Origin of the sequence: Pseudomonas typographi (genome assembly GCF_014694385.1) — a bacterium.
In the GTDB taxonomy this organism is placed as follows: domain Bacteria; phylum Pseudomonadota; class Gammaproteobacteria; order Pseudomonadales; family Pseudomonadaceae; genus Aquipseudomonas; species Aquipseudomonas typographi.
On sequence record NZ_JAAOCA010000040.1, the window covers coordinates 1 to 55,279 of the forward strand.

Sequence of the window (55,279 nt, forward strand, 5' to 3'; positions counted from 1 at the left end):
CCGGAAGTGCTCAAGTACAGCGCCTGGAAGCATGCGTTGGCGAACAAGCTGGACAAGGCCTCGCAAGGGCCGACGATACCGCTGATTGCGGTGGCGTGTGCGGTTTATAACTTGGAGGCGCAGATTGAGGGGATGAGGGGGGTATCGGACGAAAGTGAAGGGGGTAAATGGCGCTACCGCTCTGGAAATATGTCCGCAGTAATCGATCTTAGCGCCGGATTAGGAAACTTATCCAAGGCTTTACTTGGAAATAATAAAAGCTGGATAAAACTTATAAACGAACCACACATAAAAATATCACAAATAAAATATCTGAAACCCTGGGCTGATAATTTAAGAATACAGACTGGCAACCCAAACCTTTCCTTTTTGAGAGGATTTTCCGGAATAGCTATGGGCATTACAACAGCTATCACGCTATGGGACGCCGAGCGCGCGTGGCACCAGGGAGACCATGACGTTGCCTTTGCCTACGGTATTGCAGCTACTGGAGGCGCCGCTTGGACAGCTTATGCTCTCGGTATGAGCATCAATCCAGTCGTACTCATCGTAGGGGCCGCTTTATTCATCATCGGTAGCATCGTAGCGGGCTGGCTAGTAGATAGCGATATTGAAACACTGCTAAAAAACGGACCGTTTGGCCAGAACCACAGGAACGCCAACGTACCCGGCAAAGCGCTGGGCTACGATCCTCGCTTCCTTCACCTACGCGACCCCAGCGCTGCATATCAGCAATTACTAGGTGCCCTCGCCAAGCCCGTAATCAAGGCACAACGCTTCTCAGATTGGTGGGCGCATGCATCCGATACGCTCCGCCACCGCATATCTGTCATCGACCAGCAACGCGGACCTATAAATCGATGGGGTGAATGCAGCCGCCCGTCTGCCCAACGCTTCGAGCCTTATGATTGGGTGGTCAGCGTGCATTCGCCGCTGCTATCGATGTTCGAGGAGAATTTATTCCAATTCTACGCCCGGGAAGATTTTGCCGTCCTGCATCACAGTGGTGCATTCAACGCAGAACGTGTAGAGCGTCGAGAAATCGCAGAGCCGAAGCTAGCCGCCTACCGGCTTGACAACAGCACACTGATGTACGTGCTACCTACGCAGTTTCCCGTTCACCCGCAAACGCCAAGGGATCGTTTTGATAAAACCATCACTCATCGCCTCAAAATATTCGGCCAGTTTCGGCTTTTCATGGACATTGAACGCTCACAGACATTAGTGCTTCCGCAACCCGGGCCCAAGGTCTGGAAGCCTTATTCATCCGAATTTCATAGCCGCCCTCCATTAAACCCCCGGGAAGGTAATGCGCCTTACTGGCATATTGAAACTTTGGAACTTGGCGCATGAACAAAGAATTTTACGGTCCCGCGGCATTTCGACCCAGTGCCATGACAGCTCTTCCTCCTTGTATGAGAGAGCGAACCACATTTTTCAACACGTCTTTGGCTTGGGGCAGCTATGCAAGAATCAACTCGACTATAGAAACTCAGAGCCAACTTGAAGAGGGTAAAGCACTCAATAGCCAAAGGAATACTGATTCGATCGAAAGGATGAAAAATAATTGCAGCGCGGACAAGTGGGTTTTTGAGAATAAAAGCAAATTTACTTATATTTTATTTATATTTAAAATGATACTCGCCACTGTATTTAGCGCACCATGGACACTGAAGATTTCGGACATTTTAGATTCCGACGTCCTGGGTCCCGTCATTGGGAGTTTGACAATGATACTCAGCCTGGCCCTTTATTATTCACCCAGGCCCTGGGGCGTGTATTTATTGTGGGGTACATGTTTTGTTTTTACCGTGGGAATAATCGCTTGGGACCAAGGTTCACTCTGGGGTTATTGGCGAGCGCAAACGGCCTTCTGGTTAGGCACGTTCTGCCTATTCATGGCCACCCTCGGCACAGACCTGTTGCTCTTACTTTACGCCCAAATCTATCGCCACGACGGCAGCGGCTTCAACCGCCGCGACGGCATGGTGCGCATCGGCAGGCGCTTTCGCTCGCCCTTTGTCGCCCCCTTCTATGAGTTTGACCCAGTCATGCAACTCCAAATCCTGCCCTATGGCGGGCGTGATTATGTGTTGTGGCTGCGCCACCGCTATACCAACACAAAAGTGTGTTTGGGCATGAAAATGCACAGCCTGGGCCTGGACAAAGCCAACCTCATGGCCTTCTGGGACACCCTCCAGCGTTACATGGATGTGGAGCAGCCCCTGCCAGACCTGCCCATTCTCGAACAAAGCCGCCACCTGGACCCTGTCACTGCTGCGCACGACAAGGCCACCGGCCGCCCGGAACGCTATTGGCGCGACCTGGACGTTGCCGCCTGGAAGCGTACCGAGGGGCGTAGGCTCCGCGAGCAGGTGGCGAATTATCCGTGGCAGCAACAGCCTTGCATCCTTCAGGCAAGGATCGACCCCAACTTGAGCATTGCCGCTTACTACAGAAGCCAGGAAGCCAAGGGCATCAAGGTCACGCCCAAGAGCAAGGATTTCGCTCATTTGGAATGGCCGGCATAATGACCAGTTCGCACGTTTTCGCTTACGGGAGTTACCGGGCGCACGTTGGCGAGCCACCGGTCCCGCAGCAGCACGCTGATGTATGCGTTGCCCAAGCAACTACCCGTTTGGCAAACGCCAAGGGATCGCTTCGACAGAAGTACGACTGAGGGAGCCAACATGATCGTTGCATGCAACTGCCCTATATGCAGTTGGAGGCCTTCGAAGCAGTCAGCGATAATCCATCGGCCAAGCTGTCGGCCGTGATCAACTAAAAGGCAAAACTCAGTGGCCTCAGTGGCCAGAGCCATGATGAGTTACGCCACTTCCCGGGACACGATCGGAGGGTGCGCGGGAGCCCAGAACGGAGTTTCCGGGTGGATCAATGCCCATGCCCCAGTTGGTCGCGTAACGGCGTTGCAAAGGCGCCACCGCCTCCGTTTTGGGAAGCAATGGCGGCAACGGATGAGGCATCGGTGGCCCGTGGCCCACAGCGGCTACCCCGGTGAAACGGCAGCCCCCGCCGAAGGTTTCTCAAGCTGCAAGCCGTTGAATGGCGCCGCCGCGCAAGCTTACCGCTTGCGGCCCACGGCCGCTCTCCGCTATATACTCGCCACTACAACGACTTCCCCCACCGCAAGGAGCTTTCGCATGACCGCTTTTACCCCTCGCCTGGCCGCCTTGGCGCTGCTGACCCTGGCCTTCGGCGCCCAGGCCGATGAAGTACAGGTGGCGGTAGCCTCCAACTTCACCGCGCCCATTCAGGCCATCGCTGAAAGCTTCGAAAAAGACACCGGTCACAAATTGGTCGCCGCTTACGGCGCCACCGGCCAGTTCTACACTCAGATCAAGAACGGTGCACCCTTCGAGGTGTTCCTCGCCGCCGATGACACCACCCCGGCCAAGTTGGAGCAAGAAGGCGACATCATGCCCGGTTCGCGCTTCACCTACGCCGTCGGCACACTGGCATTGTGGTCGGCCAAGCCCGGTTACGTCGACGCCAAGGGCGACGTGCTCAAGGGCAATGACTACCAGCACCTGTCGATAGCCAACCCCAAGGCGGCCCCCTACGGCCTTGCCGCGACCCAAGCCCTGGACAAACTGGGGCTTACCGAGCAGGTCAAGGGCAAGATCGTCGAAGGGCAGAACATCTCGCAGGCCTATCAGTTCGTGTCGACCGGCAACGCCGAGCTGGGCTTCGTCGCGCTGTCGCAAATCTACAAGGATGGCAAGGTCACCAGCGGCTCGGCCTGGATCGTCCCGGCGAACCTTTACGCGCCCATCAAACAGGATGCGGTGTTATTGAACAAGGGCAAGGACAACGCCGCGGCCAAAGCATTGGTGGCTTACCTCAAGGGCCCGAAAGCCGCGGCGATCATCAAGTCGTTCGGTTATGAGCTCTGATGCCACTAGGCAGCGGTGACCTGGCGGCAATCCGCCTGACCCTGGAGCTGGCCAGCCTCACCACCGTGTTGCTGCTGATACTCGGCACGCCGCTGGCCTGGTGGCTGGCCCAGACCCGTTCGCGCCTGCGTGGGGTAGTGGGTGCATTGGTGGCGTTGCCACTGGTGCTGCCGCCCACGGTGATCGGTTTTTACCTGCTGCTGGTGCTGGGCCCGCACGGCTGGGTGGGCCAAGCCACCCAAGCGCTGGGGTTGGGCACGGTGGTGTTCAGCTTTGCCGGGTTGGTGGCAGGGTCGGTGATCTACTCGCTGCCATTCGTGGTGCAGCCGCTGCAAAATGCCTTCAGCGCCATCGGCCCGCGCCCGCTGGAAGTGGCCGCGACCCTGCGCGCCTCACCGCTGGACTGCTTTTTTACGGTGGTGCTGCCATTGGCGCGGCCGGGGTTTGTTACCGCCGCCATCCTGGGCTTCGCCCACACCGTGGGTGAATTCGGCGTGGTGCTGATGATCGGCGGCAACATACCGGGCAAAACCCGGGTGGTGTCGGTGCAAATCTTCGACCATGTCGAGGCCCTAGAATATGCCCAGGCCCATTGGCTGGCGGGCGCGATGGTGGCGTTTTCCTTTTTGGTCTTGCTCGCACTGTATTCCAGCCGCGGGCACAAACAGGTGTGGGGTTGACCGTGGCGCTGCCCATCAAGGCGCGAATCGCGCTGTCGCGCGAGCGTTTTCACCTGGAGGTGAACCTGGCGTTGCCCGGTAATGGCATCAGCGCGTTGTTCGGCCCCTCCGGCTCGGGAAAAACCACCCTGCTGCGCTGCCTGGCGGGGCTTGAACGCGCCACGCAGGCCTATATCGAGGTGGCTGGGGAAGTCTGGCAAGACACCGCCCAGGGGGTGTTCCTGCCCCCCCACCGGCGTGCGCTGGGGTATGTATTCCAGGAGGCGAGCCTGTTCCCGCATTTATCCGTGCGTGGCAACCTCGACTATGGCATGCGCCGGGTCGCGCTGGCGCAACGGCGGATCACGCCAGTGGCCGTGTGCGCGATGCTGGGCATTGAAGCGTTGCTCGACCGCGCACCGCAACATCTTTCCGGCGGCGAGCGCCAGCGGGTGGGCATCGCCCGCGCGTTGCTGACCAGCCCGCGGTTGCTGCTGATGGACGAGCCGTTGGCGGCGCTCGACAGCGCCCTCAAGCAAGAGATCCTGCCGTACCTGGAACGGCTGCGCGATGAACTGGACATCCCCCTGGTGTATGTCAGCCATGCCCAGGACGAAGTCGCGCGGCTGGCCGACCACCTGGCCGTGCTCGACCACGGCGAGCTTGTCGCCAGCGGCCCGATCGGCGAAACCCTGGCGCGCCTGGACCTGCCACTGGCCCACAGCCAAGACGCCGGGGTGGTCGTACGGGCCCAGGTGCAACACTTCGATGCGCACTACCAGCTGCTGAGCCTGGTATTGCCCGATGGCCTGACGCCGCTGCGCATCGCCCAGCCACAGCGCCCGCATGGCAGTTGGTTGCGGGTGAAGATCCTGGCCCGCGACGTTAGCCTGAGCCACCAGCACGAGAGCCAGAGCAGCATCCTGAACCGGCTACCGGCGCAGGTGCGCGAACTGGTCCCGGCGGACAACCCGGCCCATGTACTGGTGAGCCTGGCGTGCGCCGGCACCGTGCTGCTCGCGCGCATTACGCGTTATTCGGCTGACCACTTGGGGTTGGCACCGGGGCAACAGGTGTGGGCCCAGATCAAGGCGGTGGCGTTGCTGGCCTGACCGGCCGGGCCGCACCATCGGCCCAGCGGGCGAAACTTTCGGCGAAAGCCCTGAGTCGGACCCTGTAAGACTTTTACAGGGTTGCGAGCGAGCATGCCGATAGAGCTACAGCGCCCGCCGACGGCGCCCATCACTACCGCGCAAGCACTGCCCGAGCAGGCGCCTGCGGTGCACCGCCTGACGGTGCTGACGGTGAATACACACAAGGGGTTCAGTGCGCTGAACCGCCGCTTCGTGCTGCCCGAGCTGCGCGATGCCGTGCGCACCGTCGGCGCCGATGTGGTGTTCCTGCAAGAGGTGCTCGGCATCCACCGCGGCCATGGCCAACGCTACAAGAACTGGTCAGACGTACCGCAGTACGAATTCCTCGCCGACAGCATGTGGCCGGTGTTCGCCTATGGGCGCAACGCGGTGTACCCGGAAGGTGATCACGGTAACGCGCTGTTGTCGAAATTCCCGATCTTGCGCCATGAGAACCTTGACGTCAGCGTGACCGGCCACGAGGAACGCGGCCTGTTGCATTCAGTGTTGGCCGTGCCCGGGCACGGCGAGGTGCATACGGTGTGCGTGCACCTGGGCCTTCGCGAAGCGCAACGCCACCAGCAACTGTTACTGCTGTGCCGCCTGTTGGAAACCCTGGACCCCGCCGCGCCGGTGATCGTCGCTGGGGACTTCAACGATTGGCGCCTGCGGGCCGATGCGGTACTCACAGGGTGCGGCCTGCAGGAAGCGTTCGTACAGGCCTATGGCGCCCCGGCACGTAGCTTTCCGGCGCGCTGGCCGCTGCTGCGGTTGGACCGGGTGTACCTGCGCAATGCCCAGGCACAGGCGCCCAACGCGTTATCGCGCAAGCCTTGGTCGCATTTATCCGACCATGTGCCATTGGCCGTGGAGGTACAGTTGTGAACCTGCACTGGTCCGATGGCAACCTCATCGAGTTATTGATCAACGGCGATGATTTTTTCCCGCGGGTGTTCGCCGCCATTGAAGCCGCCCGCGAAGAAGTGCTGGTGGAAACGTTCATTTTCCGCGATGACGCGGTAGGCTGCGCGCTGCAGGCAGCGCTGATCACAGCCGCCCAGCGCGGTGTATATGTGGAGGTATTGGTCGACGGCTATGGCAGCGATGACCTATCGGCCACAGTCATTAGCGCCCTGGCCGAAGCCGGGGTGAAGCTACTGGCCTTCGACCCCAGGCGCCGCTTGCTGGGCATGCGCACGAACCTGTTTCGGCGCTTGCACCGTAAAATCGTGGTGGTTGATGGCCAAGTGGGTTTTGTCGGCGGTATCAACTTTTGTGCCGACCATGTGGCTGATTATGGCCCGATGGCCAAGCAGGATTACGCCGTACAGGTGCGTGGCGCCATCGTTACCGCGCTGCGCCAGGCGACGCTTAAACTGATGGATGAAACGCGCCATGCACCCCGCTTGGCCCCGCCCTCGCCGGCGTGTGACGTACCCCTGCAGCCGGACAGCACCGCGGCGCGCATTGCCTTGGCGCTGCGCGACAACCAAGCGCACCGCGACGACATCGAAGAGCAATACCTCACCGCCATCGAGCACGCACGGGAGCGTATCGTCATCGCCAATGCGTATTTTTTCCCAAGTTACCAGCTATTACGTGCACTGCGCGATGCCGCGCGCCGTGGGGTGCAAGTCACCCTGCTGTTGCAGGGCGTGCCCGATATGCCGCTGGTACGGCTGTGCTCACGCTTGCTGTACAACTATCTGCTCAACGATGGCGTGACCGTGCGTGAGTACACAGAGCGGCCGTTGCATGCCAAGGTCGCCTTGGTCGACCACCATTGGGCCACCGTGGGCTCAAGCAATCTCGACCCCCTAAGCCTGTCGTTGAACCTGGAGGCCAACCTGTTCATCGACGACCACGCCTTCAATCAGCGGCTGCATGAACACCTGCACGCCTTGATCGAGCAGCACAGCAAAGCCGTCACCTTGCAGCGGGTACTGCGTGGCTATTGGTGGCGGGCACCGTTGATCTTCTTGTGCTTTCACTTTTTAAGGCACTTCCCGGCGTGGATCGGCCTGCTCCCGGCCCACTCCCCCCACCTCAAGCCCTGGACCACCGTGCAAGAGCAGCCTAACCAAGACGGGCTGTCATCGGGGAACAGCTTATGAGCGAAAAATCGTCGAAACGCTGGGCATGGGTGCGGCGGATACTCAACTGGGCGTGCTTTATCTTGGTTCCGGTATTTCTTTACATGCTATTGCACAACATGGATTGGGCAGAAGTGTGGCACGGGCTGCGCCGGTACCGCTGGGTCACCCTGGCGTTGGGCGCAGCCATCGCGTTGGCCAGCTATGGGGTATTCAGCGCATTCGACCTGATCGGTAAACGCTACACCGGCCACAGCGTGCCCAACAGCCAAGTGCTGCAAATCGCGTTCGTATGCTATGCGTTCAACCTCAACCTGAGTTCATGGATCGGCGGCATCGCCCTGCGCTATCGGCTCTATGGCAAGCGCGGGGTCAAGGTGTCGACCGTGACCCGCATCCTCAGCCTCGGGCTGGTCACCAATTGGAGCGGTTATCTATTGCTCGGCGGCGCGCTCTTCGCGCTGGGTTTGCCACCGCTGCCCGCCAGCGTTGAGCTCGGCAGCGTCGGGTTGCGCCTGATCGGCGCGGCCATGCTGGTCACGGTGGTGGCGTACCTGCTGGCGTGCGGCTATTCGAAAAAGCGTAGCTGGCGCGTGAAGGGCCACGACATCAACCTGCCCAGTTTCTCAATGGCACTGGTGCAAGTGACCGGCGGCATGCTGAACTGGGCGCTGATGGGCGGCCTGATGTACCTGCTGTTGCCGCAGGGCGTCAGTTACCCCAGCGTGCTGGCGATTTTGCTGATCAGCAGCATCGCCGGGGTGATCGCACACATTCCGGCCGGTTTGGGCGTGCTCGAAGCCGTGTTCATCACGCTGCTGCATGGCCAGTATGGCAAGGGCGCACTGCTGGCGGCGTTGATTGCCTATCGGGCGCTGTACTTCTTGCTACCGCTGGCGATCGCCTGTATCGGCTACCTGCTGCTGGAGCGCCGCGCCCTGGCCCAGGCCCTACCAAGCCATCCCGAAACGCAGCCGCCACCGGCCGAGCAGCAAGAGCAGCAGCGCCCGGTGTAACCGCGTGCCTACGCAAATTAAGGAAAATTCCCACACCACCTACCCCAATGGCAACCATAGGGCCGGCCTTATGCTTTCGCGCCGATGAACCACGTCAATGGACAGAGGTGCAAGATGGCCATAACCGCGAAAACACCGTCTCACCGCAGTACGCTGCTAGCGACCAGCCTGGCGGGGCTGTTGCCCCTGATAATTGGCATGGCCGTAAGCTTTTTCACCATAGAGCACAGCTTGCAGGAAAAAAACAAACGGGTTATCACCGCGGCCCTGTCGCACTTCGACGATTTATTTACCCAACTGGCCGCTTCCGCAACGCAAGCTGACCCATGGCTTACCGCCTCCTGCGACGCCTTGGTGGCTTCGGCGCCAGCGGCGGACACCTTGCCAGAACTGAGCCTGGGCTTTCTACGGTTGGCGCGCAACGACTGCACGGCACCGGAACCGCAGTTGCCCAGCGCGAAACCGGCCGCCACGACCTGGCTGAGTATCAACGCCCAAGACCCCGCCAGCCCCGCACGCGGGGCGCTGCTGCTCAATCGCGGCACGCCCGAGCGGTTCGTGTCGGTAGTGGTCGATAACCAATGGGTGATCAAATGGATGAAGTTGATCAGCGGTGATACCTACTTGTCCCTGCGCATCGCCGGCACCATCCTGTGGGACGACGGGGCCATGCTCAGCGGCAACAGTACCGATAACCAGCAATACTCGGCCCGGGCACGGTCGACCTTATGGCCTTACGAGGTCGAGAGCACACTCTCCAGTGACGACGTGCTGGACACCATTCGCAGCGAATGGGTGATGATGCTGGCGCGCCTGAGTGTATTGGCAGTGATTTGTGCGGGGCTTTGCCATTGGGCCTTGACCCGCCGGCACCGGTAAGTGCCGGCTGTAAGCCGGTGCCCGCGGCCGCCCCGCCGCCTGGCGGCAGTGTCACTAGCGCAAACCAGCGGCAACACGGCCAGGCTACCTGAGCCATCACCCCGCCGTGTGTCGCCACTAGCCGCGATGCACGCAGGTGGTTAATCGACAGAGCCCGCTTCTATGCCATGGCACTGCGGTGCCCTTTTGCGGGTCACACCTTAAACCCCCCTCAGGAGAACCGCCATGAAAGCCCTACACGCCTTGATCCTCGGTACTAGCTTGCTGGCATTGCACGGCTGCTTCGACAGCGCCGACAAGAACAACACCCAACACAACAATGACGGCAGCCAGTCGTCGGTGCAGATGCAGGACAAAGACGCCGATAAGAAATAAATGCCAGCGTTGCCTGCTTGCGGTACTGTGCGCCCCCCATAATATGCCCTTGCCGCAAGAGGCCGCTGTGTCCCGAGGGATCGTCACATCGATCTTGGCATCGATGCTGTTTGCCACCATGTATTACTACACCTCGCTGCTCACCCCCCTGAGTGGCGAGGAAATTTTTGGCTGGCGGATGTTGCTGACGCTGCCCTGCGTGACGCTGTTTCTGGTGTGCAGCGGTGACTGGCACCTGGCGTTGGGGGTACTGCGGCGCATTCGCGCCCGCCCATGGCTGCTGGCCGGTAGCGCGGCCACCGCCACGCTGATGGGCGTGCAACTGTGGTTGTTTCTGTGGGCGCCGTTGCACGGGCGTAGCCTGCAAGTGTCGATGGGTTACTTCCTGTTGCCGCTGACCATGGTACTGACCGGCAAACTGCTGTGGAATGAAAAACTCTCACGCCCGCAGGCGCTGGCCGTCACATTCGCCGCCTTGGGCGTGGGCTACGAAGGGCTGTACCACGGCAGCTTCGCCTGGGAAACCCTGCTGGTCGCCCTCGGCTACCCGGTGTATTTCATCGTCCGCCGCAGCTGCCGCAACGACCATCTGGGCGGGCTATGGGCCGATATGCTGCTACAGGCCCCGGTCGCACTGTATTTCGTTGTCCGCGGCCCGCTGTCGGCCGCAGACCTTGCCGCCCACCCAGGTTTGTACGGCTTGGTCCCGCTGCTGGGCGCTATCAGCGCGGCCGCGCTGGTGTGTTATGTGGTGGCCAGCAAGCAATTGCCGTTCTCATTGTTTGGTTTGCTCAGTTACGTTGAACCGGCGCTGCTGGTGGCAGTGTCGTTGTTGCTCGGCGAACGCATTGGCGCCGAACAATGGCCTACCTATGGGTTCATCTGGCTGGCGGTGGCCGTGCTGATCGTCGAAGGCGCCCACCACCTGTTGCACCCGCGCCAACAGCCCCGCCCATAGCCGGCTGCACCCGTAATAGCCTGGCCGGCAGCGCGCCGCGCGGTGCAAGCACAGTGCCGCGCAAAATGCGGGCACCCCGGCGGCGAGGTATTTCAGCGCAACGTTAATAGGCGGCTTCAGGGATAATTCTGCCGCCGCTGCGATCAAAGCCCTAGCAACGGCCATAGACAGCGCCCGCGCGATTGCCCAGAATGCTCCCCCACCCCAATGGACACCCCGCGCGCCGCGTGCCGCGAACAGCCGAAATGACGATCGCCACCGACTGGATCATCTGCGAACACTGCGACACGCTGTACCGGGCCGTACCCCTGCAACCAGGCCAGGCGAGCTTGTGCCGGCGCTGCGGCGCGGTATTGTGGCGCCAGCCGCGCCTGGGGCTGCAGCAACAGTTGGCGCTCACGATCACCGCCGCCTTGATGTTCGTGTTCGCCAACAGTTTTCCGGTGATCACCATCAGCTTCGAGGGGCTGGCCAACGCCGCCACCCTCGGCGAATCCGTCAAGGCCCTGGCACAAGGGCAAATCACCCCCATGGCGGCGGTGATGGGGGTGACCGTGATCCTCGCCCCGCTGCTGCAGATCCTGTTGTTGTTCTGGCTGCTCGGCCATGCCTGCGGCGGGCGCGTGGCGCCAGGGTTCAAGCTGTGCATGCGCACCCTTGAACACCTGCGGCCCTGGAGCATGCTCGAAGTGTGCTTGCTCGGCATCCTGGTGGCGATCATCAAGCTGGGCAGCATGCTCAGCGTTCACCCCGGCATCGGCCTTTGGGCCCTGGCGATGCTCGCCGTGCTGATCATCTTGATTTCCGGTAAGAGCGTGCAGCAGCTCTGGGCACTGTACGAGGCGCGCACATGAGCGAACTGCCCTTCGCCCGCGACCATGGCCTGGTGTTGTGCCATATCTGCTCCAAGGCTTGCCAGGCCGATTCGCCGACCTGCCCACGCTGCGACAGCGCCGTGCATGCGCGCAAGCCCCATTCGATCTCACGCACCTGGGCCTTCCTGGTGGCGGCGCTGATCTTTTACATCCCGGCCAATACCTTGCCGGTGATGTACACGCAGATGTTCGGCAGCGCCAGCGAAAACACCATCCTCAGTGGTGTGATCGAGTTCTGGAAAGGCGGCTCGTGGGATATCGCCTTGCTGATTTTTTTCGCAAGCGTGGTGGTGCCTTGCCTGAAGTTCTTCGCCCTGGGGCTGCTGTTGGTAACCTGCCAGCGCCGCAGCCGCTGGGCCATGCGCGAGCGTTCCCGGCTGTTCCGTTTTATCGAGCTGATCGGGTACTGGTCGATGCTGGATGTGCTGGTCGTCGCCCTGGTCGCGGCACTGGTGCAATTTCGTTCGCTGAGCACCGTGGAACCCCGGCTCGGCATATTGTTCTTCGGCGTGGTGGTGGTACTCACCATGTTTGCCGCCATGAGTTTCGACCCCCGCCTGATCTGGGATGCAGAGGTAACAGATGACTGATCAAGGACACCCCGTGAACCCTGGAACGCCGCAGGTGAGGCAACGCCGCCTGAATATCTCCCTGGTATGGCTGGTGCCGATCGCCGCGGCCCTGGTGGGGGTGTCGATGTTGGTGCACAACGCACTGTCCGCAGGCCCGCAAATCACCATCGACTTCCAAACCGCCGAAGGCTTGGAAGCCAACAAAACCCAAGTCAAATACAAGAACGTGGTCATCGGCCAGGTGACCGATATCAACTTGGCCGATGACCGTAGCAAGGTGACCGCGACCGTTGCGCTAAACGCCTCGGCCAGCGCGTTTACCTCGGACGATTCGCAATACTGGGTGGTGCGCCCGCGCATCGGCGCCCAAGGCATCAGCGGCGTGGACACGCTGCTGTCCGGCTCGTTCATCGGCGCCGACCCTGGCCGCGCCCATGGCACCCGCAAGGCCTTCACCGGGTTGGAAACACCCCCGCCGGTCACCTATGGCCAGCAAGGCCGGCGCTTTACCCTGCGCACCGAAGACCTCGGTTCGCTCGACATCGGCTCGCCGGTGTATTACCGGCGCATTCAGGTGGGCCAAGTAGTGTCCTACCACCTGGCCGAAGACGGCAAGGGCATCGACGTGCAGATTTTCGTAAACGCGCCTAACGACAAGTACGTGACTGACGACAGCCGCTTCTGGAACGCCAGCGGCGTGGACGTGAGCCTGGGCGCCTCGGGGCTGAAGGTCAACACCCAGTCGATGTCGGCGATACTCTCCGGCGGCGTGGCCTTCGTCGAGCCCAAGTACAGCCCCGACGCCAAGCCTGCCGAGCCGCTTCATACTTTCACCCTATTCGGCGACCAGGTAACCGCGTTGGCGCCACCTGACGGCGAACCCAAGTACATCCACATGCGCTTCAACCAATCGCTGCGCGGGCTGAACGTTAACGCGCCGGTGGAGTTCCATGGTGTGAACTTCGGCCACGTGGTATCGGTAGACCTCGACTACGACGAAGACGGCAAGACCTTCCCGACCCTGGTCGGCGCGGTGATCTACCCGGCGCGCCTGGGCAAGGCGTATGAGCGAGTGCTGGCGCAGATCGGCGGCGAAGGAGACGATGAGCGGGCGAACAAATTGATGGCGACCTTCATCAAACAGGGCCTGCGCGCCCAGGCGCGCAGCGCTAACCTGATCACCGGCCAACTGATGATCTCGCTGGACTTCATGCCCAATGCGACGCCGGTGAACGTCAACTCGGCCGCCCGCCCCATAGAGATCCCTACGGTACCGGGCAGCCTCGACAAACTGCAGGAGCAACTGCAGGCCATGGTCGACAAGATCAGCCGTCTGCCGCTTAACGAAATCGGTGAAAACCTCAGCGGTAGCCTGGCGCAGCTCAATAAAACCTTGGCCCAGGTCAACGGCAACACCTTGCCGCAACTTAACCAGGCCCTCGCTGAAGCCCACAAGACATTAGCGGCCGCCAGCCAATCGCTAGGCGAAGACTCCCCGCAACGCCAGGGCGTCACCGATGCCATGCAAGACTTGCAGCGTACCGCGCGTTCGGTGCGGGCGCTGACCGACTTCCTCGGCCGCCATCCCGAGGCGCTGATCCGCGGGCGCACCCAACAAGGCCAACCCGACGCCTACCGTTCGTCGCCCTCGACATCCCGTGAAACCGACCCGGAGTGACCGCCATGAACCTGCGACACCTCGCGCTGTGTGCCAGCCTGGGCCTGGCGGCCTGCAGCTCGGTGCCCACCCATTACTACACGTTGGTCGCCCCGGCCGGCGCCAACCCGCCGACCAGCGTCCCCGGCCCGCCCTTTCAGTTGCAAGCGGTACGCATTCCGGTGCAGGTCGACCAGCCGGCCTTAGTGGTGCGTGAAGACCGCGGCAACCTGGCGATCTTGGACAACGAACGCTGGGGCGCGCCGTTGGCCGATGAACTCCACGATGCGTTGGCCGCCCGGCTAGAACTAGAGATGGGCAGCCGCGACCTTGCCAACATGCCCAAGCAGGCTGGGCAACCGCTGGTCACCGTACGCGCCGACGTTCGCCGTTTCGACTCGCTGCCAGGGCAGTACGCGTTGCTCGACACCGTATGGAGCGTTGCCGTAAGTGGCAATGCCGGCACACCGCGCAGCCTCACCTGCAGCTCGACGCTGCGCGTGCCGGCTGGCAATGGCTTGGATAACCTGGTACTGGCGCACCAGCAGGCCATCGGCCAATTGGCCAAGGCCATCGCCAACACCGCCCGTGGGTTTGCCAACAACCCTCAGCAAGGCTGCGCCCGCTGACCCACCCGGGCCGCTGCCCGGGCCACCGCCGCGGCGCGTTGGTCTACCGCCCCTTGCACCGCGGCGCGCTGTAACTGAACGATGGCCGGCGGCGCCTCGGCCGGGTGGCCGCTGGCGAAGGGCGGTGCCGGTGCATACTCCAGCGCCAACTGCAGCCGTTGTGCCCGTTCCGTGCCGAACAATTCAGCCACCAGCACCAGGGCAAAATCAATGCCCGCGGTGACCCCGCCGCCGGTGATCAGCTCAGCGTCGCGTACTACCCGTTGCTCAACCGCCACCGCACCAAAGGCCACCAGCAGATGCTGATAGGCCCAATGGGTAGTCACCCGCCGCCCACGTAAAAGCCCTGCCGCACCCAGCGCCAAGGCGCCAGTGCACACCGAGCTGAGGTAACGCAGGCCTGGGGCCTGTGCGCGAATGAACTCAAGGTATCGGTCATCGGCCATCACCGCCTCGATACCGGCACCGCCGGGTACGCACAGTACATCCAACGCTGGGCAGGCGCCGAAGAGCGTATCCGGCCGCAGCCATAGCCCCCTGCTGGCCTGCACGGGTTCCAGTTCAGGCGCCAACAGGCAAAGGCTCACCTCCGGCAGCCCTGCCAGCACATCGAACGGGCCGATAAGGTCCAATGGCTGGATACCAGGAAATAGCAAAAAACCCACGTTCATGCGCTTCGCTCCGTGTTGGGTTGGGCTGGACAAGGCCACGGTACTGCGCGAAGCTGCTGGCCGTATCGCCATTAAACCCACGGTTCCCGCCAAAATGCCTCACCAAATAGACATGCTTGCCTTCGCCGCCGTCCAAGTGTTGGACGTCACCGGTCCCCTGCAGGTGTTCGCCAGCGCCAATGACTTGGCCCAAGCCGCCGGGCGCGCCGCGCCCTACCAACTACGGCTGGTCTGCGAAGGGGGCGGCCCGGTCATGACCAGCGCGGGTATGCCGCTGCTCGCCCAGCCCCTACCCGCGCCGGCCGATGCCTGCCACACGCTGCTGGTGGCGGGCGGTTGGGGTGTTTACCAGGCTGCCGCGCAGCCGGCCTTGGTGCGGTGGCTTCGCGAGCGCGCCGGCCATTGCCAACGTATCGCCTCGGTGTGTACGGGCGCCTTCCTGCTGGCCCATGCGGGGTTGCTCGATGGCCGCCGGGCCGTCACTCACTGGTCGCGCTGCGAACAATTGGCGAAGGCGTTTCCCGGTACGCGCGTGGAGCCGGCGCGGCTCTATATCAACGACGGCCCGTTGTGGACATCAGCGGGCGTTACGGCGGGGATCGACCTGGCGCTGGCCCTGGTGGAAGAAGATCTAGGCCATGCCGCGGCACTCGAAGTGGCCCGCCACCTTGTGGTGTTCCTCAAACGGCCGGGCGACCAGGCACAATTCAGTACCACCCTGGCCTTGCAACAAGCAGGCGGGCGCTTCGACACCCTGCACGCATGGATGCTCGAGCACTTGGCCGCCGACCTGAGCGTCGGCCGCCTGGCTGAGCAGGCCGGCATGAGTGAGCGTAGTTTCTTGCGCCATTACCGTGCGCACACGGGCCACACGCCCGCCCGGGCTGTGGAGCTGATGCGGCTGGAGGCCGCCTGCCGGCTGCTGGCGCAGGGCCAAGGCGCACTCAAGCGCATCGCCCGGCAATGCGGGTTCGCCAGCGAAGAAACCTTGCGCCGCTGTTTCATTCGCCACCGGGGGGTGCCGCCGCAGGCGTGGGGTGAACGCTTTCGTGGCAACGCGGCTGGGTAAAGCGCCGGTGGCTGGCCGAAGGGCGGTGCCACTGGTAAAGTCGGCGTTTTTCTGCCCTAGGTCCTGCCCGATGAAACCGCTGATCACCGTTACCCTCGCCCTACTAGCCAGCATGGCCGTACCGCCAGCCTTGGCCCATGCCCATTTGGCCGGCGCCCAGGCCGATGCACAGCTACTGAAGCTGGTGTTCTCCGAAGGCGTGGAAGCCGCCTTTAGCACCGTCACCGTTACCGATGCCGAAGGGCATGCTGTCGCTTTACAAGCGGTTTCTACCCAAGCCGACAACCCCAAGGTACTGCTCGCCCAACCGAGTAGCCCGCTGGCACCCGGCGAATATGATGGCCAATGGCAAGTAGTGAGCGTAGATACTCATAAAAGCAGCGGTACATTTCACTTTAAAATAGGCCAATAACTACATGAGATTATTGGTTTTATTTAGGCTTATACACTTTTTTTGCTTGATGGTGCTGTTCGGCGTGGCGGTGTTCCGACCGCTGTTGATCGAGGCCAAAGCGGTCATGGCACTGCGCCGCGCGATGGACCCCTTTCTGTGCCTGGTGGCGTTGTTCGCCTTGCTCAGCGGCATTGGCTGGTTGCTCGCCGGTGCTGCGCAAATGGCCGGGAGTTGGCCTGCCGGGGTGGCGCCGGCAACCCTGCGCAAGGTGTTGCTGGCAACGTTTTTCGGCAATGTTTGGAGTGTGCACTTGGTGTTGTGCTTGGTGCAGTTGGTGTATTGGCGCATTCCCGGCTGGCGCTCACACACACCGGCCCTGGCATTGGCGACCTTGACCTTAGGTACCCTGGCGCCAGTAGGCCATGCAGCCATGTTCAGTGGCGTGGCCGGCGGGTTGTTGGTGTTGAACCAATTGCTTCATCTGCTGGCCACCGGTGCTTGGCTCGGCGCGCTGCTGTTGATGCTGTGCACTAGGTTTATGAAGCAAGGCATTGTATTTGAACAGGTTGTTTTTAGCTTCAGCCGTTATGGGACCGCCTTGGTTGTGGTGATTTTGCTTACGGGGGTGGCCAATGTACGTGCCATTACCGGGCAATTCGTACCGAGCGGCTCGGCCTACGCCGCAGTGCTGGCCACCAAGGCGGTGCTGGTGGTGGCGATGCTCGCCCTTGCCCTGTACAACCGCACCCAAGCGGCCCGGCCGGTGCCCCACGGCTTGGCCTTGAGCGTGGGTGCCGAATGGCTATGTGGCGTCGCCGCGCTGGCGGCAGTGGCATTGCTTGGCACTTTGGCGCCAGTCCCCTGGGCGGCGCTATGAAAGCCCAGGCCCGGCACATTCTGGTGAAAACCGCCGAGCAGGCCGAAGCGCTCAAGCAGCGGCTGGCCAACGGAGAGGCATTCGATGTGCTGGCCCGCAAACATTCGCTTTGCCCTTCTGCCAAGCGCGGCGGTGACTTGGGTGAAGTGCGCCCAGGGCAAATGGTCGCGGTGATTGACCGTGTGATATTTAAAAAGCCGCTGCGCACCGTGCATGGGCCGGTAAAAAGCACATTTGGCTACCACCTGGTGCAGGTCTTTTTCCGCGGGTAGCGCAACGCCGCCCGCCTGTTAGGCGGGGGCAGCGTTATGCAAATAGGCGCTTACAGGCTGGCGTGGGCGCGCGGGCGTACCTTGGGCTGGGTTTGGTGATGATGCTTCGCAAGGTCGTGGCGCAACCCCATGATTAAACTGGAAATCGCCCTGCTGCTGTTCAAACCACGGCTGTCGATACCGGTCACGGTCAAATCGACGTGGTCGGAGCCTCGGCCAAAAATTTTGACCGTCAGTGAATGGTCCCGCCCTTGGGTGCATTGGCAGCGCTGTGGCAAAAAGCTACTTTCGATGATGTTACGAAGTTCCAGTGTCGACAGCATGTGGCGCCCCTCTCCCTTTGATCAACTATAAATGTCCCTACGCCGCGGCAGGCGCCGGTGCGAATACAGGCCTGGCCGGCGATGCCTATCGCTGCAGCCACCCCCTATGCCAGCATGAAACGGGCCGATGAAATGACCGTTCGTCTGCAATAAAAAATCAATAGGTTATGGCTGGTTGTTGATGTGAACGCTAAAATCATTCGGGCGTTTTGCCCGGTCACCGAATAGCACCCATGCACAATGCACTTTGCCGCGCCGCTTAAGCGCAAAACCCGAACTTTTAGCCCGCCCCGCGCCTCTGTAGCTGTAACCCGTGCTGCAACACCAGGAGAATCCCATGCCCCGCGCCATCTGGAAAGGTGCCGTTAGCTTCGGCCTTGTGCATATTCCCGTCGCACTGGTGTCTGCCACCGCCTCCCAAGGCGTGGACTTCGACTGGCTAGACAAACGCAGCATGGACCCGGTGGGTTACAAGCGGGTCAATAAGGCCACCGGGGAAGAAATGACCAAAGAAAACATCGTGAAGGGGGTGCAGTACCAAAAAGGCCAGTACGTTGTCCTCAGTGAAGACGACATACGCACATCGCACCCGGTGTCTACCCAAACCATCGACATCATGGCGTTTATCCCACGCGATGAGATCCCGCTGCAAAATATCGATACCCCCTATTATCTGGCGCCCGATAAACGCGGTGAAAAGGTCTACGCCTTGTTGCGTGAAACCCTGGCCAGCACCGAGCGAGTTGCCCTGGCGGAAGTGGTGTTGCACACCCGGCAGTACCTGTGTGCGCTGATGCCGCTGGAGGACGCCCTGGTACTGGTTAAACTGCGCTGGCCCGCCGAAGTGCGTAGCCTCGATAGCCTGGAATTGCCCAAAGCGGTCACCGAGGCCGAGCTGAAGAAGGCCGAACTGGACATGGCCAAGCGCTTGGTCGAAGACATGAGCGGCCACTGGTCGCCGGAGGACTACGTCGATACCTTCGAAGAGAAGATCATGGCGCTGGTCGAGAAAAAAGCCGGCCAGGGGAAACTCGAAGCGGTAGAACGCCCCGACGAGGAGCAAGGCAAGCGCGGTGCCGAAGTGATCGACCTGACCGAACTGCTCAAACGCAGCTTGGGCGCCAAACCGGGCATAGCAAAAAAATCGGCCGCCCCGGCGGCAGCTAAAGCCAAGCCCAAACCACCCAGCAAACGCCCAAAGGCGTCCTGAGTGCACCCTCCCAGCGCTGAGCCGCACCGTCGTGGGCGGCTGTTGCTGCCGGGGTACTGCCCTTTCTCGGCTTATAGCCCTGCAATGGCTCACCGCCGATCGAACCCCTAAATAATTTATTAATCAATGCATTATGCGTTAATTCTCATCCTCACCTTTGAAACGCCTCAGTCGCCGCCGTGTTGACCCACGTCAATATCGCTGCGGGTGCGACGGTGTGGTTATTGAGGTGGCACAGTGCCGCTGGTAGGGTTGGCCCGCGCTAGTACACGAAACCCACCAGCATTGGCAGTTTATTCTCATGTGCACCCGTTACAGCCGCAGCCGCCGTGCGCTGCATTGGTTATCCGCCGTGATAATTCTTTGGGCCTCTGTCAGCGGGTTTGGTGTGCAAGCCTTCCCACCGGGTTGCGCGATACGCCAATGGGTGGAGTCCTTCAACCCGCAAATCACTTCGGTGTTCATCCCGTTCTTTGCTTGGCGGCTATGGCTTAAGTGCACGCAACCGGGTAGCGCCAATCTTAACGTGGCCGGCGCCGTGCACTGGGCATTGTACGGTTTGGTCAGTGCCGTGCTGGTCACGGGGGTATTGATGATGGCAACGCCGGTCACGATGTTCGGCCTATTCACCCTGCCCTCGCTGGTGCATGACGCGGTTTGGCTGGCACGGCTACACCACTGGCACCAGTTGGCGTGCATGGCGTTGGCGGCCTTGGTAGGGTTGCACCTGGCCGCAGTGGTCTGGCATCAGATGCGCGGTCACACTGTGATGGCGCGCATGCGCTGATAGAATGCGCGGCTACCTCAGCCAGCGGGCGCTTTGAACCGATGAACACCGCCGCACTCGACCTTTTTCAGCAGCTGCTGCGCCGGGCGCTGGCAACACCGCCAGCAGAGACCCGGCGCCTGCTGCACGGCCGCGGGCGGTGCTGGCCAGGGTTGGAACACCTGGCCGTCGACTGGCTTGAAGGCGTGCTGCAGGTGCAGGTGTTTCGCCCACCGGCCGATTTGCAGGCGCTGTGCGACCGCTGCCGGGCACTGGCCACAGAACAGCCTGCGGTGAAGGCGGTGTGGCTGCAGCAGCGCTACCTGCCGGGCAGCCCTGGGCTGTGGCTGCTGGGTGAGCCACGCACACAGTGGCAAGCCAGCGAAAATGGGCTGCGCTACCACCTGCTGCTGGGCCACGCGCAAAATAACGGGCTGTTTCTCGACATGCGCACGGGGCGCCAATGGGTGCGTGAGCACGTCCATGGCAAGCGCGTACTGAACTTGTTCGCTTACACCTGCGCCTTCTCAGTGTGTGCCATCGCCGGCGGCGCGGCGCAGGTGGTCAACCTCGATATGTCGCGCGCGGCGCTCGCCCGCGGCCGGGACAACCATCGGCTCAATGGCCATGCCCTGGACCGAGTGCGCTTCCTCGGCCATGAGCTGTTCAAATCCTGGGGCAAAGTGGCCCGCGGCGGCCCATACGATCTGGTCATCATCGACCCGCCTACCTTTCAAAAAGGCAGCTTCGTGTTGACCCAGGATTACCGCAAAGTGCTGCGCAAGCTCCCTACCCTACTGGCGCCAGGGGGCGACGTACTCGCGTGCGTGAACGACCCAGCCCTGGGCGCGGGTTTTATCATCGGCTGCATGGCGGCCGAAGCGCCAGCGCTGCAGTTCGTCGAGCGGCTAGAAAACCCGCCGGAGTTCCCCGATTGCGAACCTGACGGTGGCCTGAAAGTGCTGCGCTTCCACTGGGGCAACACTGCGGTAGGCCCCTGTATCGCAGCCGCCCAGCCATAGCCAGGCCCGGCGGCTATCCTTCGGGCAGCAGAAAATTACCGGGGGCCGGCTTACCCTGCCCATCGATCACCGGCACGTGCGCTTCATCCTTGAGGTTCACCCCAGAAAGCTTGCGTTGCCAGGCTTCGCGCATCAGGTATAGCAGTGTGTGGCTGGCCATGGCGTAACTCATGCCTTCGAGGCGCACATTGGAGATGCAGTTGCGCGCGGCGTCGGTCAGGCCCACCCGTGGTGCATAAGTGAAATACAACCCTAGGCTGTCGGGCGAACTCAGGCCGGGCCGTTCGCCAATCAACATCACCACCATCTGCGCCTTCAGGCGCTGGCCCACTTCATCGGCCAAAGCCACCCGGCCTTGCTGCACCAGGCTGATCGGCGCCAGGCGCCAGCCTTCAGCGGCGCTTTGTGCGCAGATACGCTCCACCATCGCCGGGGCATGGCGTTCGATGGCCAGTGACGACAAGCCATCGGCGATCACCACCGCCAGGTCATAGCCCTGCGGGTGCCGTACAGCCCATTGATCCAGCCGCTCGGCGCTGGCGCCATCGAGCTTGCGGCCGAGGTCCGGGCGTTGCAGGTAACTGTGGCGGTCGGCGGCGGCGCTGTGCAGGTCGAACACCTCCAGCCCATGGGCACACAACGCCTGGCCGACCTTGGCCGTGTCGAGCGGCAAATGCACCGCGTCGCGGGCTTGCGCATGGGCGTATTGGAAGTCCAGCTGCGCGCGGGTGGGCAAACTGGTGCCGGCGCGGCCCAGGGCGATTCGCGCCGGCGTCAGCCGGCGCAATGCCTGCCAGGGGTCAGGGCGTGCGGGGGTGCCATCGTCATCGTGCATGGCCGGCCTCAACCCAACCGGGCCAAGGCCGGGCGGAACGCGGCCGGCACATCGCGGCCCAGGCGCAGTTGCTGGCCGTCCTGGTGCAAGATGCCGGTGCGCGCCAACCAGGCTTCGAATTCCGGCGCAGGTTTCAGGCCCAGCACTTGGCGGGCGTACAGCGCATCATGAAACGAGGTGGTCTGGTAGTTCAGCATCACATCGTCGGACCCGGGAATACCCATGATGAAATTAATACCGGCCACACCCAACAGTGTGAGCAGCATGTCCATGTCGTCTTGGTCAGCCTCGGCATGGTTGGTGTAGCAGATGTCGCAGCCCATCGGTACGCCCAGCAACTTGCCGCAAAAGTGGTCTTCCAGGCCGGCACGAATGATCTGCTTGCCGTTATAAAGGTATTCAGGACCAATGAAGCCGACCACCGTGTTGACCAGGAACGGGTTGAAATGCCGGGCCACACCATAGGCACGCACTTCGCACGTTTGCTGGTCCACGCCATGGTGCGCATTGGCCGACAGCGCGCTGCCCTGCCCGGTTTCGAAATACATGAGGTTTTGCCCAACGCTGCCGCGCTTGAGGCTCAAGCCCGCCTCGTAACCTTCCTGGAGCAACTGCAGGCTGATACCGAAACTTTCGTTGGCCGCCTGGGTGCCGGCGATGGACTGGAATACTAGGTCCAGCGGTAGCCCGCGCTCGATTGCGGCGATCGAAGAGGTCACGTGTGTGAGCACACATGACTGCGTTGGGATGCCATAGCGCTGGATGACCCCATCGAGCATTTTCAGCAATTCGCTAATCGTTCCCAAGCTGTCAGTGGCCGGGTTGATACCGATCATCGCATCGCCATTACCATATAGCAGCCCGTCGAGCACGCTGGCGGCGATACCGGCCACGGAGTCGGTCGGGTGGTTGGGTTGCAAACGGGTGCTCATGCGCCCGCGCAACCCCGCCGTGTTGCGAAACGCGGTGACCACCCGGATCTTCTGCGCCACCAGTACCAGGTCTTGCACACGCATGATTTTCGACACCGCGGCGGCCATCTCCGGCGTCAACCCCGGCGCCAGCGCACGCAGGCTGCATTCGGTGGCTTGTTCGCCCAGCAACCAGTCGCGAAAACCGCCCACGGTCAGGTGGCTGACCGGGGCGAAGGCTTCGGGGTCATGGCCATCGATGATCAACCGGGTGACTTCATCGGTTTCATAGGGTACTAGCACCTCCTCGAGAAAGTGCTTCAGCGGCACCTCGGCCAACGCCATTTGCGCGGCGGCACGCTCGGCGTCGGAGCCGGCGGCCACTTCGGCCAGGTAGTCACCCGAGCGCGCGGGGCTGGCCTTGGCCATCAGCTCGCGTAGGTTCTCGAAACGCCAGGAACAGCCGGCGACTACGTGGGCGAAGCTGGCCATGGTTCAGACCTCCGTTGCCAGTTGCGGGTCGATGGCGCCACGGCCACGGACCAGTTTGGAGAACACTGCGCCCAGCACCATCAGCACCACGAAGATGACCGTGATGGTGGGGTTGAACCATACCATCGCCACCAGGCATACCAACGCCAAGGCCAGGGCGATGCCTGGGATCAGCGGGTAGCCAGGCGCGCGGTAAGTACGTTCGAGCTGCGGTTCGCTGCGGCGCAGCTTGAACAGGCTGAGCATGCTCATGATATACATCACGATAGCGCCAAATACCGACATGGTGATCATCGCGGCGGTCAAGCCCATGCCCTGCAGGTTCACCGCGCCATCGCTGAGCACCGCGGCGATGCCCACCACGCCGCCGGCGATGATCGCCCGGTGCGGGGTTTGGAAACGCGACAGCTTAGCCAGCGCCGGAGGTAAAAAGCCTGCGCGGGCCAGCGCGAAGAACTGCCGCGAGTACCCCAGGATAATCCCGTGAAAGCTGGCCACCAGGCCGAACAGGCCGATCCACACCAGCATATGCATCCATGCCGAGTTATCACCCACCACGGTTTTCATGGCTTGTGGCAGCGGGTCGTTGATGTTTGACAGCGCGCGCCAGTCGCCCACGCCGCCGGCGAACATCATTACCCCCAGCGCCAGCACCACCAAGGTCAGAATACCGGCGATATAGGCACGTGGGATGGTGCGTTTGGGGTCTTTGGCCTCCTCGGCCGCCATGGCCGCCCCCTCGATGGCCAGGAAAAACCAAATGGCGAACGGAATCGCCGCGAAAATCCCAGAAATCGCCGCTGGGCTGAAGGTGTCCGACCCCGCCCAGCCACCCAGCGCGAAGCGGCTGAAGCTAAACCCCGGTGCCACCACGCCCATGAACACCAGAAGCTCCAGCACCGCCAGCACGGTGACCACCAGCTCGAAAGTGGCGGCGATGCTGACGCCGAGGATATTCAGGGCCATGAACACAAAATAGGCGCCCACCGCCGCCACGTTCGGGCTCAAGCTCGGGAACTGCACATTAAGGTAGGCGCCGATGGCCATGGCGATGGCTGGCGGGGCGAACACGAACTCGATCAACGTTGCCAGCCCGGCAACGGTTGCCCCGGTAGGCCCAAAGGCACGCAGGCTGTAGGCGAATGGGCCGCCGGCGTGGGGAATCGCCGTGGTCAGTTCGGTGTAGCTGAAGATAAAACAGGTGTACATCACCGCTACCAACAGCGTGGACACCAGGAAGCCCAAGGTACCCGCGGTACCCCACCCATAGCTCCAGCCGAAGTACTCGCCGGAAATCACCAAGCCCACAGCCAAGCCCCACAGGTGCAGCGTACCTAGGGTGGGTTTGAGTTTTGTCGCGGTCATGTCACACCTCGCAAGGGAAGCCAGTCATTGGCATAGCGGCAGGATAACCACGTAACACCCCCAAGGCTTGACCGTGCACACCGCACTGCGGCGCCTGCGGTCAAGTTTGCCGAAGGTGGTCCAGCCTGGGGCGAAATGCACACCGGCGCACCAGCACTGGGCTTTTTCTCTCGTTATGGCGGCCACCGCATTCGGCCGTAAAATGGGTAATCGGGTAACGGGCCAGCGCACAGCCAGTAAGGCGCGGCGGCTCTGGCCCGGGGAAACAGGGCAAAGGTACGGCATTTGCTTGAAACAAATTCATACAAATAGCCGGCGACCCTCATCCATGTTGCAAACTTCGGCCCAGTTCAACCCTTTTAGCGCCCCGCGCCCAGTTCATCAGGGTGTGTTATCCGCAGCCGCCAGCGGCTTGGATGCCTTCATCGTTGGCCAAGGCGGTGACCTGGACCGAGTATTTGGCCGCGCCGGCATCGACCCCGAACAACTGCGCCACCCTACCTTGTCACTGGGCCTGCCGCATTATTGCCAGTTGCTCGAAGAAGCCGCCCGGCAAACCGGCTGTGAGCATTTCGGCCTGCTTTACGGGCAACAGTTCAAACCGCAAGCCTTGGGCTTGCTGGGGTATGTGGGGCTGTGCTCGGCCACCTTGGAAGAAGCCTTGGTGAACTTTGCCGCGGCGTTTCCACTGCACCAGCACAGTACGCTGATCGACCTCAAGGACCTGGGCGACTGTTATCGCTTCGACTACCTGGTACGCCACCCCGCCATCGGCCAACGCCGCCAGGATGCCGAGCTAACCCTGGGCATGGCACTGAACCTGATGCGCCACGTGTTGGGCCCGGCATGGGCGCCGCGCGAAGTGTATTTCGAACATCAATGCCCGGCCGACGCGTCAGTGCACCGTGAGGCTTTCGCCGCCCCGGTACGGTTTGGCCAACGCTGCAACGGGTTGCTGATCCCCAAGCGGGACCTGGCCGGCCAGGTGATGCCCGGGCGCGACCCGGTATTGTTGATGCTGGTCAAGGACACTTTGCGCCAGTTGGGCGGCAGCGGCAGTACCCACGAGGTGCTTGAGCAGGCCCGTGCACGGTTGCGCGGCAGCCTGCACTTGGGCGAACCGAGCCTGGCGTACACTGCCCATGCCTTGCAGCTGGGCGAAACGACCCTACAGCGGCGCCTGCGCGAGCATGGCTTGAGCTTCAGCCAGTTGGTCGAGCAGGTGCGCCAGGAGCTCGCCTTGCGACACTTGCGCGAACAGCGCCTGAGCATTAGCGAACTGGCGCCGCTGTTGGGCTATTCGGAAACCAGCGCGTTTTCCCGCGCCTTCCGCCGCTGGTTCGGGGTAAGCCCCCGGCAGTGGCGCAACACCACCGGTTCAGTGGCCCAGGGTGGCGTATAACAGCGCCGCGGCTGCCAGCGCGCCGGCGACGGCGAACGCCTTTTGAAGACTCGGCCCTGCCAGGCGCTTGAGCAACCGGCGCCCCAACAGCACGCCGATGGCCGCACCGGCGGCAAACGGCAGCCCCACGTCCAAGCGCAACACCCCCCACCACAGCGCACTGCCTACCGCACCGGCCGAAACCAGCGCGATCACCGCCATCGACGTGGCGACGATGCTCGCCATCGGCAAGTCGCTGCAACGCCGCAGGGCCGGCACGATGACAAACCCGCCACCGACACCCAGCAAACCGGACAACGCGCCAGCCAACGCACCGGTGATGGCCAATGCCCGTGCGCAGGGCAGGGTCCAACGCAACCGGCCAACCGCCGGGTTGAGCACGCAGGGCATCAACGCCACGGCCGGCGATGGCCCCCTGCACCCCCCGCGCCATTGGCGCAGGCTGCTCAGCAGCAACACAGCGGCAAACCCCACCGCCAAGGGTGTGTGAGGCAGCCGCTGGCCCAGCCACAGCCCCGCCGGCGCGACCAGCAAGCCCATCGCCGCTACCCACCCGGCGGCGCGATAGCGCACGGTACCGTCGCGCAGCCCCAACAGCGCACCCACTGCCGCACCGAAGCCCACCGCCAGCAACGCCACCGGGGCCGCCTGGTTCACTGGCAAGCCGAGCACCAGGATCAATAACGGTACGGCGAAAATCCCGCCCCCGGCCCCGGTCAGTGCCAGCACCGCCCCCACCAATGCGCCGAGCACAACGGCGGTCACGCCGGCATCCGCCTTGGCCATGGGCGCTGCCTGGCTCGGGCCAGGCGCAACGGCCAGGCTACAGCGCTTTCCCAGGGTCCCCGGCACAACGCTGGGGAGCATTTAAAAGCAGGCATAGGCGGCTCGTTAGAACAGGTTCAAGGGAATTTTCAGGTAGCGCACACCGTCGGCATCGGGCTCCGGCAGTTGGCCAGCGTGCAGGTTCAGCTGCACCGCCGGCAACATCAGCGCCGGCAGCTCCAACTGCGCGTCCCGCGCCTGCCGCAGCGTCACGAAGGCCTGTTCTTCGGTGCCGTGGCGCACATGCACGTTTTCAGCACGCTGTTCGGCCACCGTTTGCATACAGCTAAGTGCCCGCCCGCCAGGGCGGTAGTCGTGGCATAGGTACAGCGCCGTGGCCGGTGGCAAGGCGAGGATGCGCTGGATGGATTGGAACAACTGGCGGGCATCGCCACCGGGAAAATCGCAGCGGGCGGTGCCATAGTCGGGGCTGAATAGGGTATCGCCGACGAAGGCCGCCCGCGGCGTGCCGGCCTCTTCCAGCACATAGGTCACGCAGGCCGGTGTGTGCCCCGGCGTGTGCAGCACGCGGATCACCAGCCCGCCCAGCGCCAAGGTGGCGCCATCGTCGAGCAACAGGTCGAAGGGTGCACCACTGCCAACCGGGTAGCGCGCCAGGTCGAACCAGCGCGCGAATACCTGTTGCACCCGGCACACTCCCTGGCCGATCCCGACCTGCCCACCCAGCTGGGCTTTGACATACAACGCGGCCGACAGGTGGTCGGCATGCACATGGGTGTCCAGAACCCAACGCACCGTGGCGCCGAGCTCACGCACCCGCGCGATCAGGCGATCGGCCGACGCGGTACTGGTGCGCGCCGCTTTGGGTTCGAAATCGAGCACGCTGTCGATGACCGCACAATCGCCAGATGGGGCGTCGAGTACCAGGTAGCTCAGGGTGGATGTGGCCGGGTCAAAGAACGCTTCGACCTGCAGGCGATCAGCCATGGGTGCCTCCGTCGCAATAATGAATGCAGGGGTGTCAATATCCATGCCAGCCACCCATCGCCCATAAACCGGGGCCTGTAGCGCAATATGGGAATGCCATGGCTGCCATTTTGGCAGCCACCTGGCGGCTGGATGGCAGCTTGTGGCAGTATGGCCATTTTCAGCCAGCCCACCCTCGCCATGTTCGACGCCCAGGCCCTCAGCGCCTTTCTTGAGCACGACCCACTGCCGTGCATCGTGCTCGACACGGACTACCGCATCATCGCCAGCAACACCGCGTACCAGCGCCAATTCGGCCAAGCCAGCCAACCTCATCTGGGTGCCAAGTGCCACCAGGTGTCTCACCACTACGCCGTGCCCTGTGATCAGGCCGGCGAGCTGTGCCCGATGCAAAAGGCCCGCGACAGCGGGCTGCCTGAGCGGGTGCTGCACGTGCACCATAGCCCCCGCGGGCCGGAGCATGTCGATGTGGAACTGCGCCCGCTGGTCGACGGCCAGGGCCAGGTATTCGGCTACGTAGAGCGGTTGCGCACAGTGAGTGTGGCTGCCGCGCAGCCCCAGGGCGCCGGGCTGGTGGGCCACAGCCCCGCGTTCAAGCGCGCCCTGGCAGACCTTGAGCGCGCCGCGCCAGCACAGATCCCGGTGCTGCTGCAGGGTGAATCCGGGACCGGCAAGGAGCTGTTCGCCCGCGCCTTGCATGCCAGCAGCACCCGTGCCGCGGGCCCGTTCGTGGTGGTCGATTGCACCGGCCTGAGTGAAGCGTTGTTCGAAAGCGAACTGTTCGGCTATGAAAAAGGCGCTTTCACCGGCGCGGTGGGGCGCAAGCTCGGGCTGGCCGAAGCGGCCCATGGCGGTACGTTGTTTCTCGATGAAATCGGCGAGGTACCACTGGCGGTGCAGGTCAAGCTACTGCGGCTGATCGAAGCCGGCAGCTTCCGCCCGGTGGGCAGCCTGCGCTCGGTGCACGCGGATTTTCGCTTGGTGTGCGCCACCCACAAACCGCTCAAGGCCATGGCTAGCGAGGGCACCTTCCGCCAAGACTTGTACTACCGTATCAGCGCCTTTCCGATTCACCTGCCGGCGCTGCGCGAACGCCAGCAAGACTTGCCATTGCTGGTCGCCAGCCTGCTGCGCCGCCACGCCGAGGGCGTGCCAAAGCGCTTGGACCCGGCGGCGATGGCATGGCTGCAGGGTTATGCGTTCCCGGGCAATATCCGCGAACTGCGCAACCTGCTGGAACGCGCGCAGTTGCTGGCCGACGATGGCGTGATCCGCCTCAAAGACTTACCGGCCAGCGACCCCGCGGGCGACCCGGCCGCGCCCGGCCGGGTCGCCCGCGAGTGCGCTGAACTGCGCCGTACCCTGGCCGGCTACCAGGGCTCGCGCAAGGCGCTGGCCAAGGCATTGGGGGTGTCGGAGCGCACACTGTACCGGCGCCTTAAACAGTTATGAGGTGTTTACTTTTTCACCAGGGTGTATATATATACAGCTGATACCCTTTACCCTTCGTCCGTTGGCGGGAGCCCTAAACCGTGATGCGGCTGGTCGACAAACACGGCGCGTTATTGCGCAGCCTCACCCCTGCCGAGCAGGCGCAGCTCGAGGGTTTTGCCCAGGCACGCCTGCAGGGCCGTGAACAACTGCAAGCTAACCAATGGCTGCTCGGCATCCGCGCGGCCGGCCAATGGCTGGCGTGCGATTGCCAAGCAGGCCAATGGCCGATGCTTAACGTAACGCTCAATGGCCACACCGGTACGCTGTTTTTAAAGAACAACCCTGGCACCCCTGAGCATGCCGCACATTGCCCATTCGCCCACCAGGGCCGCAGCGAAACCGACACCGACCCGGGGCTGCCGGCCGCCTGGCTGGCGCCGGATATCCCGCTGAAACTATTGGCCGATTTCAACGACCCAGAGCGAGGCAAAAGCCGTGCGCTGCTGCTCAACTTGCTGTTGACCTGGCTTGAGGCCGCCGGCTTGAACACTGTCCAACCCAACGCCAAGCGCAGCCTGGCCGAACAGTTCAGCGCGTTGCGCCAGGTGGCGGCGCGTTACCCCTTGATCGAACGGGTGCCGGCCAGCCACTACCTCGAAACCCGCCTGGACATGAAGCACATGATGATGCTCAAGGCGCGCCTGCAAGCCTCCACGGCCTTTGGCCGCCACCGGCGCCAAGGGCTGCTGCTCGACTGCGTCAGTGACGTGCGCGGGCGCAAGGTGTTCGCCGCGCACGCCGGCAACGGCTTCGACTTCCAGGGCCATCACAGTTTGTGGGGCGGCGCCCCTTGCAGCGGGCCGCTATTGGCAATGGGGGTGTACTCGCCAGCGCTGCCAGGTAGCCAATTTTATGAATTGATACACGTTGCGACCTTACCGGTGCTGTCGCGCCAACAGCTGTTTCCCGTGTGCCGCGCCGAAGAGCGCGAGCCATTGCATGCGTTGTTGCGGCTGATCGAATGGATGGCCAGTAAGGGGCTGCAGGTTAGCCTGCGCCGGCCGGTATTGGGCGGCCACGGTGAGGATGAACTGCTACTGAGCGCCGCCGGGGACCGCGTGTTGGCCGTGTCGCTGCTGGCGCAGCCACGTGGCCCAGAGCCGCAATCCGATACGTTCAAGCGCCTGGCCGACTTCAAAAGCATCGACACCTTTTGCAAGTACGTGGCCGGTTTTTTCATGCGTGGGCGCTGACCCCGGCCACCGAGCGCGCTTGGGCGTTCAGTGCCGGGCAGGCTCAGCGGCGGTGAGTTTCTCCACGCTGTTGATCAACTGGCCCATGGTCCACGGCTTGGGCAAGAATTCGACCTGGTCGGCAATGCGGGCGGTTTCCGGCATTCCATGGCCGCTCATGATGATCACCGGGATCATCGGCCACTGAACCAGCACCCGGTCGGTCAGCTCAGCACCGTCCATTGAGGAACCAGGCATGCGGACGTCAGTGATCAGCAGTTGGAAACGCTCGGCATGGTCCTCTAGGCAATCCAACGCTTGATCGGCCGACTCACACGCTTCGGTTTCGAAACCTTCTAAACCGAGCACCTCACAGACGAAGTCCCGAATAATCGGTTCGTCTTCGACCACCAGGACCCGGCGCTGTGCCTGCGGGTTGTTCATTAATTCATCTTCACTGAAAATAGCGCCATGCATCTGATTCACTTCCTGATTTTGTGCGTTGCCGAGGTTGCGAGCGCACTTATGAGGTTCGTCAACAGGTAACCGCGATAATTCGGACGTTGCGCTTGATCAAGCGACAGGCGGTTGGCGAATGTGTAATGCAATATCTGCTGTTGGCTGCACCACCGTGGCGGTGCCTTTTGCTGCCGGGCTTGCGGCCTTGCCCGGCGGCAACGTTAAGCGCCAACGCTTGGCTGAACGTCTGCAACAGCATCCTCGGTGGTAGCTACGCTGGCTTCGTGCTGCAAAAGCTGCCCTAACACGGCCATCGCCTGTTCGCTTTGCGCGCCCCAGGGGTGCCCATGGTTAAGCCGGGCACAATGGCCAAAACCGCGGGTGGCTGAGAAAATCGGCCCGGGCGCCAGGCTGATGCCGTGGGCCAGGGCCAACCGGAACAGCTTAAGCGCATCGACCTGTTCGGGGAATTCGAACCAAAGGAAGTACCCGCCCTGGGGCTGGGTCACCTTCGTGCTGGCGGGGAAATGCCGCGCCGCCGAGGCCAACATCGCGGCCTGTTGCGCCTGCAACTGGTGGCGTAACTTGCGCAGGTGGCGATCATAACCGCCCTGTTGAAGGTAATCAGCGATGGCGGCCTGGGCCGGCACCGATGGGGAGAGCGTGGTCATCAATTTAAGTTGGCTGACCTTTTCGGCGAAACGCCCAGCCGCCACCCAGCCCACGCGGTACCCCGGCGCCAGGCTTTTGGAAAACGAGCCGCAGTGCATGAACAAACCCTGTTGATCATAATACTTGAGCGGGCGCGGCGGCTGGCTGCCGTAATACAGCTCTGCGTACACGTCATCTTCGATCAGCGGCACTTGGTAGCGCTGTAGCAGCGCGGCCACCGCTTGGCCACTGGCCGCAGAAAGGCTCGCACCCAAAGGGTTCTGGAAGCTGCTCATGAGCCAGCAGGCTTTGATCGGCAACCGCGCTAGGCTATCTTCCAACACCTGCAAATCGATGCCGGTGCGTGGGTGCACGGGGATTTCCACCGCTTTGAGCTTCAATCGCTCAAGCACCTGCAACGCGGCATAGAACGCTGGCGCTTCGATCGCCACCAAGTCGCCGGGCACCGTCACGGCCTGCAGGCACAGGTTCAACGCCTCCAATGCCCCATTGGTGATCACCAGCTCTTCCTGCGCCAATAACGCCCCGCTGAGCCGATAGCGCAGCGCGATTTGCCGGCGCAGGTCAGCATTGCCAGCGGTCATGTCGGCGATCACGTCGAACGGTTTAAGCCGGCGCAGGCTCTGCCCCATGGAACGCGCCAAACGCCCGAGTGGAAACAGGTCAGGGCTCGGGAATGCCGAGCCGAACGGCACGGTATGCGGGTCTTTGAGCGAGCCCAGCACGGAGAATACCAACTCGCTGACCCCCACTTCGGTGGCGTGCAGTTGGCGTGGCCCGATGCCCGGCTGTTGCAACGGCCGTTGGGCGTGCTCGCGAACATAATAGCCGGAACGCTCACGGGCTTGGATCAAGCCCCGGTCTTCCAGCAAGTAATACGCCTTGAACACGGTGGCCGGGCTTACCCCATAGGTGCGGCTGGCATGGCGCACCGAGGGCACGCGCTGGTTCGGCAGCAGCACGCCGGTGCGGATGAGTTCGGCGATGTCGTCGGCGAATCGTTCATAACGCTTGAGTTTGTGCATGGCCGAAGCATACCAGCTAGTGGGGTGCCTCAGACGCTTACACAAACAACGGCACGCGGATGTTGTTGCGGGCAATGCCGCCGCCGCGGCTCACCTTCCCCGGGGTGGCCAGGCGCGCCACGGCAGCGGACAGCATCGGTGAATAGCCCGCTCCCTCCCCGCGGTCGAGGCGCGCTATCAGCTCGCCCGACAGGCCCGGGAATTAGCGCGCCCGGCCCACCGCCTGGGTTTGCAAAGCACTGATACCCATCACTTGCGCCTGGTCCATCACCTGTTCAGCCGCTGTGCCCGCCGGCGGCATCAACAGGCTGTTTTCGCTATCACCATAATGCAGCGCCATTAAGCGGCGAGCGGCGATCTCCGGCGCGATTTCAGCTTGGCTGTGTTCGATTTCATGGCTGCGGGGCTGGCCGTTGAACAAGTAGCTGACGCGGTGCCGATAACGTTCGGCCCCGGGCGGCACGTCGGGAAAGTAATCGTCATGGCCGGCACTGCTGGTACGGCTTGCATAACCCTGTTGGCCTTGGATATCCATCGGTAACCTCCACTGATAGAAGAACATGCACAGGTTAGATGCTGGGGGTTTTCCAAGGTGCCCACCATCGGCTGGGCGGTAACCCCGGGGTACCGCCTAGCGGGGTGGCAGGCGATTGGGGAACTAGATGGCTTTTTGCCTTTCTATCTGCATGACATTCGCAAGTGAAGGCGCCCCGATGTCCAATATCTCCAACCCCGTGCAAATCGTTGCCAGCGCGCTGGCCATGCGGCCCACGCAAACGGAGCCGGCGGCCAACGACAACGATGAGCCTCCCGAACGTCGCTCACCCAGGCCCCTCCCACGCCGCGTGCGGCAGCGCTTGAAAAAAACCTGATCGGTCATTGCGTAGAACCTTGCAACCATGTGGCGAGGTCGGTGACCTCTTGGGTGTTTACCGTATGGTCCATGCCCGGATATACGTGAAATTGCGGTGTTACACCCAAACGTTGAAGCAAAGCATTTGCCTGCGGCGCGCTGTCGTAGGGTAGCACCGAGTCGGCCGTGCCATGGGCGATGAACACCTTCAGCCGCTCAACGCCAGGCAATGGCTTGGCCGCCTCGCGCAATTGCGGCAACACCTTGCCACTTAACGCGGCGAAGCCGGCCACCAGGCGGGGGTTGGTCAAGGCCAGTTCGTAACTCAAGATCGCCCCTTGGCTAAAGCCCACCAGGTAAGTGTGCGCAGCATCGGTGGCATATTTGTGTTGCGCTTGCTGGATGAACGAGGTCAACCAGCGCTCGCTGGCGGCGAGTTCGTCCGGCACGCCGTCGTATTCGCCGTTGCCGGGCAAGCGGGTGAACCATTTGTACCCGCCATCGCTCATCTCCAGCGGCGCGCGCACCGACAGGTAGGTGTAATCCGCCGGCAGGCGCTGCTTGAGGGAAAATAGATCCTCTTCGTTCGCGCCATAGCCATGAATGAAGATCACCAAGGGTTGGCCCTGTGGATGCGGGCCCGTCTGTACCAAGTATTTAAGTGCCAGGTCGGTTTGCAATACCGGCTGCGCCTGGGCATATAGGCAGCCTAGCAACAACAACGCGGTGATCAACGGCTTCATGCAACGGCCTCAAGGTTGGGATTATACTTTCACGCTGGGCGCAGCCTGCCCGTTTCTGACCCGCTTAAGGATGAAATGTTTGAAAGCCACTCGCTTGCTGCTGGTCTGCCACGCCGGCACCCAGGCGCAACGCCAAGGCCGCTTTCCTACCGCCGAAGAGCCTATCGAGGCGGCCTTGCCCCCGACTGGCGAGTTCCCCGGTACGCTGTTGTGCGCACCGGAGCGGCGTTGCTGTGACAGTGCCGCACTGCTGGGCCACGCCACGCGCTGTGGCGCCCTGCGAGACTGCGACTTCGGCCGCTGGCAGGGCCGCTCCCTGAAGGAACTGGAACAGGCTGAACCCGCGGCCCTAAGCCGCTGGTTGCAGGACCCGGCGGCCACGCCGCATGCGGGCGAGAGCCTGGTGGCGCTGTGCGAACGCGTCGGCCAGTGGCTCGACGCCTTGCCGCCTGGGCAGTACACCGCAGTGACCCACCCTTGGGTGATGCGCGCAGCGTTCATCCGTGGCCTACAACTGCCGGTGGCGTGCGCCGCACAGTTGGACATCGCGCCTTGGGCGCGGCTGCGGCTGAGCCGGGTGGGGGTATGGCGGGTGCGCTTGGGTAGCGAGTAGGCGCGGTATTACCACCCCTATCGCCATGGCGCCGCGCCAGGCAGGCTATCGCCGGCCGTTCCGGCACGGGCGCCAAGGCTTTGCGAGGCTTCGGCGTGCAAGCGAAACTCTTCCGGGGCGCCGTGCCGGTAACGGATCTGTACCGACATCCGCCGCTCGCCGATCACCCGCTCGGCCTGTTCCATCACCTCATGCAAGGCGCTGGCTTCCACCAAGGGCTCCGCTTGGTCGTTCTCATAAAGCCCCCAGCCGTTTTCCGACGGTTTAATCCGGTACACGTCCATATGCTTTCTCCGTTTATTGCTGTTGTTTGAATTATCGACTGGCAGGTCAACGCAGCGGTTCAGAATGGATCCGTACCGTTTATCTGCTCTTTTCATGGGCCGCCGTTGCGCTATCCTGCAGTTTTTTTATACACGGAGTAATTGCACCATGCTGCGTCTTGCCCTCATGGCCCTTGCGGCCGCCCTCGCCAGCACCGCTCAAGCCGCGCCGCTGCAATGTCCCCATGGCTTGGTCAGCGAAGGGGACAGCGACCTGCAGGTAGTACACCAATGTGGCGAACCGGCTCAAAAGCAGATTTTGCCGGCGGCCATCCTGCGCGACCACCAGGCCAATGATCACGCTGTGACCGTAGAGCGTTGGGTTTATGGGCCAAGCAACGGGCTGTACCAGCGCCTGCGGTTCATCGACGGGCACTTGGCCCAGATCAGCAGTGGCAAGGAATAGGCAAAAAAAAAGCCAGGCACCCAAGAGGAAAATGTGCCTGGCCCTTTACGCGGGGGGAGTGTTCGAGCCGTTGGCGGGCCCGACGGAATTCACTGTACGCCGCCCCTAGATAGCTAGCTATCGAATAGATAAAAAACTCTCTTCCTTTCTTCGTAACAATCGAAGTCGTCAAAAAACCGTCCATTTTCTATAGGCATATCGCCACTCGTCCAGCTTGCGACTTAAAACTGACACGCGGGCAGACGCTCGCCGATTTTATGTGTCATACCTGCCGCGATGCAGAAAACCGACTATTTTTTGGCGGTCTTTTGCAATTACGCACCACCGATGGAGGCAGGGCTATGATTTTCAACGTAAAAACGCTGTTAAGCGAAACGCAAGGCAGCACCCTGGACGAGCAATTCACCGCGCTGTACAGCCCTACGGTGCAACCTGTAACAGCCTCCGCCAGCGTGCTGAGAGGTACCCAAGGTATCGACAAGCTCACCGGCACCACCGCGGATGAGGTATTGATCGGTGCCGGCAGCGCGGACCGCCTCACGGGCGGTGGCGGCAGCGATACCTTTACCTTCGAAGCCATCACTGACAGCTACCGGACCGCCAGCCAATCATTCACCGACCTGATTGTGGATTTCGACCCGGCCACCGACCTGCTCGATGTGTCGGCACTGGGGTATACCGGTTTGGGCGATGGCCTCGATGGCACCCTGCAAGTGGTGTACAACGCCAGCAATGGCCGTACCTACCTTAAGGACCGCCAAGCCGACAGCGCAGGCAACCGCTTCGAGGTTGCCTTGCAGGGGGATTATTCGGCAACCCTTAGCGCAAGCCATTTCATCTTCGCTGGCGCCGCGGTGTCTAACAATGCGCCAGTACTTTCCATGCCGTTGAGCGATGCGCAAGCCACTGAGCAAGTGGCGTTTGCCTACACCGTGCCCACCGACGCGTTTTCCGACCCGGACAGCGACAGCTTGACGTTCAGCGCCACCCTGCAAGACGGCAGCGCCCTGCCCGCCTGGTTGGTGTTCGATGTGGCCAAACGCACCTTCAGCGGTACCCCCGGCACCGAGGCGGCCGGTGACTACAGCGTATTGGTGACCGCCACCGATCCCAGCGGGCTGTCGGTCAGCGACGCCTTCGTCCTGGCCGTGGCCGATGCCCCGAGCAATACGGTGACCGGCAGCGAAGCCGGCGAAACCCTCACGGGCACGGCGGCCAGCGACTTGATCCAGGGCCTGGGTGGCAACGATACCCTTAAGGGCGGCGCCGGTAACGATGTACTCGTTGGCGGCGCTGGGCGCGACGCGCTGTATGGCGAAGGCGGTGCCGACACGTTTCGCTTCAGCAGCGTGGACGATAGCTACCGCGACTACAACACCGGCGGCATCACCAGTACCGACACGCTCTACGACTTCACCCCAGGCCAGGACAAGATCGATGTGAGTGCCCTGGGTTTCCTGGGGCTCGGCGACGGCGGCAGCCACACGCTGTATATCACCGTGAACGATGCTGGCGATAAAACCTATATCAAATCTGCCGAGCCCGATGAAAATGGCCACCGCTTCGAAGTGGCCCTGGCCGGTGACCTCTCCGCAAGCCTGTCGGCCTCGGATTTCGTGTTCGCCGAACGCGAGCCACAACACATTTTGTACCTACCCACCCTGGGGCAATCCAACGCACGGTTGATGGGCATGACCGAAGACGACGACCAATCCGGTATCAGCGAAATGGTCAAGGACCTGAGCCGCTACACCGATTACGACGTGCGCAGCCAATTCACCGATGCCGACGGCAACGACATCGATATCGCCATCGGCGGCAGCACGGTGTGCGGGTTGTCTACCGGCAGCGCGGAAGAATTGAGCCTGTCCTGGTGGCTGACCGACACTGACCAGCCCGGTGCGTTGCTGCTGCGCGCGGTCGGGCTGCTCAAGGAGCAATTGGCAAGCTTGCAGGCGATCGACCAAGTGACCATGGGCATTATTTGGGGCCAAGGGGAGCAAGCCGCCCAGGAGATTGCCCGGGCGACCGACAAGGTGGCCGCTGCGGCGCTGTACAAGGAATCGACCTTGAAAGTGTTCGACTACCTGCACAGCCAATTGGGCGACTTCGATGTGTACCTGATGGAAACGGGCAATTACCAGGCTGAAGGCGCCGCCGCACGCGGCTATGACGAGGCCAAGATCAGCAGCATCCAAGACGGCGTGGTAACGGTGCGCGAAGTTCAGGAGCAAATAGCCGCTGAGCGCGATGACGTGAAGCTCGCCGTGGATTATTCCGACCTTCCGCTGCGTTACGATGTGGACCCGGTGACCTACCCCGATGACGTGTGGCACCTGCATGAGGAGTCCGATGAAATCGTCGGCCAGCGCCTGGCTGACTATATCGCCGACGACCTTGGCTATACCGGCGACCCCACCGATAACAACAGCGTACAGAGCATCTTCGATGACGCGGCCAACCAACAAGGCCATGACATACAAGGCACCGACGAAGACGACACCTTGGTGGGCACGGACCAGAACGATACCCTCGACGGCGACCTGGGCGCCGATACGCTCAACGGCGAGGGCGGCAACGATACCTATATCGTCGACAACGCAGGCGACCAAGTGATCGAAACCGACCCCGACGATAAACAGATCGACACGGTGAAAAGCTCGGTGAGCTGGGTGCTCGGCGCCAACCTCGAACACCTGGAACTGACCGGCGTCTCAGCCATCAACGGCACCGGTAACAGCCTGCGCAACTTCATCAGCGGCAACGGTGCGGCCAACTTGATCGACGGCGGTGCCGGGGCCGACAGCATGACCGGCGGCGACGGCTCTGACATCTACGTGGTAGACAACGTCGACGACAGCGTGATCGAAACCAACAGCGACGCTACCACCGGGGGTGTCGACACGGTGTACAGCCGTTTGGCCGCCTATACCCTGGCCGAGAACACCGAGATCCTGGTAATCGACAGCAGCACAGCCGCCGATGGCACTGGCAACAACCTGGATAACCTGATCGTCGCCGGCGCGGGGGATAATGTGCTCGATGGCCGCGACGGCATCGACACGCTGTCTTACGCCAACGCCTCGGCCGGCGTCAGCATTGCCCTGAGCACCACCCAGGCGCAGGCCACCGGCGGCTCCGGCACCGACGTGGTGAAACGCTTCGAAAACCTGTTGGGCAGCGACTTTGCCGACCAACTGACCGGCAGCAGTGCCGATAACGTCCTCGAAGGCGGGGCCGGCGACGATGCGTTGCTAGGCGGCGCGGGTGATGATCGCTTGGCGGGCGGGCGCGGCACCGACACTTTGACCGGTGGCAGCGGGGCCGACACCTACGTGTTCAACAGCCTCGACGAACTGGGCAGCGGGGCTGCCCGCGACGTGATCGTAGGGTTCAAAAGCGCCGAGCATGACCAACTGGACTTGACCGCGCTGGGCGACTTCACGTTCATTGGCAGCCAAGCCTTCAGCGCCACCGACGCCAGCGGCCAACTGCGCTTTGACAGCGGGGTGCTGTACGGCAGTGTGAATGCCGACGCCACGGCGGAATTCGAGATTCAGCTGACGGGCGTCAAAACCCTACAGGCCAGTGACTTCGTCAGCAGTTAAAGCCACTTGCCAGTATTGAGCGCATCAGGCATAACAACCGCCTTCATCGCCAAGGAAGTGCCTGATGCGCCCGCTGCTCCGCACCCTAAGTTGCCTGTTGCTGCTGGCCGTGCTGGCCATATGCGTGGTGCTGTATTTCATCGCGCGGCCCAACCTGCCGGCCTATACCCCGGCACAGTCGTTGTTGTACCTCGACCAATGGAGCGAAGCCGACCGCCAAGCCTACTACTTCACCCCGCAGGGTACTGAGGTCAAAGGCTTGCCTTACGGCTGGTTCACTGCATTGGAGCTGCCCTTCTCCACGAACCATTTTGCCGCGCCCGAGCAATTGGGGCGCTTTGGCTTTCTGCTCAGCCCCGATCAGCAACCCAGTGCGCAAAACCCCGGCAACCTGCCGGTGGGGTTTACCTCGCACGTTAATGCCGGTGACGGCCAACGCTACCTCGACATCACCTGCGCGGCCTGCCACACCGGTGAGCTGCGTTTCAACGGCACCGCCATCCGCATCGACGGCGGTAGCGCCCAGCACGTGCTGCCTTCCACGGTCCCCACGCTGCGCGGCGGCAGTTTCGGCCAGGCGCTGGTGGCCAGCCTGGCGGCCACCTATTACCTGCCGTGGAAATTCGACCGTTTTGCCAAGCAGGTGCTTGGCGATGGCTACAGCGCCGCCAGCAAAGCGCAATTGCGCACGGCCTTGAAAGCCTCCCTAGGCCGCTTCTTGCGGGCCGCCTGGAACGATACCCACCGCGGCCTCTACCCTACCCAGGAAGGCCCCGGCCGCACGGATGCCTTCGGCCGCATCGCCAATGCCACGTTCGGCGATGGCATTTCCCCCAGCAATTACCGCCCAGGCAACGCGCCGGTGGATTATCCGCAGTTGTGGGACATCTGGACCTTCGCCTGGGTGCAGTGGAACGGCTCGGCGCAACAGCCCATGGCGCGCAACATCGGTGAAGCCCTCGGCGTAGGTGCCACCTTGGCGTTGTTCGACGAGCACGGCCAGCCCCTGGCCGGGGCAGACCGCTACCCCTCCAGCGTGCGCCTCGAAGACCTTTACCAACTCGAAACCACCTTGCAGCGCTTGCGACCACCGGCCTGGCCGGAAGCGGTGCTGGGCAAGGTAGACCTCGCCCGTGCCGCCCAGGGCCGCGCACTTTTTGACCAACACTGTGCGCAATGCCACGTGCCAGCGGTGAGCGAACAGGGTGGCCGCCCCGTGGCGCAATTGAACATGATCCCTACCAGCGTGATCGGCACCGACTCCACCGCCGCCGACAACATTGCCGATAACCGCTATGACGTCTCAGCGCTGCAATGGGACCCGGCCGAACTCAACCAACTGGGGGTCACACCCAAGGTGGAAAAACCCGACCTGCATAACGTTTCGGTGGCCATGGCGCTGGCTTGGGTCACGGCGTTCGTTGAACAGCGCGCCTACCGCGACGCAGGCACCGCGCCGGCGCGCCAAAGTGAAATGAACGGTTTCGGCCTGCCCATCGGCGTGCGTGAGCTGCGTGCCTATAAGGCGCGCCCCTTGGCCGGGGTATGGGCCACCCCACCCTACTTGCACAATGGGTCGGTGCCCACCCTGTATCAGTTGCTCTCACCCCAAACCGAACGCGACCAGACCTTTTACCGTGGCACCTTCGAATTCGACCCGCGCCACATGGGCTACCGCACTGATAAATTCCCCGGCGGCTTTTTCTACGACACCCGGCTGATCGGCAACCACAACAGCGGCCATGAGTTTCGCGATGGCCCGCAAGGCCGTGGGGTGATTGGCCCACTGCTGCAACCGCAGCAGCGCTGGGCGCTGCTCGAATACCTTAAAGTGCTCGGCGGCCCGTTGGAGAAACACCTGCCATGAATGATCGAAGCCTATTCACCGGCGCCAAGCCGTTAAGCCTGTGGGCCCGCCTATGGTTACGCCTTGGCCGCCTGCTCGGGCGCCTGCTGCTGGCCGTTGCGCTGTTGGCAGCCGCTGGTTGGGGGCTGTGTACGGCATGGTACGCCTGGAAGTTTTCCGGGCCGGTGGCGGCGCAAGAGCAGGTGCCGCCCGGGGAAGCGGCCATGACCCAAGGTATTATCCAGACCGCGATCCGTATCGTCGACCAGCACCGCGACAACACCCGCTACCTGCGTGATGCCCACGCCAAAGCCCACGGTTGTGTACAAGCCGAAGTGGCCGTGGCCGCCGGGTTGCCGGCACCCCTGCGCCAGGGGGTGTTCGCCGAACCGGGTAAAACCTGGCAGGCGTGGATGCGACTGTCTAACGGCAATGCCTACCCGCAGTTCGACAACCTGCGCGACGCCCGCGGTTTGGCGCTAAAGCTTGTGGATGTACCGGGCACGCCGCTGATGCCCAGCCAGCAGGCCCGCCACGAGCAGGATTTCGTGATGTTCAACCATGCGAATTTCTTCGTCAGCGACGTGGCCGAGTACCAACAGAACTTTACCGCCCAGGCCAATGGCAAGCAGGTGCTGGCATTTTTCCCGTCGTGGGACCCTCGCACCTGGCAGCTACGGCATTTGTTCATCGCCCTGGCCACCTTGAGCGAGGCCCCGGCCAGCCCCACCGAGGCCACCTATTATTCGGTGTCGCCCTACAAATATGGGGCAGCCAATGCCAAGTTCCGGGTCATTCCCGAGCCTTCGGCGTGCCCGGCGTATACCCTGCCCAAGCCCAACCGCGATGAGCCGAACTTTTTGCGCGGCGCCCTCTACCAGCAGCTATCCGCCGACCGCGTGCCGGCCTGCTTCGCGTTGCAAATCCAACTGCAAGACGCCCGGCGCTACATGCCGCTGGAAGATACCAGCGTGCTATGGAAGGAAAGCGACTCGGCGTTCCAGACCGTGGCACACATCCGCGTGCCCGCCCAGGACTTCGACACCCCAGCGCAGAACCTGGCGTGCGATAACCTGTCGTTCAACCCGTGGCACGGCATCGAAGCGCACCGCCCGGTTGGCGGCATCAATCGCTTGCGCAAAGCGGTGTACGAGGCGGTCAGCGAATACCGGCATGGGCGCAATGAGCAAGCGCGCTAATGGCGTGGCCCCTGCCGATTCGACCCCAACGTGCCCACGGCGCTGCGCAGTCAATGGTGGGTCGCCACGGGCGCCATTTGATAAACCTGCGCGCCCGAGCGCTGCCGCTCGGCCACCAACTGAATGGCGTCGGCCAACACCATTGGCCGGCCAAGCAGGAAGCCCTGTACCTTGTCGGCGCCCAAGTGCTTGAGCATCTCAAGCTCTGCGACGCACTCCACCCCCTCGGCGACGATGCCGCAACCGGTTTCCCGGGCGAACGCGATCAGCGCCGATGCCAGGGCCCGCCGCTGCGGGTCGTGGTCGATGCCCTGGGTCAGGCTCATGTCGAGCTTGATGATGTCTGGGTTAAGCTTGATGATGTGGCGCATGCTCGCATAGCCGGCACCGGCGTCGTCGATGGCGATGCGCAGCCCACGTTTGCGCAAAGGTGCCATGGCCTGCACCAAGCTGGCGTAATCAGCGACGATGGCGTGCTCGGTAACCTCCAGTACCAGCCGGTCGGCCGGGTACGGTTCGAACAGCTCGGCCAGGCCATCGCCGAGGAACATCTGCGGCGAACAGTTGAGCGCTAGGTAACTGTCGACCGGCAAGCTGGCAAGGCCGACCAGCGCCGTTTCGATGGCCCGCACCTCCATTTGCCGGCCAAGCCCAGCCTCGGTTGCCTCCTTGAACCACAGGTCCGGGCTGCGCGATGGCTCGCCACTGAAGCGCGACAGGCATTCCCAGCCACATAGCCGCCCGTTTTCAACGTCGAAAATGGGCTGGTACACGATAGACATGCGTGAACCAACCAAGGCGTCGCTGATAAAACGATGCTTGCGAAGGCGTTCCGATAGCCCGCGCAGGTCGCTCTCCAGGCGTTCGGAGATCAATTCGGCGAACACCTTCATCATTTGCAAGTCGCGGTCGGTCAGGCTGTGATCGGCCTTGTAGGCAAAACAGCACAGCGTTCCGTATAACCGGCCATCGCTGAGGTGGATCGGCACACTCATGTGCGCCCCGATGGGCAGCGACAACGTTTCGGGAATCGCCATGGCCACCGGAAATACCGCCGTGTCGGGAATCAGCTGTGGCAGCTCACCGGCCACGACCTTCTGGCAGTAGCCGGTTTTCATCGGCAAGCAATCACCGGCCTTAAGCGGGCCTGGGCCTTCGCTGTCCACATGGGTGAACACGCGGTCTTGCTCACGAAACTGCGAAATGAACGCTACGTCCATGTTCAAGTGTTGGCGCAGCGCCTGCAGCACCCGGTCAATCCCCCCTGGCCCCGCTGCTGCGTGGGGCTCCAAGGACACCACATTGGCGAACGACATGGCCAGTCCCTCCTTGTGGCCTGAAAATTCGTTATCACCAGCGTAGTTCTGCTTGATATGAATTTCGATGAAAACCCTGTCGTTTTGACGCCTGAACCGACACTTTCGGACCAACAGCACTGTAGCCACCGCGAAAGGCGGGTGTCGCTGAGGTGGGATGTACCGTTTTGGCGGTGCCTTTTGCCGCCTCGCGGCATTGCCGCCGGTTGCAAGGCGCGGCTATGTCGCCACCCTGCCCCGGCAATGCATTCGCCCAGCGGGCCCAGCGCGATCGCCTGGCACGCCACACCGGTTGCCGCCAACCTCAGCCGGCGGCAATCATTTTCACGGCTTTTTAGTGCCCGGTAATACGGCGCCGAGCACCTGCTTGGCCGTTTGTACCAGTACGCCCGCCTCGTCCGGGTCCCCGGCGAGCAACGTGCCGGCGAACTTACGCGCCTGCTCCAAGGTAATGTGCGGGGGCAACGGGGGCACGTCGGGGTCGGTGGTAAACTCCAGCAGCACTGGCCGGTCACTGGCCAATGCCTGTTCCCAGGCGCTGGCGACGGCCTCTTCGGTGACCACCTTGATCGCTAAAAACCCCAGCGATTCGGCAAAACGGTGATAGGCCACATCGGGAATGGTTTGCGAGGCCGAAAACTTCGGGTCGCCCTCCATTACCCGCTGTTCCCAGGTGACCTGGTTCAGGTCCTGGTTATTGAACACCGCGCAAATAAAGCGACCGTTGGCCCATTGCTGCCAGTATTTGGCGACGGTGATCAATTCGGCCATGTTGTTCATTTGCATGGCGCCATCCCCTACTAACGCGATCACCGGCCGCTGCGGATGGGCGAACTTGGCGGCAATGGCATAGGGCACCGCCGCGCCCATCGAGGCCAACCCGCCGGAGAGTGAACACAGCATGCCACGTTGCACCTTGAGGTCGCGCGCATACCAGTTAGCGCAGGAGCCAGAGTCGCAGGCGACGATGGCATCGGCCGGGATGCGCGGCGACAGCTCCCACACCACCCGTTGCGGGTTGATCGGTTTGGCGCTGGCCAGCGCACGCTTCTCTAACGTCGCTTCCCATTTTTCGCGCCAGCCCACGATTTTTTTGCGCCAACCGCTGCGGTCTTTTTCGTGCAACAACGGCAGTAACGCGCGCAACGTTTGCGCCGCGTCACCGTGCAGGTTTACCTCCATGGGGTAACGTAACCCCAGCATGTCGGCCGCGAGGTCGATTTGCACCGCCCGCGCCTGGCCTTCCTTTGGAAGAAACTCCGCATAGGGGAACCCTGAGCCGATCATCAGCAGGGTGTCGCAACCTTTCATCAGTTTGTCGCTGGGCTCGGTGCCTAACAAGCCGATGGTGCCCGTGACCCAGGGCAAGTCGTCGGGCAGCACACCCTTACCCAGCAGCGCCTTGGCCACCCCGGCACCGAGCCATTCGGCCACCTGCTGCACTTCGGCTTGTGCGCCCAAGGCGCCAGCCCCGACCAGAATGGCGATCTTTTCGCCACGGTTAAGCACGTCAGCGGCGCGTTGCAGGTCGGCTTCGGCCGGGACCACCCGTGGCCGGTTATAGCCTATACCACTGTGTAACGTACCGTGGGCGCGAGGCGGTTCGCTATAGGGTTGCTCTTGCAGGTCGTTGGGCAGTACCAGCGCCGTGACCCGCCGCTCGCCGAGCGCAGTGCGTACCGCACGGTCGAGCAGGTGGCGTACCTGCGCCGGCACCGAGGCCTGCTGCACGAAGGCGCCGGCTACGTCTTTGAACATCGATACCAGGTCCAGCTCCTGCTGATAATGCCCGCCCAACGCAGTGCGCGCTTGCTGGCCGGCGATAGCCAACACCGGCATGTGGTCCATGCGTGCATCGTACAGGCCCGTTAGCAAATGGCTGGCACCCGGGCCGGAGGTGGCGATGCACACACCCAGTTCCCCGGTAAATTTGGCATGGGCGCAGGCCATGAACGCAGCCATTTCCTCGTGCCGGGCTTGCACGAATTCGATTTTGCCGCCGAACCTTGCCAGCGCACCGAACATCCCATTGATGCCATCGCCGGGATAGCCGAAGATGCGCCTGACGCCCCATTGATATAAGCGTTCCACAAGAAAATCACTGACGGTCTGCGACATGTATCCATCCCCCTCAGAGGCTGCGGCTGTTTCCGGTAGACCCACCGGCGCCAGGGCACAGTTCAATAAAACCCTGGCGCCGGGGCAGAACCTCGCTGGCCATGGGCAGGCATGGCGATGGCTCTAGCCCGGTACCATGGCTTCGCCCAGGCGCTGCATTGGCTGACTGCGGCCACATTGTGTTTGTTACTACCGTTCGTGTGGGTGGCGGAAAACTTCCCGCCGGGGCGAGAGCGGGTGTTTTGGTATTTGCTGCATGAGTCCACGGGCTTTTGCGTGTTCCTACTGGTGGTGCTGCGCCTGACCTGGCGCTGGCGCCACCGCGCCCCGCCCTACCCAGCCAGCATCGCGCAGTGGGCCAGGGTGTTGGCGGCGCTCAACCATGGCTTGCTGTACATGACCCTGCTGGTGATGCCGGTGACCGGTTACCTGATGGCTGGCAATGGCCAGCCGGTGCCGATATTCAGGTTGTTTTCCCTGCCGGGCTTCCCCACCCACCACGCACTGGGCCAATGGGCCGACACTGTTCACCTGGCGGGGCAATTCGTGCTCTACACACTGGTGTTGATGCACGTGGCGGCGACCGTGTGGCATGTGGCGGTTCGCCGTGACGGCCTGCTCGAACGGATGCTGCCGGCCCAGCAGGTGCCCCCGGGGAAGGAACACCGCGATTAGCGGGCTGCTTCGCGCGCCCCCATGGCCATTGCATGACGCTTGCGCCAACGCGGCACGCCGGTAAAGCCGCCACTCACAGCGTGCGGCTACCCCGATGAAGCACCACACGAGCCACCGAGGGTAAAGACGCTCCGATGGTATAGTGCCGCCTGGTAGCGCCGGCGATGGCCTTCCCCGTGTTGAAGCTTTTTTGGATAACTGTTCCCATGGCCACGCAACCACGAGCGCGCGCCATGTACGAGGGCCCTTAGCGTATGAAAGGTAAAATCCGCGTCGGTATCGTGTTCGGTGGCCGCTCCGCCGAACACGAGGTGTCCCTGCAATCGGCGCGCAACATCATTGATGCACTGGACCCTGAGCGTTTCGAGCCGGTGCTGATCGGCATCGACAAACAAGGCAACTGGCACCTGAACGACGCCAGCGACTATTTGCTCGAACAAGACAACCCCGCCTTGATCGCGCTGAACCGCACCAACCGCACGCTCACGTTACGCCCCGGCCAGGCCACCGGCGCGCTGCAGGCCACCGGCGCCAACGCGGTGGCCGGCCAGGTCGATGTGATATTCCCCATCGTACATGGCACCCAAGGCGAAGATGGTTGCCTGCAAGGGCTGTTGCGCATGCTTGGCCTACCCTTCGTGGGTTCCGACGTGCTGGGCTCGGCCATCTGCATGGACAAAGACATCAGCAAGCGGTTGCTGCGCGACGCCGGCATCCCGGTCACGCCGTTTCTGTGCATCCGCCGGGCGCAGGCCGGCCACGTCGATTTTGCCCAGGTACAGGCGCAACTTGGCCTGCCACTGTTCATCAAACCGGCGAACATGGGTTCTTCGGTGGGCGTGAGCAAGGTGTGCGACCAAGCCGGGTTCGACGTGGCATTGGCCCACGCCCTGCGCTACGACGAGAAAGTATTGATCGAGGCGGCGGTGGATGGCCGCGAGATCGAATGCGCGGTGCTGGGGAACGAGCAGCCGGTGGCCAGTGGCTGCGGCGAAATCGTACTGGGCAGCGGGTTCTATTCTTACGACAGCAAATACATTGACGAGCAAGCCGCCCAGGTAGTGGTGCCGGCGCACATCGCGGCCCAGGATAGCGAACGGATTCGCCAACTCGCCGTCGAAGCTTACCGGGTGCTGGAATGCGCGGGGCTGGCACGGGTGGATGTTTTCCTAGGCGCCGATGGCCAGGTGTTGGTCAATGAGCTCAACACCTTGCCGGGTTTCACCCGCATCAGCATGTACCCCAAGCTATGGCAAGCCACTGGCATGAGCTACCGTGAGCTGGTAAGCCGGCTGATCGATCTCGCGTTGGAGCGCGACCAGGCTAAGCAAACCTTGCAATACACCCGTTGAATGAGCCCGATGAATCCCAACCGCCTGCCCCCCCTTCTACGGCGCGCCCTGCGCCCGCTTCTGGACCCCTACCGGCGCTTTCGCCACGCGCGGCTGATCCACGCCGTGCGCGTGGCGCTGGGCTTGGTGGCCACCATATTATTGACCACCGGTATCAACCTGCCCCATGGCGAATGGGCGTCGGTGACCATGCTGATCGTGATCGGCGGCCTGCAACACCATGGCAACATCCGCCGCAAGGCGACGGAGCGCGCCTACGGCACCTTGATTGGCGCCGTCATCGGTTTGGCCATCGTCGCGCAGCAAAGTTACCTGGGCTGGTCGCTGCTCACCTACGTGCTGATGTCCTCCGCGTGTGGGTTCTTCGCCTACCATGCCATCGGCAAGGGTGGCTACACCGCGCTACTCTCGGCGATCACCGTGTTCATCGTCGCCGGCCACGGCGACAACCCGATGGCCGATGGGCTGTGGCGCACGGTGGATATCCTGATCGGCAACGTGTTGGCATTGGCGTTCTCGTTTGCCTTGCCGCTGTACGCGGTGTACTCGTGGCGATACAACCTGGCCGATGCCCTGCGCGAATGCGCGGCGGTGCATGGGCGCATCATTGCCGGCGCGGTGGTCACCAGCGACGAACACTTGAAACGTATGCGCAAGCTCAGTGCCTCGCTGGTGCAGCTACGCAGCCTGATGGCTTCGGTATCCAAGGAAGTGCATATTTCCCAAACCGAACTGGATGCTCTGCAACGTAACCTGCGCCTGTGCATATCGCTGCTGGAAATTCTAGCCGACACCCGCCCGGCCGCCGACGACACCGCGGCGATGGAGGCGCTTAACCGCTCGTTGCAGCAGGAACATCGGTTCATCCGCCGCCGCCTGGTGGCCATGGCCCGAGCCCTGCGTGACGGCCGCGCCGAACGCCTGCAACGCAGCGGCGAGCTGCCCAGCGAGCGCGAGTACAGCGATTTCCCTGCCCTCAATGGCTACCGGGCACTGACCCGGCAATTGGTCGCCAATATCGACGACATGCGCCAGCGGCTGGCCAACAGCGCCCCACGTTGGACATTTGCCCACGTGATAACACAGGAGAGTGCCATTGAAACCGATCGAACGCATTCTGATCAGTAACGACGACGGCATCGATGCCCCCGGGCTACAGGTACTGGAGGCCGCCGCCCAGGCGCTGGCCGACGAAGTGTGGGTGGTGGCGCCAGACCACGACCAAAGCGGCATTTCCCATGCCCTGAGCCTGCACAGCCCATTGCGGGTGACGCCACGGGGCGCCCGGCGTTATTCGGTGTCTGGTACGCCCGGCGACTGCGTGATGATGGCCGTGCACGCACTGATGCCGGCGCCGCCCCAATTGGTGCTGTCGGGTATCAACCAAGGCGCGAACTTGGGGGTCGAAACGGTGTTTTCCGGCACCGTCGGGGCGGCGATGGCGGCGCTGCTGCTGGGGCTACCCGCCATCGCCCTGAGCCAAGCGTTTAGCCGCCGCGATGCTGTGCGCTGGGATACCGCCCAGGCGCTGGCGGGCCCTACGCTGCAGCGGCTATGGGCCGCCGGTTGGGCCGCCAGTGCCTGCCTGAACGTGAATTTCCCGGACGTGCCGGCCGAACAAGCAGGCCCCCTACAGGTGACCCGGCAAGGCCGCGGGCGCATCGATGGGGTGAACATTAGCCCCCGCACCGACTTACGCGAACAAGCGTACTACTGGCTGAACATTCGCCGCAGTGACCAGCCCGACGCCGAAGACAGCGAAACCCGGATACTGGCCACTGGTGGCATCAGCGTGACGCCGCTGCATTTCGAACGCACCGAAGAGCGCGCCCGCACCCAGTTGCGCGAACGCCTGGGCTAGGCCTCAGGCGCCACGCTGTGAATCGCAGCGGTACAGCACCGAAAGGTCCTTGCGTGCGCCATTCAGCGCCTCGGCATGCTCGGCACACTGTTCGGCGCGTTTGTCTTCGGCCAGGAACTTTGGCGCCATCCACACGAATTGCGGCGGCATGCAGTTGGTATGGGCGGGGGTGGTGCACATCAGGGCGTTGAGGAAAACAGCGGTCGCGTTCATAGGGCCAGTTCCGTTCAGGGGGTAACGCCGTTGGTAATAATGCATTAAAGATCGCGCAATATGACCAAACCTTCAACCACCATGACGAAGAATAACCACTCTGATTTACGCCACACTGCACACGCGCAACCCTCAAGCACGGCTGTTTGGGCCTTTTGCGCCTGAGCGCACGCGGCTTGGGCGGTCAGCGTGGCAAGTCTCGCGCTAGCGCCTGTACCCGCTCGGCATCTGCCTCGGTGGCCGGGTTATACACCACCAGCGCGAGGTCCGAACGGCCATCTACGCTGAATGATGAGTACTCAAGCTGCAGTAACCCGGCCTGGGCATGGCGCAGCACCTTGGTGCCTTCACCAAAGCCGCCCACCTCATGGGCGCGCCAGAACGCGGCAAATTCGGCGCTGGCTTCACTCAGTTCATCGACCAGCGCTTGCACCCTGGCCTCGGCGTTGGCCCTTGCCACATCCGCGCGAAACGCCGCCACCACGAAGCGCGCCACGGCCGGCCACTGCGGCTGCGCCGCGCGAACCTCGGGGTTCAGAAACATCAGCCGCAATATGTTACGCCGCGCGGGTGCAAGGGCGCGGTAGTCGGTGAGCACGGCGCGGGCGGCGTGGTTCCACGCGGTGGCCGAGCAAGGCATAGCGTTCAAGGCGATTGCCGAAACCTTCGGGCAAGGCCTGGCTGTGCCGGTACAGAGCCTGGTGGCAGCCGAGGCGGCAACACATTTTGGCTGGATCGCCCCCTTCGCCGGCCCTCGATAACCCTGCCTCTAGCGAATGGACGCGCCACAGGTTGGGCTGGCAACCGGAGGGGCCGGGGCTACTCGAAGACATGGCCACTGCCGGGTATTTCGAGCACTGACGGTTCAACGCCGGTGCGCCGATTGGCCCTGGCGCGGGCCAGTACCCTTCGTGGCCTATAACGGCCGATACCCCCGATGAAACGGCACGGTATGCTGGCGCTTCATTTACCCAGGTGTTCGTTATGCCCCGCCCGCTGCGCGACTGGCTGCTACGCAGCCAGTACCCGACCCGCGTCGAATGTATCGAGGCCTATTTCGGCAGCCACGGGTTCGATCCGCACCGGCACGACACCTATGCCATCGGCCGTACCCTCAGTGGCGTGCAAAGCTTTCGCTACCGCCAGCAGATGCGCCACGGTGTGCCCGGCAGTACCCTGACGCTGCACCCCGACGAGGTACACGACCGAGCCGGGCGCCGAACCGGGCGCCGAACCGGGATCTTGTGCTTGACAGGCGCCGCCCTGCCAGCGGCCTTCCTGCGCTAGTTTATCCCGGGCGCCGCAGTGGCCGCCGATCAGCCTGCCCCCAGGTGCTCGTAAAGAATCGTGGCGCCCACCAGGATCAATACCAGGCCACCGGCGATTTCCGCCCATTGGCCCACCACGGCGCCCAGTACCCTGCCGAGCAAGGTGCCCAACGTGACCATGGTCAAGGTGGCCAGGCCAATGGCTGCTGCCGCCAGCATAATATTCACATTGACGAAGGCCAGGCCGACGCCCACGGCCAGTGCATCGATGCTAGTGGCTAGCGCGGTTGCCGCCAGCAGCCAAAAGCCGTGGCGCACACGTTTCGCCTCAGGCTCATCCGCACCCGTGCGCCACCCGGCGTAGATCATATGCAGGCCCAGGCCCAGCAATAGCAGGAACGCGATCCAGTGGTCCCAATTCGTGACGAAGCGGGTGGCCACCTGGCCCAGTAACCAGCCGATCACCGGCGTGACCGCTTCGATCACGCCAAATATCGCACCCGTGCGCAGGGCTTCGATAAAACGCGGCCGCTGCAGCGCCGCACCCTTGCCAATGGCTGCGGCAAAGGCATCGGTGGACATGGCCAAGGCCAGCAATATCAAGGAAATGGGATTCAACGCAACACTCCAGCCGGGCACGAGACAACGACCAACCCCTGCATGCCCAGCTTCTGGCGCAGGAGCGTCGTTGGTCTCACCAGTCCAGATGGATGCCCAGGCCACGGCAGTTGCCGAGGATGTTGACCTGGGCGCCTTCAGTGCGAAGGCAGGTTACTCCCCAAAGAGGCTACGAACGTTACCAGGGCATTGGTGAAGATATCGTGAAAAAACATCTGGGTAACGCCAGCCTGGCGGCGCGGGCCTCGGCTAGACCGTACACATCACGTGGCGCGCTGCGCGGCTCACTGCGCAACCGGCTCCCACCAAGGGCCCACCACCGCTTCGGTGATTTCCCGCGCGACGCGCTCCAGCACCATCAACCGAACCCTGCGGTAGATCACCGCACTGCGACGGTATTGGTCCTCGTTCAACGTTACCCATTGGGCCATACCGCCCTGACGCCAGGGCACGTCGGCCACGGGCTCGATCACATCCGGCGGCTCGCCGACGCCGTGGAAGGCTCGCGGAAGCGAGTCCCCCGGTTTGATCAGGTGGTACACCAAGTCGGCAGGCAACTGCCCGGCATCGATGGGCCTTGTGGCGCCGTCTTCCAGCAGCAGTTCGCCGGCGGCGTCCCAATACGCTCGCTGCTGCGCCCAGCGTGGTGACACCAGTTCCAGATACGGCCGCCAGTCCTGCTCGCCTATACGCTCCATGACGTCGATCTGGTCCAGCTCATTTTGCGCATCAAGCAGCCAATCGACGAAGCACATGCGGTTGCTTTGGGCCGACAACTGCTCTTGAGCATCGGGAAGTTGAGCGTAACGGTCCACCAATTCAGCCTGCCAATAACGATAGTTATGTTGCAACAACGCATCGAAGGGGTCGTCGTTGTTCACGATGCCTATCTGCTGCGCTGCGCGGAACGCATCGAGCTGTCGCGACAGGCTCCAGGCATCGGGCTGCACCAGGTCGCTGACCTGCGTATAGATGCGCCGCTGGAACGCCTCCAGGCGCACATCAAAATCGCTGATAGCGGCTCGCTCAGAGGCATACACATCACCCGCCCCGAGCAAGCCACGTAGGAATGTGCGATACATCAGTAATGACCTTGGTACTAACTGTACCTGGGTGCTAAGCCAATCGAGAAACGCCGCCGCGGCCTCATTACCGCGAGCACGCCGGGCCGCTTGCACCAGTACCGGCCGAGACCCCAACCACTGATCGGCACGGTGCGACACGAAAATACCCAGCGCCCCCAGGGCGCTAAGCTGGCGGCCCTGCAGGGGGTTGTCATGCAGTTGCAAAAAGATATTTTCGCCCAGCTCACGGCCGCGCAAACGCTCGATCAGCGGCGCCACGTCTGCAATCAGGTTGTCTGCCAAAACGATATGGCCTAATACGGGCGGCCAGGGCGCGAGCAAATCGGCAAGCCCCTCGGGCAGTACCGACAACCGGGTATTACTCAGGTCCAGCACGGCCAAGCGTCGCAAGCCGGTCAGGCGCGGCGCCAAGCCCAAGGGGTTGCCGGCTAATGACAGTTCCGTCAAATGCCCTAGATGGCCGAGGAACCCCTGGCTTTGCGAGGTCAATCGTATACCGCTGGCCGTGAGGTTAAGGATGCGCAACCGTGTCATGTGGGCGATTGCCAAGAGCTGCGCATCGCCAACCCCCTGGGCATAGTCCCAACGCAGCGATTGCAGATTAGGCAGGCCTGCCAGGGCGCGCAACGCCGCCGCCGGTATCCCTCGTATGCCTGTCAGTACCAGCGTTTTAAGTGGGGGTGCCGCCGCGGTCGGCGTTGCGCCCTTGACCAGGGGGCCGAACATGTCGTTGCTGGCAGCCAATTCAACGCCCGCCAGCGACAGTCGCTCCAATTGGCTCATGCTGGCCAGCTCCGCCGGTAAGCGGGTAATAGGGTGATCTTTCAGCGTGAGTTCCAACAGGTTGGGAAACAACGCCAAGAAACGGCCCAAGCCACTGCCTAGGTCGGTACCGTCCAGGTTCAAGGATTGCACCGCACTGAAACTCGCCGACAGCGGCGGCAAATTCTCGACGCTTAGATAGCTTAAATTCAAGGTTATCCGTGCGTCGGCGCTGTTCGAGAGGCCAGCCTCCCGGCGCCAGGCGGCCTTAAGCCGCTGCGCTACGCTGCGGCGCATGGCGGCGTGGGCCTCGCGCAGCCCAGACGGGTCTCCTGGGCGGTCCGCCAATGGCGCGTAGGCCCATTGGTGCAGGGCAAGGTCCAGCGCCTGCCATTCAGCCTCCAAGTGCGCAACCCACTGGGCCAATGAACGATCGCCCTGCGCCCGAAGCGTGTTCAGCAAGCTCCCCAAATCGGCAAAGCTCAGCCCAGGGTACAGCCGGCCCAGGCGCGCCCGTAACGGCTGGCCGGGGGCTTCCGGCAACAGGCGGCCCCTGCCGGATAGCGCGTAGCCTACCTGGGCATTAATCCGCTGCAGGGGTTGCACCGCGGGCCGCGCACTGCCTCGCAGGCGCAGGTCTGCAAATGCTTGGCCCCAATCGCCCACAGCCCGTTCCACAATCCTGGCGTGCAGCGCCGGCAAGCCGTTGGTGCCCACCAGCGACGCACGCGCCTGGGCCGGCAGCGCCTGGTAAACCGCTTGGCTAAGGGTCAGGCCTTCGCCAGCGGTAGCGTTCGCCGCGAGCAAATGATAGTGCGCCCCTCGGCGCTCGATGACGCGCTGCTGTTGTGCCTGGGCACCGACATACGCCAACGCCGGGCGCAGTGAGGAGCCGGTTCGCAACGTGATGCCCAACGTGGTTGGCCAATCCGGCAGCCGCCCCAGGTTACACATGAACAGGCGATCACGGTCATCCCCGGGCCGGCCATGCACCAGGGCCTCAAGCGCGTTGCTCACCCGCAACTCGCGCAACGCTTGGGCTGCAGCCCCACCTAACCGCGCCGGCACTCGCCCGGACAGCAGCGCATCGACCTCGCGCTGGTCGGCGCTATCGGCAATGGCCAACGCTTGCTCAGCGGTCAGCCCCGGAAATTGCCGAAACAAGGGTTGCACGCGGGGGTCGGTTCGGTTGCCTTGCAACAACTCTCGGTGCAGGGTTGGCGCATGGGCCTCGATCTCGTGCGCCCAGCGCTCGGCCAAGGACCGCGGCCGCTCGGCCGGCGGCAACTCACCCACCAACGCGCGCTGTTCTGCGTCGCTCATTGCGGCGAGCACGCGCGTGGCCCAACGGGTGCTTGCCAGGTCGCCGGCATCCAGCCTTACCTCGGCCTGCGCATCTGCGGCCCCAAACGGCGTGATCGCGCCGCCATTGCCTTCAACGTGCAACGCCAAGCGC

Annotated in this window: 51 protein-coding genes, 3 pseudogenes and 1 riboswitch; of the genes and pseudogenes, 36 read left to right on the plus strand and 18 right to left on the minus strand. The window is 62.7% G+C overall.

Annotation, left to right across the window (positions count from 1 at the left end; all coding sequences use genetic code 11):
• The 15 genes and pseudogenes from HAQ05_RS23705 to HAQ05_RS23775 all read left to right on the plus strand — a co-directional run.
• A pseudogene (locus tag HAQ05_RS23705) lies at nucleotides 1-1,353 on the plus strand (hypothetical protein); the annotation flags it as partial.
• Nucleotides 1,354-1,898: 545 nt separating this feature from the next.
• On the plus strand, nucleotides 1,899-2,531 hold the full coding sequence (locus HAQ05_RS23710) for a hypothetical protein (protein WP_190425581.1): 633 nt from the start codon (nucleotides 1,899-1,901) through the stop codon (nucleotides 2,529-2,531).
• A gap of 630 nt (nucleotides 2,532-3,161) precedes the next feature.
• Nucleotides 3,162-3,914, plus strand: coding sequence for a molybdate ABC transporter substrate-binding protein (gene modA / locus HAQ05_RS23715; RefSeq protein ID WP_190425436.1), 753 nt, complete (start codon nucleotides 3,162-3,164; stop codon nucleotides 3,912-3,914).
• Nucleotides 3,914-4,594 carry a molybdate ABC transporter permease subunit gene (gene modB, locus HAQ05_RS23720; protein ID WP_190425451.1) on the plus strand — a complete coding sequence of 227 codons (681 nt, stop codon included), beginning with the start codon at nucleotides 3,914-3,916 and terminating at the stop codon, nucleotides 4,592-4,594. The genes modA and modB overlap by 1 nt, the downstream gene beginning before the upstream one ends.
• Before the next feature lie 2 nt (nucleotides 4,595-4,596).
• A complete protein-coding gene (gene modC, locus HAQ05_RS23725; protein ID WP_190425453.1) occupies nucleotides 4,597-5,685 on the plus strand; it encodes a molybdenum ABC transporter ATP-binding protein in 1,089 nt (362 codons plus the stop codon).
• A 93-nt stretch (nucleotides 5,686-5,778) separates the two neighbouring features.
• Nucleotides 5,779-6,591 carry an endonuclease/exonuclease/phosphatase family protein gene (locus HAQ05_RS23730; RefSeq protein WP_190425456.1) on the plus strand — a complete coding sequence of 271 codons (813 nt, stop codon included), beginning with the start codon at nucleotides 5,779-5,781 and terminating at the stop codon, nucleotides 6,589-6,591.
• Nucleotides 6,588-7,820: a cardiolipin synthase ClsB gene (clsB, locus tag HAQ05_RS23735; RefSeq protein WP_190425459.1), complete on the plus strand. Its 1,233-nt coding sequence runs from the start codon at nucleotides 6,588-6,590 to the stop codon at nucleotides 7,818-7,820. The genes HAQ05_RS23730 and clsB overlap by 4 nt, the downstream gene beginning before the upstream one ends.
• Nucleotides 7,817-8,815 (plus strand): lysylphosphatidylglycerol synthase domain-containing protein, encoded by a 999-nt coding sequence (locus HAQ05_RS23740; protein ID WP_190425462.1) that lies wholly within the window; start codon nucleotides 7,817-7,819, stop codon nucleotides 8,813-8,815. The genes clsB and HAQ05_RS23740 overlap by 4 nt, the downstream gene beginning before the upstream one ends.
• A gap of 180 nt (nucleotides 8,816-8,995) precedes the next feature.
• Entirely contained in the window at nucleotides 8,996-9,694 is a 699-nt protein-coding gene (locus tag HAQ05_RS23745; RefSeq protein ID WP_190425465.1) for a CSS-motif domain-containing protein, read from the plus strand.
• Nucleotides 9,695-9,919: 225 nt separating this feature from the next.
• Entirely contained in the window at nucleotides 9,920-10,069 is a 150-nt protein-coding gene (locus tag HAQ05_RS23750) for a hypothetical protein (RefSeq protein WP_190425468.1), read from the plus strand.
• A gap of 67 nt (nucleotides 10,070-10,136) precedes the next feature.
• Entirely contained in the window at nucleotides 10,137-11,027 is an 891-nt protein-coding gene (gene rarD, locus HAQ05_RS23755; RefSeq protein ID WP_190425471.1) for an EamA family transporter RarD, read from the plus strand.
• A 245-nt stretch (nucleotides 11,028-11,272) separates the two neighbouring features.
• Nucleotides 11,273-11,881, plus strand: a complete 609-nt coding sequence (locus HAQ05_RS23760) for a paraquat-inducible protein A (protein WP_190425474.1) — start codon at nucleotides 11,273-11,275, stop codon at nucleotides 11,879-11,881.
• Nucleotides 11,878-12,492, plus strand: coding sequence for a paraquat-inducible protein A (locus HAQ05_RS23765; RefSeq protein ID WP_190425477.1), 615 nt, complete (start codon nucleotides 11,878-11,880; stop codon nucleotides 12,490-12,492). Before HAQ05_RS23760 ends, HAQ05_RS23765 begins: the two co-directional genes overlap by 4 nt.
• Entirely contained in the window at nucleotides 12,485-14,152 is a 1,668-nt protein-coding gene (locus HAQ05_RS23770; RefSeq protein WP_190425480.1) for a PqiB family protein, read from the plus strand. Before HAQ05_RS23765 ends, HAQ05_RS23770 begins: the two co-directional genes overlap by 8 nt.
• A gap of 5 nt (nucleotides 14,153-14,157) precedes the next feature.
• A complete protein-coding gene (locus HAQ05_RS23775) occupies nucleotides 14,158-14,760 on the plus strand; it encodes a PqiC family protein (RefSeq protein ID WP_190425483.1) in 603 nt (200 codons plus the stop codon).
• Here the strand turns inward: HAQ05_RS23775 and HAQ05_RS23780 are convergent.
• The gene (locus HAQ05_RS23780) at nucleotides 14,739-15,431 is read right to left on the minus strand and encodes a DJ-1/PfpI family protein (RefSeq protein ID WP_190425486.1); all 693 of its coding nucleotides are present in this window, start codon (nucleotides 15,429-15,431) and stop codon (nucleotides 14,739-14,741) included. The genes HAQ05_RS23775 and HAQ05_RS23780 overlap by 22 nt on opposite strands.
• A 94-nt stretch (nucleotides 15,432-15,525) precedes the next feature.
• Here HAQ05_RS23780 and HAQ05_RS23785 point away from each other — a divergent pair, with 94 nt between their 5' ends.
• From HAQ05_RS23785 to HAQ05_RS23800, 4 genes are all read left to right on the plus strand, one after another.
• Nucleotides 15,526-16,500, plus strand: a complete 975-nt coding sequence (locus tag HAQ05_RS23785; RefSeq protein WP_190425584.1) for a GlxA family transcriptional regulator — start codon at nucleotides 15,526-15,528, stop codon at nucleotides 16,498-16,500.
• A gap of 70 nt (nucleotides 16,501-16,570) precedes the next feature.
• Entirely contained in the window at nucleotides 16,571-16,912 is a 342-nt protein-coding gene (locus HAQ05_RS23790) for a copper resistance protein CopC (RefSeq protein ID WP_190425489.1), read from the plus strand.
• Between the two features lie 4 nt (nucleotides 16,913-16,916).
• The gene (locus HAQ05_RS23795; RefSeq protein ID WP_190425491.1) at nucleotides 16,917-17,771 is read left to right on the plus strand and encodes a CopD family protein; all 855 of its coding nucleotides are present in this window, start codon (nucleotides 16,917-16,919) and stop codon (nucleotides 17,769-17,771) included.
• Complete coding sequence (locus HAQ05_RS23800; RefSeq protein ID WP_190425493.1) at nucleotides 17,768-18,043, plus strand: peptidylprolyl isomerase; 276 nt, start codon at nucleotides 17,768-17,770, stop codon at nucleotides 18,041-18,043. The genes HAQ05_RS23795 and HAQ05_RS23800 overlap by 4 nt, the downstream gene beginning before the upstream one ends.
• Before the next feature lie 50 nt (nucleotides 18,044-18,093).
• On the opposite strand, the gene HAQ05_RS23805 is transcribed toward HAQ05_RS23800, so the two are convergent.
• Entirely contained in the window at nucleotides 18,094-18,366 is a 273-nt protein-coding gene (locus tag HAQ05_RS23805) for a DUF1652 domain-containing protein (protein WP_190425495.1), read from the minus strand.
• A gap of 337 nt (nucleotides 18,367-18,703) precedes the next feature.
• Here HAQ05_RS23805 and ku point away from each other — a divergent pair, with 337 nt between their 5' ends.
• From ku to HAQ05_RS23820, 3 genes are all read left to right on the plus strand, one after another.
• Nucleotides 18,704-19,576 carry a non-homologous end joining protein Ku gene (gene ku, locus HAQ05_RS23810; RefSeq protein WP_190425497.1) on the plus strand — a complete coding sequence of 291 codons (873 nt, stop codon included), beginning with the start codon at nucleotides 18,704-18,706 and terminating at the stop codon, nucleotides 19,574-19,576.
• 352 nt (nucleotides 19,577-19,928) lie between these two features.
• Complete coding sequence (locus HAQ05_RS23815; RefSeq protein ID WP_420825795.1) at nucleotides 19,929-20,363, plus strand: cytochrome b; 435 nt, start codon at nucleotides 19,929-19,931, stop codon at nucleotides 20,361-20,363.
• 41 nt (nucleotides 20,364-20,404) lie between these two features.
• A complete protein-coding gene (locus HAQ05_RS23820) occupies nucleotides 20,405-21,364 on the plus strand; it encodes a class I SAM-dependent methyltransferase (protein WP_190425502.1) in 960 nt (319 codons plus the stop codon).
• Between the two features lie 13 nt (nucleotides 21,365-21,377).
• Here HAQ05_RS23820 and eutC read toward each other — a convergent pair whose 3' ends face one another.
• From eutC to eat, 3 genes are read right to left on the minus strand one after another with little or no spacing between them, the layout of a single operon-like run.
• Nucleotides 21,378-22,199 carry an ethanolamine ammonia-lyase subunit EutC gene (gene eutC, locus HAQ05_RS23825; RefSeq protein WP_190425507.1) on the minus strand — a complete coding sequence of 274 codons (822 nt, stop codon included), beginning with the start codon at nucleotides 22,197-22,199 and terminating at the stop codon, nucleotides 21,378-21,380.
• A gap of 8 nt (nucleotides 22,200-22,207) precedes the next feature.
• Nucleotides 22,208-23,602: an ethanolamine ammonia-lyase subunit EutB gene (locus HAQ05_RS23830; RefSeq protein ID WP_190425509.1), complete on the minus strand. Its 1,395-nt coding sequence runs from the start codon at nucleotides 23,600-23,602 to the stop codon at nucleotides 22,208-22,210.
• Nucleotides 23,603-23,605: 3 nt separating this feature from the next.
• Nucleotides 23,606-24,967: an ethanolamine permease gene (gene eat, locus HAQ05_RS23835; protein ID WP_190425511.1), complete on the minus strand. Its 1,362-nt coding sequence runs from the start codon at nucleotides 24,965-24,967 to the stop codon at nucleotides 23,606-23,608.
• Nucleotides 24,968-25,295: 328 nt separating this feature from the next.
• On the opposite strand from eat, the gene qhpR reads away from it, so the two are divergent.
• Nucleotides 25,296-26,369: an AraC-like transcriptional regulator QhpR gene (qhpR, locus tag HAQ05_RS23840; RefSeq protein WP_190425512.1), complete on the plus strand. Its 1,074-nt coding sequence runs from the start codon at nucleotides 25,296-25,298 to the stop codon at nucleotides 26,367-26,369.
• On the opposite strand, the gene HAQ05_RS23845 is transcribed toward qhpR, so the two are convergent.
• Nucleotides 26,346-27,155 carry a sulfite exporter TauE/SafE family protein gene (locus HAQ05_RS23845; RefSeq protein WP_190425515.1) on the minus strand — a complete coding sequence of 270 codons (810 nt, stop codon included), beginning with the start codon at nucleotides 27,153-27,155 and terminating at the stop codon, nucleotides 26,346-26,348. The genes qhpR and HAQ05_RS23845 overlap by 24 nt on opposite strands.
• Nucleotides 27,156-27,260: 105 nt before the next feature.
• Entirely contained in the window at nucleotides 27,261-28,142 is an 882-nt protein-coding gene (locus tag HAQ05_RS23850; RefSeq protein ID WP_190425517.1) for an MBL fold metallo-hydrolase, read from the minus strand.
• A 150-nt stretch (nucleotides 28,143-28,292) separates the two neighbouring features.
• On the opposite strand from HAQ05_RS23850, the gene HAQ05_RS23855 reads away from it, so the two are divergent.
• Nucleotides 28,293-29,594, plus strand: coding sequence for a sigma-54 interaction domain-containing protein (locus HAQ05_RS23855; RefSeq protein WP_190425520.1), 1,302 nt, complete (start codon nucleotides 28,293-28,295; stop codon nucleotides 29,592-29,594).
• 83 nt (nucleotides 29,595-29,677) lie between these two features.
• Nucleotides 29,678-30,829 (plus strand): hypothetical protein, encoded by a 1,152-nt coding sequence (locus HAQ05_RS23860; protein WP_190425587.1) that lies wholly within the window; start codon nucleotides 29,678-29,680, stop codon nucleotides 30,827-30,829.
• Between the two features lie 27 nt (nucleotides 30,830-30,856).
• On the opposite strand, the gene HAQ05_RS23865 is transcribed toward HAQ05_RS23860, so the two are convergent.
• The 3 genes from HAQ05_RS23865 to HAQ05_RS23875 form a co-directional block, all read right to left on the minus strand.
• Entirely contained in the window at nucleotides 30,857-31,285 is a 429-nt protein-coding gene (locus HAQ05_RS23865) for a response regulator (RefSeq protein ID WP_238935296.1), read from the minus strand.
• Between the two features lie 203 nt (nucleotides 31,286-31,488).
• Entirely contained in the window at nucleotides 31,489-32,964 is a 1,476-nt protein-coding gene (gene mapR / locus HAQ05_RS23870) for a GntR family transcriptional regulator MpaR (protein WP_190425522.1), read from the minus strand.
• A 202-nt stretch (nucleotides 32,965-33,166) separates the two neighbouring features.
• Nucleotides 33,167-33,499 (minus strand): hypothetical protein, encoded by a 333-nt coding sequence (locus tag HAQ05_RS23875; protein ID WP_190425525.1) that lies wholly within the window; start codon nucleotides 33,497-33,499, stop codon nucleotides 33,167-33,169.
• Between the two features lie 178 nt (nucleotides 33,500-33,677).
• Here HAQ05_RS23875 and HAQ05_RS23880 point away from each other — a divergent pair, with 178 nt between their 5' ends.
• Complete coding sequence (locus HAQ05_RS23880) at nucleotides 33,678-33,836, plus strand: hypothetical protein (protein WP_190425528.1); 159 nt, start codon at nucleotides 33,678-33,680, stop codon at nucleotides 33,834-33,836.
• A gap of 4 nt (nucleotides 33,837-33,840) precedes the next feature.
• Here HAQ05_RS23880 and HAQ05_RS23885 read toward each other — a convergent pair whose 3' ends face one another.
• Complete coding sequence (locus HAQ05_RS23885) at nucleotides 33,841-34,560, minus strand: alpha/beta hydrolase (RefSeq protein WP_190425531.1); 720 nt, start codon at nucleotides 34,558-34,560, stop codon at nucleotides 33,841-33,843.
• A gap of 70 nt (nucleotides 34,561-34,630) precedes the next feature.
• Between HAQ05_RS23885 and HAQ05_RS23890 the strand changes: the two genes are divergently transcribed.
• Nucleotides 34,631-35,173, plus strand: a complete 543-nt coding sequence (locus HAQ05_RS23890; protein ID WP_238935295.1) for a histidine phosphatase family protein — start codon at nucleotides 34,631-34,633, stop codon at nucleotides 35,171-35,173.
• Between the two features lie 17 nt (nucleotides 35,174-35,190).
• On the opposite strand, the gene HAQ05_RS23895 is transcribed toward HAQ05_RS23890, so the two are convergent.
• Nucleotides 35,191-35,457 carry a hypothetical protein gene (locus HAQ05_RS23895; RefSeq protein ID WP_190425536.1) on the minus strand — a complete coding sequence of 89 codons (267 nt, stop codon included), beginning with the start codon at nucleotides 35,455-35,457 and terminating at the stop codon, nucleotides 35,191-35,193.
• Between the two features lie 148 nt (nucleotides 35,458-35,605).
• On the opposite strand from HAQ05_RS23895, the gene HAQ05_RS23900 reads away from it, so the two are divergent.
• The 4 genes and pseudogenes from HAQ05_RS23900 (at nucleotide 35,606) to HAQ05_RS23915 (ending at nucleotide 42,555) form a co-directional block, all read left to right on the plus strand.
• Entirely contained in the window at nucleotides 35,606-35,902 is a 297-nt protein-coding gene (locus HAQ05_RS23900) for a DUF2845 domain-containing protein (protein WP_190425539.1), read from the plus strand.
• A 437-nt stretch (nucleotides 35,903-36,339) separates the two neighbouring features.
• A pseudogene (locus HAQ05_RS23905) lies at nucleotides 36,340-39,510 on the plus strand (M10 family metallopeptidase C-terminal domain-containing protein); the annotation flags it as partial.
• Between the two features lie 64 nt (nucleotides 39,511-39,574).
• The gene (locus HAQ05_RS23910) at nucleotides 39,575-41,377 is read left to right on the plus strand and encodes a di-heme-cytochrome C peroxidase (RefSeq protein WP_190425546.1); all 1,803 of its coding nucleotides are present in this window, start codon (nucleotides 39,575-39,577) and stop codon (nucleotides 41,375-41,377) included.
• Entirely contained in the window at nucleotides 41,374-42,555 is a 1,182-nt protein-coding gene (locus HAQ05_RS23915; protein WP_190425549.1) for a catalase family protein, read from the plus strand. The genes HAQ05_RS23910 and HAQ05_RS23915 overlap by 4 nt, the downstream gene beginning before the upstream one ends.
• A 50-nt stretch (nucleotides 42,556-42,605) precedes the next feature.
• Here HAQ05_RS23915 and HAQ05_RS23920 read toward each other — a convergent pair whose 3' ends face one another.
• Complete coding sequence (locus HAQ05_RS23920) at nucleotides 42,606-43,871, minus strand: sensor domain-containing phosphodiesterase (RefSeq protein WP_190425552.1); 1,266 nt, start codon at nucleotides 43,869-43,871, stop codon at nucleotides 42,606-42,608.
• A gap of 324 nt (nucleotides 43,872-44,195) precedes the next feature.
• Complete coding sequence (locus tag HAQ05_RS23925) at nucleotides 44,196-45,989, minus strand: thiamine pyrophosphate-requiring protein (protein ID WP_190425553.1); 1,794 nt, start codon at nucleotides 45,987-45,989, stop codon at nucleotides 44,196-44,198.
• Nucleotides 45,990-46,106: 117 nt separating this feature from the next.
• On the opposite strand from HAQ05_RS23925, the gene HAQ05_RS23930 reads away from it, so the two are divergent.
• The 4 genes from HAQ05_RS23930 (at nucleotide 46,107) to surE (ending at nucleotide 49,877) form a co-directional block, all read left to right on the plus strand.
• Nucleotides 46,107-46,664, plus strand: coding sequence for a cytochrome b (locus HAQ05_RS23930; RefSeq protein WP_190425556.1), 558 nt, complete (start codon nucleotides 46,107-46,109; stop codon nucleotides 46,662-46,664).
• Nucleotides 46,665-46,918: 254 nt separating this feature from the next.
• On the plus strand, nucleotides 46,919-48,016 hold the full coding sequence (gene ddlA / locus HAQ05_RS23935) for a D-alanine--D-alanine ligase (protein ID WP_190425559.1): 1,098 nt from the start codon (nucleotides 46,919-46,921) through the stop codon (nucleotides 48,014-48,016).
• A 9-nt stretch (nucleotides 48,017-48,025) separates the two neighbouring features.
• Nucleotides 48,026-49,144, plus strand: a complete 1,119-nt coding sequence (locus HAQ05_RS23940; protein ID WP_190425562.1) for an FUSC family protein — start codon at nucleotides 48,026-48,028, stop codon at nucleotides 49,142-49,144.
• Nucleotides 49,107-49,877: a 5'/3'-nucleotidase SurE gene (surE, locus tag HAQ05_RS23945; RefSeq protein WP_190425565.1), complete on the plus strand. Its 771-nt coding sequence runs from the start codon at nucleotides 49,107-49,109 to the stop codon at nucleotides 49,875-49,877. The genes HAQ05_RS23940 and surE overlap by 38 nt, the downstream gene beginning before the upstream one ends.
• Before the next feature lie 3 nt (nucleotides 49,878-49,880).
• Here surE and HAQ05_RS23950 read toward each other — a convergent pair whose 3' ends face one another.
• Together HAQ05_RS23950 and HAQ05_RS23955 are read right to left on the minus strand one after the other, a co-directional pair.
• Complete coding sequence (locus HAQ05_RS23950; RefSeq protein ID WP_190425568.1) at nucleotides 49,881-50,090, minus strand: hypothetical protein; 210 nt, start codon at nucleotides 50,088-50,090, stop codon at nucleotides 49,881-49,883.
• A gap of 184 nt (nucleotides 50,091-50,274) precedes the next feature.
• Nucleotides 50,275-50,730 (minus strand): MmyB family transcriptional regulator, encoded by a 456-nt coding sequence (locus HAQ05_RS23955; protein WP_190425593.1) that lies wholly within the window; start codon nucleotides 50,728-50,730, stop codon nucleotides 50,275-50,277.
• Between the two features lie 344 nt (nucleotides 50,731-51,074).
• Here HAQ05_RS23955 and HAQ05_RS23960 point away from each other — a divergent pair.
• A pseudogene (locus tag HAQ05_RS23960) lies at nucleotides 51,075-51,323 on the plus strand (AraC family ligand binding domain-containing protein); the annotation flags it as partial.
• Nucleotides 51,324-51,406: 83 nt separating this feature from the next.
• On the opposite strand, the gene mntP reads toward HAQ05_RS23960, so the two are convergent.
• Together mntP and HAQ05_RS23970 are read right to left on the minus strand one after the other, a co-directional pair.
• Entirely contained in the window at nucleotides 51,407-51,976 is a 570-nt protein-coding gene (gene mntP, locus HAQ05_RS23965; RefSeq protein WP_190425575.1) for a manganese efflux pump MntP, read from the minus strand.
• Nucleotides 51,977-51,982: 6 nt separating this feature from the next.
• Nucleotides 51,983-52,150, minus strand: a riboswitch (yybP-ykoY riboswitch).
• 110 nt (nucleotides 52,151-52,260) lie between these two features.
• Nucleotides 52,261-55,279 (minus strand): leucine-rich repeat domain-containing protein (locus tag HAQ05_RS23970; protein WP_190425578.1); only part of this gene is annotated, 3,019 nt, incomplete at its 5' end.

Coding starts and splice junctions, on each gene's coding strand:
- HAQ05_RS23925 (WP_190425553.1), bottom strand. CDS start 45,989: ATGTCGCAGACCGTCAGTGATTTTCTTGTGGAACGCTTATATCAATGG.
- HAQ05_RS23895 (WP_190425536.1), bottom strand. CDS start 35,457: ATGGACGTGTACCGGATTAAACCGTCGGAAAACGGCTGGGGGCTTTAT.
- HAQ05_RS23855 (WP_190425520.1), top strand. CDS start 28,293: ATGGCCATTTTCAGCCAGCCCACCCTCGCCATGTTCGACGCCCAGGCC.
- HAQ05_RS23950 (WP_190425568.1), bottom strand. CDS start 50,090: ATGAACGCGACCGCTGTTTTCCTCAACGCCCTGATGTGCACCACCCCC.
- eutC (WP_190425507.1), bottom strand. CDS start 22,199: ATGCACGATGACGATGGCACCCCCGCACGCCCTGACCCCTGGCAGGCA.
- HAQ05_RS23865 (WP_238935296.1), bottom strand. CDS start 31,285: ATGCATGGCGCTATTTTCAGTGAAGATGAATTAATGAACAACCCGCAG.
- ku (WP_190425497.1), top strand. CDS start 18,704: ATGCCCCGCGCCATCTGGAAAGGTGCCGTTAGCTTCGGCCTTGTGCAT.
- HAQ05_RS23930 (WP_190425556.1), top strand. CDS start 46,107: ATGGCTCTAGCCCGGTACCATGGCTTCGCCCAGGCGCTGCATTGGCTG.
- HAQ05_RS23915 (WP_190425549.1), top strand. CDS start 41,374: ATGAATGATCGAAGCCTATTCACCGGCGCCAAGCCGTTAAGCCTGTGG.
- HAQ05_RS23920 (WP_190425552.1), bottom strand. CDS start 43,871: ATGTCGTTCGCCAATGTGGTGTCCTTGGAGCCCCACGCAGCAGCGGGG.
- modA (WP_190425436.1), top strand. CDS start 3,162: ATGACCGCTTTTACCCCTCGCCTGGCCGCCTTGGCGCTGCTGACCCTG.
- HAQ05_RS23880 (WP_190425528.1), top strand. CDS start 33,678: ATGTCCAATATCTCCAACCCCGTGCAAATCGTTGCCAGCGCGCTGGCC.
- HAQ05_RS23885 (WP_190425531.1), bottom strand. CDS start 34,560: ATGAAGCCGTTGATCACCGCGTTGTTGTTGCTAGGCTGCCTATATGCC.
- HAQ05_RS23830 (WP_190425509.1), bottom strand. CDS start 23,602: ATGGCCAGCTTCGCCCACGTAGTCGCCGGCTGTTCCTGGCGTTTCGAG.
- HAQ05_RS23940 (WP_190425562.1), top strand. CDS start 48,026: ATGAATCCCAACCGCCTGCCCCCCCTTCTACGGCGCGCCCTGCGCCCG.
- HAQ05_RS23805 (WP_190425495.1), bottom strand. CDS start 18,366: ATGCTGTCGACACTGGAACTTCGTAACATCATCGAAAGTAGCTTTTTG.
- HAQ05_RS23890 (WP_238935295.1), top strand. CDS start 34,631: ATGAAATGTTTGAAAGCCACTCGCTTGCTGCTGGTCTGCCACGCCGGC.
- HAQ05_RS23780 (WP_190425486.1), bottom strand. CDS start 15,431: ATGAACGTGGGTTTTTTGCTATTTCCTGGTATCCAGCCATTGGACCTT.
- HAQ05_RS23820 (WP_190425502.1), top strand. CDS start 20,405: ATGAACACCGCCGCACTCGACCTTTTTCAGCAGCTGCTGCGCCGGGCG.
- HAQ05_RS23900 (WP_190425539.1), top strand. CDS start 35,606: ATGCTGCGTCTTGCCCTCATGGCCCTTGCGGCCGCCCTCGCCAGCACC.
- HAQ05_RS23850 (WP_190425517.1), bottom strand. CDS start 28,142: ATGGCTGATCGCCTGCAGGTCGAAGCGTTCTTTGACCCGGCCACATCC.
- HAQ05_RS23710 (WP_190425581.1), top strand. CDS start 1,899: ATGGCCACCCTCGGCACAGACCTGTTGCTCTTACTTTACGCCCAAATC.
- HAQ05_RS23785 (WP_190425584.1), top strand. CDS start 15,526: ATGCCTCACCAAATAGACATGCTTGCCTTCGCCGCCGTCCAAGTGTTG.
- HAQ05_RS23740 (WP_190425462.1), top strand. CDS start 7,817: ATGAGCGAAAAATCGTCGAAACGCTGGGCATGGGTGCGGCGGATACTC.
- HAQ05_RS23790 (WP_190425489.1), top strand. CDS start 16,571: ATGAAACCGCTGATCACCGTTACCCTCGCCCTACTAGCCAGCATGGCC.
- HAQ05_RS23795 (WP_190425491.1), top strand. CDS start 16,917: ATGAGATTATTGGTTTTATTTAGGCTTATACACTTTTTTTGCTTGATG.
- HAQ05_RS23955 (WP_190425593.1), bottom strand. CDS start 50,730: ATGCCTTGCTCGGCCACCGCGTGGAACCACGCCGCCCGCGCCGTGCTC.
- HAQ05_RS23770 (WP_190425480.1), top strand. CDS start 12,485: ATGACTGATCAAGGACACCCCGTGAACCCTGGAACGCCGCAGGTGAGG.
- HAQ05_RS23875 (WP_190425525.1), bottom strand. CDS start 33,499: ATGGATATCCAAGGCCAACAGGGTTATGCAAGCCGTACCAGCAGTGCC.
- mapR (WP_190425522.1), bottom strand. CDS start 32,964: ATGCACAAACTCAAGCGTTATGAACGATTCGCCGACGACATCGCCGAA.
- HAQ05_RS23765 (WP_190425477.1), top strand. CDS start 11,878: ATGAGCGAACTGCCCTTCGCCCGCGACCATGGCCTGGTGTTGTGCCAT.
- HAQ05_RS23730 (WP_190425456.1), top strand. CDS start 5,779: ATGCCGATAGAGCTACAGCGCCCGCCGACGGCGCCCATCACTACCGCG.
- HAQ05_RS23750 (WP_190425468.1), top strand. CDS start 9,920: ATGAAAGCCCTACACGCCTTGATCCTCGGTACTAGCTTGCTGGCATTG.
- HAQ05_RS23845 (WP_190425515.1), bottom strand. CDS start 27,155: ATGGCCAAGGCGGATGCCGGCGTGACCGCCGTTGTGCTCGGCGCATTG.
- HAQ05_RS23760 (WP_190425474.1), top strand. CDS start 11,273: ATGACGATCGCCACCGACTGGATCATCTGCGAACACTGCGACACGCTG.
- modB (WP_190425451.1), top strand. CDS start 3,914: ATGCCACTAGGCAGCGGTGACCTGGCGGCAATCCGCCTGACCCTGGAG.
- ddlA (WP_190425559.1), top strand. CDS start 46,919: ATGAAAGGTAAAATCCGCGTCGGTATCGTGTTCGGTGGCCGCTCCGCC.
- HAQ05_RS23860 (WP_190425587.1), top strand. CDS start 29,678: ATGCGGCTGGTCGACAAACACGGCGCGTTATTGCGCAGCCTCACCCCT.
- HAQ05_RS23775 (WP_190425483.1), top strand. CDS start 14,158: ATGAACCTGCGACACCTCGCGCTGTGTGCCAGCCTGGGCCTGGCGGCC.
- qhpR (WP_190425512.1), top strand. CDS start 25,296: ATGTTGCAAACTTCGGCCCAGTTCAACCCTTTTAGCGCCCCGCGCCCA.
- eat (WP_190425511.1), bottom strand. CDS start 24,967: ATGACCGCGACAAAACTCAAACCCACCCTAGGTACGCTGCACCTGTGG.
- HAQ05_RS23910 (WP_190425546.1), top strand. CDS start 39,575: ATGCGCCCGCTGCTCCGCACCCTAAGTTGCCTGTTGCTGCTGGCCGTG.
- HAQ05_RS23800 (WP_190425493.1), top strand. CDS start 17,768: ATGAAAGCCCAGGCCCGGCACATTCTGGTGAAAACCGCCGAGCAGGCC.